This window comes from Halomonas sp. PGE1, assembly GCF_013000985.1.
In the GTDB taxonomy this organism is placed as follows: Bacteria; Pseudomonadota; Gammaproteobacteria; order Pseudomonadales; family Halomonadaceae; genus Halomonas; species Halomonas alkalicola.
Genome location: NZ_CP053032.1, coordinates 2693532 through 2748280 on the forward strand (window position 1 = coordinate 2693532; position 54749 = coordinate 2748280).

The 54749-nt window shown below is 69.1% G+C and carries 54 protein-coding genes, 1 tRNA gene and 5 pseudogenes (2 of these 60 cut by a window edge); 30 read left to right on the forward strand and 30 right to left on the reverse strand.

What is annotated here, in order from left to right; genetic code table 11:
- The 8 genes from HIR79_RS12690 to HIR79_RS12725 all read right to left on the reverse strand — a co-directional run.
- On the reverse strand, positions 1–444 hold the 5' portion of the coding sequence (locus tag HIR79_RS12690; protein ID WP_169958644.1) for a septal ring lytic transglycosylase RlpA family protein. 585 nt of this gene lie to the left of the window's left edge; the window shows 444 of its 1029 coding nt (coding positions 1–444); it begins with the start codon at positions 442–444; the stop codon falls past the left edge of the window.
- The gene (gene mltB, locus HIR79_RS12695) at positions 441–1436 is read right to left on the reverse strand and encodes a lytic murein transglycosylase B (protein WP_249322147.1); all 996 of its coding nucleotides are present in this window, start codon (positions 1434–1436) and stop codon (positions 441–443) included. Before mltB ends, HIR79_RS12690 begins: the two co-directional genes overlap by 4 nt.
- A 106-nt stretch (positions 1437–1542) precedes the next feature.
- Positions 1543–2703 (reverse strand): rod shape-determining protein RodA, encoded by a 1161-nt coding sequence (gene rodA / locus HIR79_RS12700; protein WP_169958646.1) that lies wholly within the window; start codon positions 2701–2703, stop codon positions 1543–1545.
- Between the two features lie 3 nt (positions 2704–2706).
- Positions 2707–4614: a penicillin-binding protein 2 gene (mrdA, locus tag HIR79_RS12705; RefSeq protein WP_169958647.1), complete on the reverse strand. Its 1908-nt coding sequence runs from the start codon at positions 4612–4614 to the stop codon at positions 2707–2709.
- A 27-nt stretch (positions 4615–4641) separates the two neighbouring features.
- The gene (gene rlmH / locus HIR79_RS12710; RefSeq protein ID WP_110069724.1) at positions 4642–5109 is read right to left on the reverse strand and encodes a 23S rRNA (pseudouridine(1915)-N(3))-methyltransferase RlmH; all 468 of its coding nucleotides are present in this window, start codon (positions 5107–5109) and stop codon (positions 4642–4644) included.
- Entirely contained in the window at positions 5106–5471 is a 366-nt protein-coding gene (gene rsfS, locus HIR79_RS12715; RefSeq protein WP_169958648.1) for a ribosome silencing factor, read from the reverse strand. The genes rlmH and rsfS overlap by 4 nt, the downstream gene beginning before the upstream one ends.
- A 139-nt stretch (positions 5472–5610) precedes the next feature.
- Positions 5611–6237: a nicotinate-nucleotide adenylyltransferase gene (nadD, locus tag HIR79_RS12720; protein ID WP_169959585.1), complete on the reverse strand. Its 627-nt coding sequence runs from the start codon at positions 6235–6237 to the stop codon at positions 5611–5613.
- 65 nt (positions 6238–6302) lie between these two features.
- On the reverse strand, positions 6303–7595 hold the full coding sequence (locus tag HIR79_RS12725) for a glutamate-5-semialdehyde dehydrogenase (RefSeq protein ID WP_169958649.1): 1293 nt from the start codon (positions 7593–7595) through the stop codon (positions 6303–6305).
- 105 nt (positions 7596–7700) lie between these two features.
- On the opposite strand from HIR79_RS12725, the gene HIR79_RS12730 reads away from it, so the two are divergent.
- From HIR79_RS12730 to HIR79_RS12740, 3 genes are all read left to right on the forward strand, one after another.
- Positions 7701–8570 carry a hypothetical protein gene (locus tag HIR79_RS12730; RefSeq protein ID WP_169958650.1) on the forward strand — a complete coding sequence of 290 codons (870 nt, stop codon included), beginning with the start codon at positions 7701–7703 and terminating at the stop codon, positions 8568–8570.
- A complete protein-coding gene (locus tag HIR79_RS12735) occupies positions 8563–9489 on the forward strand; it encodes a diguanylate cyclase domain-containing protein (RefSeq protein WP_169958651.1) in 927 nt (308 codons plus the stop codon). The genes HIR79_RS12730 and HIR79_RS12735 overlap by 8 nt, the downstream gene beginning before the upstream one ends.
- A 72-nt stretch (positions 9490–9561) precedes the next feature.
- Entirely contained in the window at positions 9562–10971 is a 1410-nt protein-coding gene (locus HIR79_RS12740) for a bifunctional DedA family/phosphatase PAP2 family protein (RefSeq protein WP_169958652.1), read from the forward strand.
- A gap of 15 nt (positions 10972–10986) precedes the next feature.
- Here the strand turns inward: HIR79_RS12740 and HIR79_RS12745 are convergent, their stop codons facing one another.
- Genes HIR79_RS12745 through mpl form a run of 3 tightly spaced genes read right to left on the reverse strand, consistent with a single transcriptional unit; the run spans position 10987 to position 13638 of the window.
- Entirely contained in the window at positions 10987–11610 is a 624-nt protein-coding gene (locus HIR79_RS12745) for a LysE family translocator (RefSeq protein ID WP_169958653.1), read from the reverse strand.
- On the reverse strand, positions 11607–12254 hold the full coding sequence (locus HIR79_RS12750) for a flavin prenyltransferase UbiX (RefSeq protein WP_169958654.1): 648 nt from the start codon (positions 12252–12254) through the stop codon (positions 11607–11609). Before HIR79_RS12750 ends, HIR79_RS12745 begins: the two co-directional genes overlap by 4 nt.
- Positions 12247–13638, reverse strand: a complete 1392-nt coding sequence (gene mpl, locus HIR79_RS12755) for a UDP-N-acetylmuramate:L-alanyl-gamma-D-glutamyl-meso-diaminopimelate ligase (RefSeq protein ID WP_169958655.1) — start codon at positions 13636–13638, stop codon at positions 12247–12249. Before mpl ends, HIR79_RS12750 begins: the two co-directional genes overlap by 8 nt.
- 259 nt (positions 13639–13897) lie before the next feature.
- Between mpl and HIR79_RS12760 the strand changes: the two genes are divergently transcribed.
- Positions 13898–15154 (forward strand): 6-phosphofructokinase, encoded by a 1257-nt coding sequence (locus tag HIR79_RS12760; protein ID WP_169958656.1) that lies wholly within the window; start codon positions 13898–13900, stop codon positions 15152–15154.
- A 42-nt stretch (positions 15155–15196) separates the two neighbouring features.
- Here the strand turns inward: HIR79_RS12760 and HIR79_RS12765 are convergent.
- Positions 15197–16931 (reverse strand): annotated as a pseudogene (locus tag HIR79_RS12765) (bifunctional protein-serine/threonine kinase/phosphatase).
- Between the two features lie 265 nt (positions 16932–17196).
- Between HIR79_RS12765 and ppa the strand changes: the two are divergent.
- Positions 17197–17727 carry an inorganic diphosphatase gene (gene ppa, locus HIR79_RS12770; RefSeq protein WP_169958657.1) on the forward strand — a complete coding sequence of 177 codons (531 nt, stop codon included), beginning with the start codon at positions 17197–17199 and terminating at the stop codon, positions 17725–17727.
- An 80-nt stretch (positions 17728–17807) separates the two neighbouring features.
- On the opposite strand, the gene HIR79_RS12775 is transcribed toward ppa, so the two are convergent.
- Positions 17808–18974 carry a DUF2333 family protein gene (locus HIR79_RS12775; protein WP_211620772.1) on the reverse strand — a complete coding sequence of 389 codons (1167 nt, stop codon included), beginning with the start codon at positions 18972–18974 and terminating at the stop codon, positions 17808–17810.
- A 209-nt stretch (positions 18975–19183) separates the two neighbouring features.
- Between HIR79_RS12775 and dsbD the strand changes: the two genes are divergently transcribed.
- The 7 genes from dsbD (at position 19184) to purH (ending at position 27264) form a co-directional block, all read left to right on the forward strand.
- A complete protein-coding gene (gene dsbD / locus HIR79_RS12780) occupies positions 19184–21028 on the forward strand; it encodes a protein-disulfide reductase DsbD (RefSeq protein WP_169958658.1) in 1845 nt (614 codons plus the stop codon).
- Between the two features lie 246 nt (positions 21029–21274).
- A complete protein-coding gene (gene accB, locus HIR79_RS12785; RefSeq protein WP_169958659.1) occupies positions 21275–21736 on the forward strand; it encodes an acetyl-CoA carboxylase biotin carboxyl carrier protein in 462 nt (153 codons plus the stop codon).
- Positions 21737–21779: 43 nt separating this feature from the next.
- The gene (accC, locus tag HIR79_RS12790) at positions 21780–23123 is read left to right on the forward strand and encodes an acetyl-CoA carboxylase biotin carboxylase subunit (protein WP_169958660.1); all 1344 of its coding nucleotides are present in this window, start codon (positions 21780–21782) and stop codon (positions 23121–23123) included.
- Positions 23124–23206: 83 nt separating this feature from the next.
- Positions 23207–24121, forward strand: coding sequence for a 50S ribosomal protein L11 methyltransferase (gene prmA, locus HIR79_RS12795; RefSeq protein ID WP_169958661.1), 915 nt, complete (start codon positions 23207–23209; stop codon positions 24119–24121).
- Positions 24122–24199: 78 nt separating this feature from the next.
- Positions 24200–25261 carry a tRNA dihydrouridine synthase DusB gene (gene dusB, locus HIR79_RS12800; RefSeq protein ID WP_169959586.1) on the forward strand — a complete coding sequence of 354 codons (1062 nt, stop codon included), beginning with the start codon at positions 24200–24202 and terminating at the stop codon, positions 25259–25261.
- Positions 25258–25590 carry a DNA-binding transcriptional regulator Fis gene (gene fis / locus HIR79_RS12805; protein ID WP_119020444.1) on the forward strand — a complete coding sequence of 111 codons (333 nt, stop codon included), beginning with the start codon at positions 25258–25260 and terminating at the stop codon, positions 25588–25590. Before dusB ends, fis begins: the two co-directional genes overlap by 4 nt.
- Before the next feature lie 93 nt (positions 25591–25683).
- The gene (purH, locus tag HIR79_RS12810; RefSeq protein WP_169958662.1) at positions 25684–27264 is read left to right on the forward strand and encodes a bifunctional phosphoribosylaminoimidazolecarboxamide formyltransferase/IMP cyclohydrolase; all 1581 of its coding nucleotides are present in this window, start codon (positions 25684–25686) and stop codon (positions 27262–27264) included.
- A gap of 63 nt (positions 27265–27327) precedes the next feature.
- Here the strand turns inward: purH and HIR79_RS12815 are convergent, their stop codons facing one another.
- The 4 genes from HIR79_RS12815 to folE all read right to left on the reverse strand — a co-directional run bounded on the left by HIR79_RS12815 (position 27328) and on the right by folE (position 30379).
- Positions 27328–28785 carry an NAD-dependent succinate-semialdehyde dehydrogenase gene (locus HIR79_RS12815; RefSeq protein ID WP_169958663.1) on the reverse strand — a complete coding sequence of 486 codons (1458 nt, stop codon included), beginning with the start codon at positions 28783–28785 and terminating at the stop codon, positions 27328–27330.
- A 135-nt stretch (positions 28786–28920) separates the two neighbouring features.
- On the reverse strand, positions 28921–29280 hold the full coding sequence (locus HIR79_RS12820) for a hypothetical protein (protein ID WP_169958664.1): 360 nt from the start codon (positions 29278–29280) through the stop codon (positions 28921–28923).
- A gap of 105 nt (positions 29281–29385) precedes the next feature.
- Positions 29386–29796, reverse strand: coding sequence for a dihydroneopterin triphosphate 2'-epimerase (gene folX / locus HIR79_RS12825; protein WP_169958665.1), 411 nt, complete (start codon positions 29794–29796; stop codon positions 29386–29388).
- A gap of 25 nt (positions 29797–29821) precedes the next feature.
- Positions 29822–30379: a GTP cyclohydrolase I FolE gene (folE, locus tag HIR79_RS12830; RefSeq protein WP_169958666.1), complete on the reverse strand. Its 558-nt coding sequence runs from the start codon at positions 30377–30379 to the stop codon at positions 29822–29824.
- A gap of 229 nt (positions 30380–30608) precedes the next feature.
- Here folE and HIR79_RS12835 point away from each other — a divergent pair, with 229 nt between their 5' ends.
- Positions 30609–31154 carry a TraB/TrbI/VirB10 family type IV secretion system protein gene (locus HIR79_RS12835; protein WP_169958667.1) on the forward strand — a complete coding sequence of 182 codons (546 nt, stop codon included), beginning with the start codon at positions 30609–30611 and terminating at the stop codon, positions 31152–31154.
- A 131-nt stretch (positions 31155–31285) separates the two neighbouring features.
- Here HIR79_RS12835 and HIR79_RS12840 read toward each other — a convergent pair whose 3' ends face one another.
- Positions 31286–32272 (reverse strand): serine/threonine protein kinase, encoded by a 987-nt coding sequence (locus tag HIR79_RS12840; RefSeq protein ID WP_169958668.1) that lies wholly within the window; start codon positions 32270–32272, stop codon positions 31286–31288.
- A 70-nt stretch (positions 32273–32342) separates the two neighbouring features.
- On the reverse strand, positions 32343–33041 hold the full coding sequence (locus tag HIR79_RS12845) for a ComFC family protein (RefSeq protein WP_249322148.1): 699 nt from the start codon (positions 33039–33041) through the stop codon (positions 32343–32345).
- 82 nt (positions 33042–33123) lie between these two features.
- Here HIR79_RS12845 and bioB point away from each other — a divergent pair, with 82 nt between their 5' ends.
- From bioB to bioA, 7 genes are all read left to right on the forward strand, one after another.
- Positions 33124–34242 (forward strand): biotin synthase BioB, encoded by a 1119-nt coding sequence (bioB, locus tag HIR79_RS12850; protein ID WP_249322149.1) that lies wholly within the window; start codon positions 33124–33126, stop codon positions 34240–34242.
- 3 nt (positions 34243–34245) lie between these two features.
- On the forward strand, positions 34246–35421 hold the full coding sequence (gene bioF / locus HIR79_RS12855; protein WP_169958669.1) for an 8-amino-7-oxononanoate synthase: 1176 nt from the start codon (positions 34246–34248) through the stop codon (positions 35419–35421).
- A complete protein-coding gene (locus HIR79_RS12860) occupies positions 35418–36158 on the forward strand; it encodes an alpha/beta fold hydrolase (protein ID WP_169958670.1) in 741 nt (246 codons plus the stop codon). Before bioF ends, HIR79_RS12860 begins: the two co-directional genes overlap by 4 nt.
- Positions 36155–37015, forward strand: coding sequence for a methyltransferase domain-containing protein (locus HIR79_RS12865; protein WP_169958671.1), 861 nt, complete (start codon positions 36155–36157; stop codon positions 37013–37015). The genes HIR79_RS12860 and HIR79_RS12865 overlap by 4 nt, the downstream gene beginning before the upstream one ends.
- A gap of 9 nt (positions 37016–37024) precedes the next feature.
- The gene (bioD, locus tag HIR79_RS12870) at positions 37025–37738 is read left to right on the forward strand and encodes a dethiobiotin synthase (protein ID WP_169958672.1); all 714 of its coding nucleotides are present in this window, start codon (positions 37025–37027) and stop codon (positions 37736–37738) included.
- 44 nt (positions 37739–37782) lie between these two features.
- Positions 37783–37867, forward strand: a tRNA-Leu gene (locus HIR79_RS12875).
- 115 nt (positions 37868–37982) lie between these two features.
- The gene (gene bioA, locus HIR79_RS12880; RefSeq protein WP_169958673.1) at positions 37983–39263 is read left to right on the forward strand and encodes an adenosylmethionine--8-amino-7-oxononanoate transaminase; all 1281 of its coding nucleotides are present in this window, start codon (positions 37983–37985) and stop codon (positions 39261–39263) included.
- Positions 39264–39385: 122 nt separating this feature from the next.
- Here the strand turns inward: bioA and HIR79_RS12885 are convergent, their stop codons facing one another.
- Complete coding sequence (locus HIR79_RS12885) at positions 39386–40702, reverse strand: ferredoxin reductase family protein (RefSeq protein WP_169958674.1); 1317 nt, start codon at positions 40700–40702, stop codon at positions 39386–39388.
- Between the two features lie 241 nt (positions 40703–40943).
- On the opposite strand from HIR79_RS12885, the gene HIR79_RS12890 reads away from it, so the two are divergent.
- The 5 genes from HIR79_RS12890 to HIR79_RS12910 all read left to right on the forward strand — a co-directional run bounded on the left by HIR79_RS12890 (position 40944) and on the right by HIR79_RS12910 (position 44747).
- Positions 40944–41942 carry an alpha/beta hydrolase gene (locus HIR79_RS12890; RefSeq protein WP_249322150.1) on the forward strand — a complete coding sequence of 333 codons (999 nt, stop codon included), beginning with the start codon at positions 40944–40946 and terminating at the stop codon, positions 41940–41942.
- A 70-nt stretch (positions 41943–42012) separates the two neighbouring features.
- On the forward strand, positions 42013–43086 hold the full coding sequence (locus tag HIR79_RS12895; protein ID WP_349304978.1) for a hypothetical protein: 1074 nt from the start codon (positions 42013–42015) through the stop codon (positions 43084–43086).
- A 32-nt stretch (positions 43087–43118) separates the two neighbouring features.
- Entirely contained in the window at positions 43119–43436 is a 318-nt protein-coding gene (locus HIR79_RS12900) for a winged helix-turn-helix domain-containing protein (RefSeq protein WP_169958676.1), read from the forward strand.
- 56 nt (positions 43437–43492) lie between these two features.
- On the forward strand, positions 43493–43900 hold the full coding sequence (locus HIR79_RS12905; protein ID WP_169958677.1) for a hypothetical protein: 408 nt from the start codon (positions 43493–43495) through the stop codon (positions 43898–43900).
- Positions 43901–44144: 244 nt separating this feature from the next.
- Entirely contained in the window at positions 44145–44747 is a 603-nt protein-coding gene (locus HIR79_RS12910; RefSeq protein WP_211620775.1) for a hypothetical protein, read from the forward strand.
- Positions 44748–44775: 28 nt separating this feature from the next.
- On the opposite strand, the gene HIR79_RS12915 is transcribed toward HIR79_RS12910, so the two are convergent.
- The 4 genes and pseudogenes from HIR79_RS12915 to HIR79_RS12925 form a co-directional block, all read right to left on the reverse strand.
- Positions 44776–45135 (reverse strand): hypothetical protein, encoded by a 360-nt coding sequence (locus HIR79_RS12915; RefSeq protein ID WP_169958678.1) that lies wholly within the window; start codon positions 45133–45135, stop codon positions 44776–44778.
- A gap of 410 nt (positions 45136–45545) precedes the next feature.
- Entirely contained in the window at positions 45546–45878 is a 333-nt protein-coding gene (locus tag HIR79_RS12920; protein WP_502708677.1) for a tetratricopeptide repeat protein, read from the reverse strand.
- 27 nt (positions 45879–45905) lie between these two features.
- Positions 45906–46067 (reverse strand): annotated as a pseudogene (locus HIR79_RS18845) (tetratricopeptide repeat protein); the annotation flags it as partial.
- 43 nt (positions 46068–46110) lie between these two features.
- A pseudogene (locus HIR79_RS12925) lies at positions 46111–46524 on the reverse strand (transposase); the annotation flags it as partial.
- Positions 46525–46612: 88 nt separating this feature from the next.
- Here HIR79_RS12925 and tnpA point away from each other — a divergent pair.
- From tnpA to HIR79_RS12945, 4 genes are read left to right on the forward strand one after another with little or no spacing between them, the layout of a single operon-like run.
- Positions 46613–46921: an IS66 family insertion sequence element accessory protein TnpA gene (gene tnpA / locus HIR79_RS12930; protein WP_110068988.1), complete on the forward strand. Its 309-nt coding sequence runs from the start codon at positions 46613–46615 to the stop codon at positions 46919–46921.
- On the forward strand, positions 46921–47271 hold the full coding sequence (gene tnpB / locus HIR79_RS12935; RefSeq protein WP_169958680.1) for an IS66 family insertion sequence element accessory protein TnpB: 351 nt from the start codon (positions 46921–46923) through the stop codon (positions 47269–47271). The genes tnpA and tnpB overlap by 1 nt, the downstream gene beginning before the upstream one ends.
- Positions 47272–47316: 45 nt before the next feature.
- The gene (gene tnpC, locus HIR79_RS12940) at positions 47317–48858 is read left to right on the forward strand and encodes an IS66 family transposase (RefSeq protein WP_211620778.1); all 1542 of its coding nucleotides are present in this window, start codon (positions 47317–47319) and stop codon (positions 48856–48858) included.
- Between the two features lie 43 nt (positions 48859–48901).
- Entirely contained in the window at positions 48902–49186 is a 285-nt protein-coding gene (locus HIR79_RS12945) for a transposase (protein ID WP_249322151.1), read from the forward strand.
- 25 nt (positions 49187–49211) lie between these two features.
- Here HIR79_RS12945 and HIR79_RS12950 read toward each other — a convergent pair.
- The 4 genes and pseudogenes from HIR79_RS12950 to HIR79_RS12965 form a co-directional block, all read right to left on the reverse strand.
- Positions 49212–49781: pseudogene (locus HIR79_RS12950) on the reverse strand (IS3 family transposase); the annotation flags it as partial.
- Positions 49782–49784: 3 nt separating this feature from the next.
- Positions 49785–50987, reverse strand: a complete 1203-nt coding sequence (locus tag HIR79_RS12955) for an ISL3 family transposase (protein ID WP_211620781.1) — start codon at positions 50985–50987, stop codon at positions 49785–49787.
- A gap of 124 nt (positions 50988–51111) precedes the next feature.
- Positions 51112–51387, reverse strand: a pseudogene (locus HIR79_RS12960) (transposase); the annotation flags it as partial.
- A 276-nt stretch (positions 51388–51663) separates the two neighbouring features.
- The gene (locus HIR79_RS12965; protein WP_169958682.1) at positions 51664–52035 is read right to left on the reverse strand and encodes a hypothetical protein; all 372 of its coding nucleotides are present in this window, start codon (positions 52033–52035) and stop codon (positions 51664–51666) included.
- Positions 52036–52419: 384 nt separating this feature from the next.
- Between HIR79_RS12965 and HIR79_RS12970 the strand changes: the two genes are divergently transcribed.
- Positions 52420–52896 carry a nucleoside deaminase gene (locus HIR79_RS12970; protein ID WP_169958683.1) on the forward strand — a complete coding sequence of 159 codons (477 nt, stop codon included), beginning with the start codon at positions 52420–52422 and terminating at the stop codon, positions 52894–52896.
- Between the two features lie 16 nt (positions 52897–52912).
- Here HIR79_RS12970 and HIR79_RS12975 read toward each other — a convergent pair whose 3' ends face one another.
- Both HIR79_RS12975 and HIR79_RS12980 read right to left on the reverse strand, forming a co-directional pair.
- Positions 52913–53773 carry a sensor domain-containing diguanylate cyclase gene (locus HIR79_RS12975; RefSeq protein ID WP_169958684.1) on the reverse strand — a complete coding sequence of 287 codons (861 nt, stop codon included), beginning with the start codon at positions 53771–53773 and terminating at the stop codon, positions 52913–52915.
- An 81-nt stretch (positions 53774–53854) separates the two neighbouring features.
- Positions 53855–54749, reverse strand: the 3' portion of a protein-coding gene (locus tag HIR79_RS12980) for a hypothetical protein (protein ID WP_169958685.1). It continues 257 nt past the right edge of the window; 895 of the gene's 1152 nt are visible here — the last part of the coding sequence; its start codon lies beyond the right edge, outside the window — the gene reads right to left on this strand; the stop codon is at positions 53855–53857.

Below are 54749 nucleotides of genomic sequence, written 5' to 3' on the forward strand. Positions count from 1 at the left end.
CAGGCTGGTGACCCGCACGTAGCTCGGCAGCGGCAGTGAACGGTGGGCGGCGGTCATCTTGTACATGTCGTAGATTTCGCCGTTGGAGGTGGCGTAGCCGTGGAACTTCTCGCCATACCAGGAGGCCGTGCCCTGGCGAGCGTAGCCGCGGGCATCGGGCAGCACCTGGTAGGTCTTGCCCCACACCTCGTAGGTCGGCCGGTTGCCACCCCGGGACAGCGGCTCGAGCCGCGGCACCGCATCGGGAATCTGGCTGACGTCGGGGGGATCCATCGGATAGGCGTCCCCGGACATGGCGTAGCGCCCCCCGCTGGCCGGCGCGGCGGACGGCGCCGCCGAGCGCACCTCCGAGGAGCTCGACGGGGCCTGGCCGCCGCTGCCGGCGCAGCCCGCCAGCAGCACGGACGCTGCGGCCGCCGCCAGCCACCCCAGCCGCGCGCTCATGGCTGCCCCTCCCCGTTGGCCTGTACCGCCTGCAGCCAGTGGGCATCCAGCGCTCGCGCCGCCTCGATGGACTCGGCCAGCTCGGTGACCGCCATGGCATAGAGATGGCTGTGGTTGTAGCGGGTGATCACGTAGAAGTTGTGGTCGCCGAGCACGTAGCGCCAGTTGTCCTCGCCGTCCTCCAGGGAGACCGGCAGCAGCGGACGGTCGGCGTCGAAGGCATCGGGCACCGTGATCCCGGCCTCGGCGATGTCACTCGCCGCCACGGCCGGCGGGCGCGCCGCGCGGTTGAAGTCGATGGTCTCCGGTGGGGTCGCGGGCCCCTCGGCATCGTGATAGATCGCCTCGCCGGCCCGCCAGCCATGCTCGGCAAAGTAGTTGCCCACGCTGCCGATGGCGTCCACCGGGTTGGTCCAGAGATCGCGGATGCCATCGTCGTCGAAGTCCACCGCATAGGCGCGGTAGCTGGTCGGGATGAACTGCGGGTAGCCCATGGCGCCGGCATAGGAGCCAGTGAGCTCGCCGGGGTCGACGCCCTGCTCGTGGGTGATCTCGAGGAAGGCGGCCAGCTCGCCGCGGAAGAAGCCGCCCCGGGTCGGGTGGTGGAAGGCCAGGGTGGCCAGGGAGTCGATCACCCGGTGGCGACCGGTGAAGCGGCCGTAGCTGGTCTCGACGCCGATGATGGCGGCGATCACCTCGGCGGGCACACCATACTCGACCTCGGCGCGCTCGAAGGCATCGCGATGCATCTCGAGGAAGGTGACGCCGCGATGGATGCGCTCGGGCTGCAGGAAGATTGCGCGGTATTCATCCCAGCGCAGGCGGCGCTCGGCGGCACCGGCCATGGCGTCCAGCACACCCTGCTGGAAGTCGGCGGAGGCCATGGCGGCCTCGAGCCAGTCGCGCTCTATGCCCTTGGCGGTGAGCTCCTCGACCAGCTGACGTGTCTCGGCGTGGCTGCGCGGATCGAAGTCCGCCGCCTGGAGGCTCATCGATATACCTAGGGCGGCCATCGCGACCAGCGCCCTCACGCCATGGTTTCGAATCCGTAACATGCAGCTCTCTCCCTGATTCGGCAGCCGGATACCCGCAGCGGCACTAGCGCGGAAGCAAGCGGCGGTGTGCGTGAATGGCCATGAGAATACCGAAACCCGCCATCAAGGTCACGCTGGAGGTGCCGCCGAAGCTGACCAACGGCAGCGGCACGCCAACCACCGGCAGGATGCCGCTGACCATGCCGACGTTGACGAAGACATAGATGAAGAAGGTCAGGATGATACTGCCCGCCACCAGGCGGCCGAAAGTATCCTGGGCGCCGGCGGCGAGCCACAACCCCCTGCTGATGATCAGCAGGTAGAGCAGCAGGATCGCCACGACGCCGACCAGCCCAAACTCCTCGCCGAGCACGGCGATGATGAAGTCGGTATGGCGCTCGGGCAGGAACTCCAGTTGGGACTGGGTGCCCTGCAGCCAACCCTTGCCGAACACCCCCCCGCTGCCGATGGCGGTGGTCGACTGGATGATGTTCCAGCCCGAGCCCAGGGGATCGCTGTTGGGATCGAGGAAGGTCAGCACCCGCTGGCGCTGGTAGTTGTGCAGGTTCATCCACAGCAGTGGCAGCGCCGCCGCGGCGATCACCGCCAGGGCGGCGATGAAACGCCAGGAGAGCCCGGCCAGCAGCACCACGAAGACCGCCGCCGAGGTCACCAGCAGCGAGGTGCCGAGGTCGGGCTGCTTGGCGATCAGCACGACCGGCACGGCGATCAGCACGCCGCACACCGCGATGTCGCGCAGCCGCGGGGGAAGCTCCTGGCGGCTTAGGTAGGCGGCCACCATCAGCGGCACGGCCAGCTTCATCATCTCCGAAGGCTGGAAGCGGATGACGCCGGGGATCACCAGCCAGCGCTGGGCCCCCATGCCGACGTCACCGACGAGCTCCACCGCCACCAGCAGCAGCACCCCCAGCAGATAGACCGGCAGCGCCCAGCGCAGCAGGGTGGCCGGGGTGAGCTGGGCGATGGCGAACATCACCACCAGGGCCACCCCGAAGCGCAGGCCCTGGGCGATCACCGCGTCGAGGCGCTGGCCGCTGGCGCTGTAGAGCACCACCAGGCCCGCCGCCATCAGCACCAGCAGCATGCCCAGCAGCCAGGGGTCCAGGTGGAGCCGCTCCCACAGGCTGCGGCGCCGGGAGATCCCGCTGGCCGGCGCCCGCACCGGGTAGGGACGCAGCACCCGGGAGAGGTCGATCATGCCCATGACTCAGTTCCCCGCGATTCGGCCATCGTCTTCCTCCATTGCCTCGCGCAGCTCCTCCACGTCGAGCTCGCGATCCCTGAGCAGCCAGGCATCGGTCATGGCCCGGGCAAGGTGGGCGGCGTGGGTGCTGCCGCCCCCGGCGTTCTCGACGATTACCGACACCGCGATCTGGGGGTCCTCGGTGGGTGCGAAGGCCATGAACAGGGCGTGGTCGCGCAGCCGCTCGGCCAGCTCCTCGGCGTTGTAGCGCTGGTCCTGGCCCAGCGAGAAGACCTGGGCGGTGCCGGACTTGCCGGCCATGCGGTACTCGAGCCCGACCCCGGTGCGCCGCGCCGTGCCCTCGTGACCGGTGAGCACCTTCTCCATGCCGGAGAAGACCCGGTCCCACCAGGCGTCATTGGGGATCTCGATGTCCGCGGGCGTGTCGGCGACCCGGGCCGGCACCTCCCGGTCACCGATATGGCTGGCCAGGCGCGGCTTGACCCACTCGCCGCGGTTGGCCAGCACCGCGGTGGCGGTGGCCAACTGCAGCGGGGTGACCTGCCAGTAGCCCTGGCCGATGCCCACCGAGAGGGTCTCCCCCGGGTACCAGGGCTGGTTGAAGCGCCCGCGCTTCCAGTCCCGGGAGGGCATCAGCGCGGTGCTCTCGCCGAACACGTCGTGGCCCACCCGCTGCCCGAAGCCGAAGGCGCTCATGTTGTCATGGATCCGGTCGATGCCCATATCGTGGGCCAGCGAGTAGTAGTAGGTGTTGTTGGAGACGGCGATGGAGCGCTCCATGTCGACCCGACCGTGCCCCCAGCGCAGCCAGTTGCGGTAGCGGCGGGAGTCGTTGGGCAGCTGGTAGAAGCCGGGGTCATGGATCGCCCGATCCGGCGTGATGATCCCCTCGGCCAGCCCGGCCAGGGCCAGGAAGGGCTTGATGGTGGAGCCCGGCGGATAATGGCCGCGGATGGCCCGGTTGTAGAGCGGCAGGTCGAGGTTCTCCTGCAGCGCCCGATAGGAGGCGACGTCGATGCCTGTGACGAACTGGTTGCTGTCGAACCCCGGCGCCGAGACCATCGCCAGGATCTCGCCGGTCTTCGGTGCGATGGCGACGATGGAGCCGCGGCGGCCGTCGAGCAGCTCATAGGCCAGCTTCTGCATCTTCTTGTCGAGGGTCAGGGTCAGGTGCTGGCCCGGCACCGGGTCGGTACGCCCCAGTTCGCGCAACACCCGTCCGCGGGCATTGGTCTCCACCTTGCGCAGCCCCGCCTGGCCGTGCAGCTCGTCCTCGTAGAAGCGCTCGACGCCGGTCTTGCCGATGAAGTAGGTGCCGGCGTAGCGACCAGTATCCAGGGTCGCCATCTCCTCGGCGTTGATGCGGCCCACATAGCCCAGGGCGTGGGCCATCACCTCGGCATCCGGGTAGTAGCGCAGCAGCTGCGCCTCCACCTCGACGCCGGGCAGCAGGTGGCGGTTGACCGACACCCGGGCGATCTGCTGTTCATCGAGATCGCTCATCAGCAGCGCCGGCTGGAAGGGCCGCTGGCGCTGGCGGGAGCGCAGCCGGAACGCCTCGGCCTCCTCGTCGGAGAGCTCGAGCAGCTCCACCAGCAGCGCCAGGGTCGCGTCCAGGTCATCGACCCGTTCACGCACCAGGGTGAGGTTGTAGGTGGGCCGGTTCTCGGCCAGCAGCACCCCGTTACGGTCGTAGATCAAGCCGCGGGTGGGGGGAAGCGGCTCCACCCGCACGCGGTTCTTCTCGGAGCGGGTGCTGTAGAGCTCGTGCTGGACCACCTGCAGGTAGGCCAGCCGCCCCATCAGCAGGCCGGTCATGGCGAACACCAGCACGGCGGCGAGCAGCGCACGCACCCGGAAGATGCGCAGCTCCTGCTCGGGGCTCTTGAGGTTGTCGCGATTCTTGCGCATCGCACTCTCGGCCAGGCGGTGGCTCGGTCAGCGGTGGTAGGGGTGACCCACCATCAGGGTCCAGGCACGGTAAAGCTGCTCGGCGAGCAGGATCCGTACCAGCGGGTGAGGCAGGGTCAGCGGCGACAGCGACCAGCGCTGATCGGCGGCGGCGGAGAGCCCCGGCTCGAGTCCGTCGGGGCCGCCCACCAGCAGCGCCACGTCGCGCCCGTCGAGGCGCCAGGCCTCGGCGTGGGTGGCGAGCTGCTCGGTGCTCCACGGCTTGCCCCCCACCTCCAGGGCCACGACATGCTCGTCACCGCGCAGGCGGGCCCGGATGCGTTCGGCCTCCTGGGCGATGGCACGGGGAATGTCGGCATTCTTGCCGCGCTGGCCGGGGGCGATCTCCTCCACCTCGAGGGCGAAGTCCCGGGGGAGTCGCTTGCGGTACTCCTCGACCCCCTCCGTGACCCAGGCGGGCATGCGGGTGCCCACCGCCAGCAGGCGGACCCTCATGCCCCGGAGGCCTCGCCCTCGCTGCGCTCGGCGTCGCTGGGCAGGTCGGCCCACAGGCGCTCGAGGTCGTAGAGCTGGCGAGTTTCCGGCAGCATCACGTGCACCACCACGTCACCCAGGTCGACCAGCACCCAGTCGGCGCCGTTCTCCCCCTCGACGCCCAGCGGCTGGAGGCCGGCCTCCTTGGCCTTCTGGACCACGTTGCCGGCCAGGGCCGCCACGTGACGGGTGGAGGTGCCGCTGGCGATGACCATCAGGTCGGTCACGCTGGTCAGGTGCGAGACATCCAGCAGGGCGATGTCCTTGGCCTTGAGGTCCTCCAGCGCGTCGATCACCAGAGTCTTGAGTGCGTCAGTTTGCATAGGGTCTTCTGTCTGAATGTCGTTGATCGGCCATTGTACCGGGTTGACCGCCCGCTGGCAGCGCCCGTTCCCGGCCTTTCTGCCATCACCACACGGCTCGGCCTGCCCCCGGCACTCCTCAGCGGAGTGCTTCAGGAAGTCAGCTGCGGTAGAGGCCATGCTCGAGCAGGTGGCGCTCCACCGCCTCGGGCAGCAGGTAGCGCACGCTTCTGCCCTGGGCCAGGCGGCGGCGCACCTCGGTGGCCGAGATCGCCATGCGCGAGGGCAGGCTGAGGCGCAGCAGGCCGCCGGCGGGGCTCGCCATCAGCGCCTCCACGCCGGCCACCTCGCGGCCGGCGATCAGCGCGTCCAGGGCCGCCGGCAGCGGCGCCTCGAAGTCGGGGCGGTCGATCACCACCAGATGGGCCAGGGCGAAGAGCCGCTCGGGCTCGTGCCAGTCGGCCAGGCGCAGAAAGGCGTCATGGCCCAGCGCCATCACCAGGCGCGCCCCGGGGCCGACCTCCTCGCGCAGCGAGGCCAGGGTGTCGGCGCTGAAGGAGGGACCCGCCCGGTGCAGCTCCCGGGGGTCGGCGACCAGGCCGGGCGTGTCACCGATACCGAGGCGCAGCAGCGCCAGGCGCTGCTCCGGGGAGACCCGCGGCTCGCCGCGCAGCGGCGGCACGCTGGCCGGGATCATATGGACCCGATCCAGCTCGAGCGCCTCGCGAAGCTCCACGGCGCTGCGCAGGTGGCCCAGGTGCACCGGGTCGAAGGTGCCGCCGAGCATGGCGATGCGCGGCGCGCGCGGCGGGTCGGCCTCCCCCGCCGGCAGCGGCAGGTGCACGCCCTGGCTCACTGGCGGATCTGGCCGTCGCCCAGCACCACGTACTTGCGGGTGGTCAGCCCCTCGAGGCCCACCGGCCCGCGGGCGTGGAGCTTGTCGGTGGAGATGCCGATCTCGGCGCCCAGGCCATACTCGAAGCCGTCGGCGAAGCGGGTGGAGGCGTTGACCATCACCGAGCTGGAGTCCACCTCGGCCAGGAAGCGCCGCGCCAGGCCGTAGTCGTCGGTGACGATGGCGTCGGTATGGTGGGAGCCGTGGCGCTCGATGTGCTCGATGGCGGCCTCGATGCCCTCCACCACGCGCACCGCCAGCACCGGCGCCAGGTACTCCGTGCCCCAGTCCGCTTCGCTGGCGACGGCGGCCTCGGGCAGGATCGCCCGGGTGCGCTCGCAGCCGCGCAGCTCCACGCCGTGCTCGGCGTAGGCCGCGGCCAGCCGGGGCAGCAGGTGCTCGGCCGCCGGCGCGTCCACCAGCAGGGTCTCCATGGTGTTGCAGGTGCCGTAGCGGTGGGTCTTGGCGTTGACGGCGATGGCGAAGGCCTTGTCGAGATCCGCAGTGGCATCCACGTAGACGTGGCAGACGCCGTCCAGGTGCTTGATCACCGGCACCCGGGCCTCGCGGGAGATCCGCTCGATCAGCGACTTGCCGCCGCGGGGAATGATCACGTCGACATACTCGGGCATGGCGATCAGGCGACCCACGGCGGCGCGGTCGGTGGTGGCCACCACCTGCACGGCGCCCTCGGGGAGCCCGGCATCGGCCAGGCCATCGCGGATGCAGGCGGCGATGGCGGCATTGGAGGCGCGCGCCTCGCTGCCGCCGCGCAGGATCGCCGCATTGCCGGACTTGAGGCACAGGCTCGCCGCCTCGACGGTGACGTTGGGCCGCGACTCGTAGATGATGCCGATCACTCCCAGCGGCACGCGCATCTGCCCCACCTGGATCCCGCTCGGCCGGTAGCGCAGGCCGTCGATCTCGCCGACGGGGTCGGGCAGCGCCGCCACCTGGTGGAGCCCCTCGATCATGGCGTCGATGCGCGGCGCCGTGAGCTCCAGGCGGTCGAGCAGCGCGGCGTCGAGCCCGCCGTCCCGGCCGCGGGCCATGTCCTCGGCGTTGGCCGCGGCGATCGCCGTGCGCTGCGCCTCGAGGCGCGCCGCGATGGCCAGCAGGGCGGCGTTCTTGGCGCCGCTGGAGGCGCGACGCATGGCGGCCGCGGCCTGGCGGGCCGCCTGGCCGAGCCCGGCCATGTAGGTCTCGACGTCCCGGATCGCCTCGTCGGTGGAGATGACTTGTGCTGACATGCCGAAAGAGGTCTCCTGTGGGCGTGGCCAGAGGGAGCGGCCACGACGTTATACTGGCGCAGCCTGGCCGCGCGAATTCGGGAAAGGGAGCCATAGTAAGCCACCATGCAGAGCAAGTACAAAGTCGGCCTGCTGCGCCTCAACCTGCTGCTGGCGGCCCTGCTGCCGGCGCTGATGGCCCCGGCTTCGGCGAACCTCACCGAGGCCCTGCTGCTGTGGATGGCCGCCGGCTGGCTGGCCGTCTCGGCCGTGCTGGTGGAGTTCAGCCATCGCCGCCCCCCCCTGGTGCCCTGGCAGCTGCTGCCCAGCCTGCTGCTCACCGCCCTGCTGCTCACCGCCCCCGAACGCTTTCCGATCTGGCTGTGGGCCTGGGCGGCCCTGGTCATGCTGCCCCAGCCGGCCTGGATGTCCATCCTCAACCTGCTGCTGGCCGCACTCTCCTGGGGCTGGCTGGCCCACGCCATGCCGCCGGAGCAGGCGGCCTTCTCCGGCGCGGTGCTGGCGGCGCTGCTGCTGCTCGGGCTCTCCCGCTCCCGCGACCTGGCGCCGCTGCGCGGCATCGCCCGCCGCCGCGCCCACCTGGCGCCCGGCCTGCGCCTCTGGCCGCGCGCCCAGCTGGGCCGCGACCTGCCCCGGGAACGCGCCCGGATCCGCCGCGACGAGGTGCATGGCGAGCTCGTGCTGCTGCGCACGGGGCGCAGACGCTTCTGGCACCAGGCTCAGCGGCTGTGCACCCTGACCCGCAGCTTCGAGCACTGCTATCGGCTCGATGGCCGCACCCTGGCCGCCCTGCTGCTCTCTCCGGATGCCGAGCAGGCCGAACACCGGCGAGCCGAACTGCTGGCCGCGCTGGGGCCCATCCAGCGGCTGCGCGCCACACCGCTCTCGCGGATCGTCTCGCTGGCCGACGAGTGCCGGGCGCTGGAGCGCCAGACGGAGGCAACGGGCCCGGCGCGCGAGGTGGATCATGGCTGAGCTGCAGCACACCCGGCTTCACGCCGGCCTCTATGCCCTCGCCGCCCTGCTGCTGGTCGTCCAGGCGGCCTGGTTCTACCTGGTCGGCGACTACGACCGCATCCTGCTACCCGCGCTGCTCGCCCCGCTGCTGATCACCGCCGCCCTGATGCGCCTGGGCCAGCCGGAGACCGCCCGACTCTCGGCCTACCTGGTGCTGGTGTGCGGCTACCTGCTGGTGGCCATGGAGCTGCCCGCGCAGTCCTCCCTCGCCCCCTTCTGGCTGGGCCTGCCCCCGGTGCTGACCCTGCTGCTGCTGCCGCTGGGCCCGGCCATGCTGCTCAACCTCACCCTGACCCCGCTCTGGCTGCTCTTGGGCGAGAACCTGCTCGACCTGGACCTGGCGCTGGGCTACCTGAGCCTGGTGATGGTGGCCGGCCTCGCCCCCTGGGAGATCCTCCACCAGCGCAGCCTGCTCCAGGCCACCGACCCACTGGACGAGGAGTGCGACGCGATCCGGCGCAGCGCCCTGCATGACCGGCTTCACAGCGAGTGCGAGCGCGCCGAGCTGCTCCACCAGCGCCTGGCGGTGCTGGTCATCCACCTGCCCCAGCTGGAGATGGCCGGCGAGCAGTTCGGGCCCGGGGCGCGACGCGCCCTGCTCGGGTCCCTCTGCGATACCGTGGCACGCTGCAGCCGGGACCACGACCTGCTGGGCCGCGAGGGCGATGCCGACTTCTGGCTGGTGCTGCCGGACACCAGCGAGAGCGGCGCCCTGCTGGTTCGCCAGCGCCTCGAGGAGGCGCTGCATCGCGCGGTGCTGCTGGACACCGGCCCCGTGGAGACGCGCCTGACCGACTGCCATCTGCGCCATGGCGAATCACCCGGACACTTCATGCAGCGGCTGCAGGCCACCGTCCAGCGGCAGGTCAATGGCTGACCTCGCACCCCGTCTCGACACCCCCTGCGGCCACCCATGCCGGCCCCCGACCCACCCGACACGGAGCCTTCCTTGAACCTCGCCGACGCCCTCTACCAGCTGACGCCCTCTCCCACCCTGCTGCTGCTGATCATCGCCACCATTGCCCTGGTCGAATCCCTGGCCCTGGTCGGCTTGCTGGTGCCCGGGGTGGTGCTGATGACCGCCGCCGCTTCCCTGGCCGGCCATCAGGAGCTTTCGCTGCCGCTCATCGTGGCGGCCGCCTTCGTGGGCGCCGTGCTGGGCGACTGGATCAGCTTCTGGCTAGGCTATACCCAGCACGAGCGGGTCACCCGGCTCTGGCCGCTGTCGCGCCACCCGGAGTGGCTCGCCCGGGGGGCACGCTTCTTCCAGCGCTACGGCACCCTCTCGGTGTTCTTCGGCCGCTTCGTCGGCCCGGTGCGCCCGGTGGTACCGCTGATCGCCGGGATGCTCAGGATGTCGCCGCGGGCCTTCACCTGGGCCAATCTCGCCTCGGCGGCGCTGTGGGCCCCGGCCTACGTGCTGCCGGGCTATCTGCTGGGACGCACCTGGCAGCAGCTGCTTGACGTCCCCGAGGGCGCCCAGCCGCTGATCGTGGCCCTGGCCGCCATCCTGGTGGCGCTGATCGTGATCTTCTCCTGGCTGCGCCAGCAGGTGGGCCGCAGCGGGCGACTCTACCGCCTGCTCGCCCGGGTCGCGCGTCGCCACCCGGTGATGCGCCGGCTCTGGCTGTCACAGAGCGCCCGCGCCCGGGGCGAGGTACCCCTGGCCAGCTGGCTGCTGCTGATCCTGTCGCTGGGAGGCGTCTCGGGCTGGACGCTGATGGTGATGCAGCATGGCGCCGATGGCCCGCTGGTGATGGATGCGCGCCTGCACGCCCTCTTCGACTACCTGGCGACCCCCTGGCTTGAGACGGCAAGCCAGGCCCTGGCGCGGGTCGGCGACACCTATGGCGTGCTCGCCCTGGTGCTGCCCTGGGGGGTCTGGCTGCTGTGGCGGCGCCGCCTCGACGCCTTCGCCCATATCGGCGGCGGGCTCGGCCTGATCGCCCTGCTCAACACCTGGGGCAAGGCCTTCTTCGACCGCCCGCGCCCGGGCACGCCCGACTACCTGACCGGCTCCATGGCCTACCCCAGCGCCCACAGCTCCACGGCGGTGGTGCTGGCCGGGCTCGCCGCGGCCTTCATCGCCCGGGAGCTGCCCTACCGCCAGCGCCACAGGGTCTACTGGGGCGCCATCCTGTTCGCCGTGGTCATGGCGCTGTCGCGGCTGGTGATCGGCGTGCACTGGTTCAGCGATCTGGTGGGCGGCGCCCTGCTGGGCCTGGTCGTCTGCGCGCTGGTCCAGCTCGCCTGGCAGGCCAGGCCGCGGGCCCCGCTCACTCCCTGCCCCTGGGCCTGGCTCGGCATCGGCTCGTTGGTGCTTGTAGCCGCGCGCATCGCCTGGCTGCCGCCGATCTAGGCCGGGGGCCGGCGCTCAGCCCAGCGCGAGCCACAGGCCGACGCCCATCATCAGCGCGCCGGCGATGCGGTTGAGCAGGCGCACGTTGCCGTCACGGCCGAGGAGACGCCGCAGCCGGCTTCCGCCGGCGGCGTAGAGGGTCAGGCAGAGGAACTCGATGGTCAGGATCATGGCGATCAGCACCGCCAGCTGGCCGCCCAGCGGGCGCGAGGCGTCGAGAAACGGCGGCAGCAGCGCCACGAAGAAGGCCCACCCCTTGGGATTGGCCACCGCCGTCACGAAGCCCTGCAGGGCCAGCTGGCCTCGGCTCGCCGGGGCCAGTTCCAGCTCTTCCAGCGGAATCGCCATGCGCCCCCGAGAGCGCCACATCATCACCCCCAGGTAGATCAGGTAGGCACCGCCCAGCCACTTGAAGAGCGCGAAGAGCTCCGGCTGGCGCAGCATCAGGGCGGCCACCCCGGCGCCGGCGGCGAGGGCCACGAGCCCCACCCCAACAAGCTCCCCGGCCATCATCCACAGGGTGCGCCGCACTCCCTGGGTCATCCCCAGCACCATGGCCAGGGTCATGCACATGCCCGGGGTGATGGAGACGAACAGGAAGGTCGGCACGAAGACCGACAGCAGCTTGAGGCTGATCACGGCTCGCCCCAGCGCGGCATCAGGCGGTGCTCGATGCCGAGCTGGTTGAGGATCCGCGCCACGATGAAATCGACCAGGTCATCGATGGTGCTCGGCTGGTGGTAGAAGCCCGGCGCCGCGGGCAGCACCACCGCGCCCAGCCGGGTGAGGTTCAGCATGTGCTCCAGGTGGATGGCCGAGAGCGGCGTCTCGCGCAGCACCAGCACCAGCTGGCGGCGCTCCTTGAGGGCCACGTCGGCGGCGCGCTCGATCAGGTTGTTGCTGGCCCCCGTGGCCACCGCCGAGAGGGTGCCGGTGGAACAGGGGCAGATCACCATGGACGAGGGCGCCCCGGAGCCCGAGGCCACCGGCGCCATCCAGTCCTCGCGCCCGAAGCAGCGGATCTGGCCCGGCCGCGCCCCGCTGCGGGCGACCAGCGCCTCGGCCAGGCGCTCGGGGCGCGCCGGCAGCTCGACATCGGTCTCGGTGGCGATCACCAGGTGCGCCGCCTTGGAGATCATCACCCACACCTCGCGCTCGGCGGCCACCAGCGCCTCGATCAGGCGCAGGCCATACTGGGCCCCCGAGGCGCCGGTGAGCGCCACCGTCACCGGCGGGCCGAAGGGGGACGCCGGCGTCTCGCGCTCGAGATTCCGCTCAGCCATGGGCCGCCTCCAGGGCGACCAGCAGTCGCTCATGGATACCGCCGAAGCCGCCGTTGGACATCACCACGATGCGGTCATAGGGGCGCGCCTCGGCCACCAGCGCCGCCACCAGGGCGTCGAGGTCCTGCTCCAGGTGCCCCGGCACCGGGCTCGCCGCGATCACCGGGGCGAGCGACCAGTCGAGTCCCGCCGGCTGGAACCAGTAGGCGATGTCCGCGGCGGCCACGCACTCGGCCAGGCGGTCGCGCAGGCTGCCCAGGCGCATGGTGTTGGAGCGCGGCTCGATCACCGCCAGCAGCCGACCGCGGGCGGTGGCGGCGCGCAGGCCGGCGAGGGTCGCCGCAATGGCAGTGGGGTGGTGGGCGAAGTCGTCGATCACCTGGATGCCGGCCACCTCGCCGCGCAGCTCCTGGCGCCGCCGCGGGGTCTCGAAGCGCGACAGCGCCGCCGCGCCCCGGGCCAGATCGACCCCGCAGGCGTGGGCGGCGGCCAGCGCCGCCAGGGCGTTCCTGGCGTTGTAGTCGCCGGTCAGCGGCCAGTCCACCACGGCATCCTCATCGACCCTGTCGTCGCCCTCCCCCTGCTGGTGAATCACCCGGAAGCGCGAGGCGTCCTCGCGCTCGAGCTCGTATCGCCAGGCGCTCGCGGCATCCCGGCCGAAGCGAGCGACCGGCGTCCAGGCCCCCATGGCCAGCACGCGGTCGAGCGCCGGCTCGCCGTCGGCCACCAGCAGCCGCCCGCGGCCCGGGACGGTGCGCACCAGATGGTGAAACTGCCGCTCGATGGCGGCGAGGTCCTCGAAGATATCCGCATGGTCGAACTCGAGGTTGCCCAGCACCGCGATCTCGGGGCGGTAGTGGACGAACTTGGAGCGCTTGTCGAAGAAGGCGGTGTCGTACTCGTCGGCCTCCACCACGAAGGGGGCGCCCGGGGCCCCGAGGCGCGCGGAGACGCCGAAGTTGCGCGGCACCCCGCCGATCAGGAAGCCGGGGGCCTGGCCCGCGGACTCCAGCAGCCAGGCGACGAGGCTCGCCGTGGTGGTCTTGCCGTGGGTGCCGGCCACCGCGATCACCCGCCGCCCGGGCAGCACCTGCTGGGCCAGCAACTGGGGGCCGGAGACATAGGGCAGGCCGAGGTCGAGCACCGCTTCCACCTCGGGATTGCCCCGTGAGAGCGCGTTGCCGATCACCACCAGATCCGGGCACGGCTCGAGGTTGGCCGGGGCATAGCCCTCGCAAAGGGCGATGCCCGCCTCCTCGAGCTGGGTACTCATGGGCGGATAGACCCCCGCATCCGAGCCGCTGACCGTATGGCCAAGCTCCCGGGCCAGCAGCGCCAGGCTGCCCATGAAGGTGCCGCAGATACCGAGGATATGGACGTGCATGCGCTCTCCTGACTACCGACGTGCGCCGCGGCATCCCACCGCGGCAGGGTGTGGCGAGACTAGCATGGCGCCGGGAGCCCCTCCAGCGCCCGGCGACCCCGGGCAGAGCTATCGCAGGTGCCGGAAGGGTGATAGCGAAAGGCGCCGGGGGCAGGCCGGAGAGGGGCGCCGGATGCAGCCTCGGCCGCTTTCGGCTAGAATCCTCCGACTTTCGTCACCCCATCCCCGACCAGCAGCGACCAGGAGCAGGAACAGCCCCATGGCCCACAATGCCTTCTACGCCCAGTCCGGCGGCGTCACCGCCGTGATCAATGCCAGCGCCTGCGGCGTGATCGAGGCCTGCCGCCGCCACCCGGACCAGATCGGCAAGGTCTATGCCGGCCACAACGGCATCATCGGCGCCCTCACCGAGGACCTGATCGACGTGAGCCGGGAGTCCGACGAGACGATCGCCGCGCTGCGCCACACCCCGGGCGGCGCCTTCGGCTCCTGCCGCTACAAGCTCAAGGACATCGAGAGCCACCGCGCCCAGTACGAGCGGCTGATCGAGGTGTTCCGCGCCCACGATATCCGCTACTTCTTCTACAACGGCGGCGGCGACAGCGCCGACACCTGCCTCAAGGTCTCCCAGCTCTCCGAGAAGCTCGGCTACCCGCTCACCGCTATCCACGTGCCCAAGACCGTGGACAACGATCTGCCGATCACCGACAACTCCCCGGGCTTCGGCAGCGTGGCCAAGTACATCGCCACCTCCACCCTGGAGGCCTCTCTGGATATCGCCTCCATGTGCGCCACCTCCACCAAGGTGTTCGTGCTCGAGGTGATGGGCCGCCACGCAGGCTGGATCGCCGCCGCCGGCGCGCTTGCCGGCAACGGCGAAGGCGAGCCGCCCCACCTGGTGATCTTCCCCGAGGTGGCCTTCGATCGCTCCGCGGTCATGGCCAGGGTCGACGAGGCGGTCAAGAAGTACGGCTACTGCGTGATCGTGGTCTCCGAGGGGGCCCGCTACGAGGACGGCACCTTCCTGGCCGACTCCGGCAACACTGACGCCTTCGGCCACCGCCAGCTCGGCGGCGTGGCCCCCACGCTTGCCGGCATGGTCAAGCAGGACCTGGGCTACAAGTACCACTGGGCAGTGGCCGACTACCTGCAGCGCGCCGCCCGCCACCTGGCCTCGAAGACCGACGTGGAGCAGGCCTACGCGGTGGGCGAGAAGGCAGTGGAGCTGGCGATCGCCGGCAAGAACTCCATGATGCCGGCCATCAAGCGCGTCTCCGACACCCCCTACCGCTGGACCATCGAGCCGGCCCCGCTGGCCGAGGTCGCCAACCGCGAGAAGTTCATGCCCAGGGAGTACATCCGCGAGGATGGCTTCGGCATCACCGAGGCGTGCCGCCAGTACCTGTTGCCGCTGATCCAGGGCGAGGACTTCCCGCCCTTCGAGAACGGCCTGCCCAAGGTGGCCAAGCTGGCGCTGCACCGGGTCGAGCGCAAGCTGCCGGAGTTCAAGCTCTAGCAAGAGCTCAAGCTCTAGCCTGAGCTCAAGCGCCAGAAGCGCCTATCGCAGCAGCCAGGAGAGAATCAGCAGCAGCAGCAGGATGCCGGCCACGCCCTGCCAGAAGTGGCCGGGGTCCCGAAACAGCCGCGGCCGGGCGCGGGGGCCGGCGCCATGCGGCTCGGTGGCGAGGGGCTGGCGCAGCGCGCGGCGGAACTCCGACATGCGCCGAAAGCGCAGTGAGCGCTGGGGGTCCAGGGCGCGGCGCAGCGCCTCGTCCAGGGCCGGCGGCACCTCGGGATTGCGGGTGCGCGCGCTGCGGTAGGTCAGCTGCTCGAGGTCGGTATGGCTGCGCAGGCGGTTGGGCGTGAGCTCGTAGGGCAGCTCGCCGGTGACCAGCCAGTAGACGGTGGACGCATAGGAGTACTGGTCGCTGCGCCGGCCCACCGAATCGTCGAGGGCGTACTCGGGGGCACTGTGCTCGGTCAGGCCTACCTGGCGCAGCAGCTCCCGGGCATCGCGATGCCCCCCCTCCCTCCCGGGCCCGACAGGCGCTGAAGTCGGTGAGCACCACCTGACCGTGGGCGTCGATCAGCACGTTCCCCGGATAGATCTGCTGGTGCAGTATGTCGCGGTGATGCAGCGCCTGGATCGCCTTGCCGAGCTGATTGGCGATGTCCAGGCGCTGCACCAGGCTCGCCTGGGGGTGCCGCCTGGCCCACTCGGTGAGGGTCTCGCCCTCCACGTAGGCCATCAGGTAATAGAGGTAGTGGCGCGGCCGGGAGGACTCCATGATCCTCACCACGAAGGGCGACTTGACCCGCTCCACCACCCACTGCTGCAGCAGGAAGTGCTCCAGGTAGGCGTTGCGGTTGGAGAGCTCCGGGCTCGGCGCCTTCATCACCATCTCCCGCTCGGTGTGCACGTCCCGCACCCGGTAGACCCGCGACTGGGCGGTGCGCGAGAGCACCGCCTCGACCTGCAGGCCGTCCAGGCGATCACCCGGCGCGAGCTCCGGCGGAATCGGCAGCTCGCCATAGGCGCGACCGGGGTGGTCGGGCTGCTCGTCGGGCAGCTCGTCAATGCGTACCAGCTGGAAGCAGAACTGCTCGGCGCCATAGCCGCGAGCCTGGGCCCGCTGCACCGCCGCCTCGGCCAGCCGGTCGCAGGCGGCGTTGAGGTCGCTGACATCCTGGCGGATCAGCTGCACGTACTCGGAGGGCATCAGGGTGCCCAGCACCGCCTGGGTGGTGAACAGGAAGATATCGCCCTGCTTGATGGGAAACTGGGCATAGTCGATATCGATGCTGTTATCCATGCCCAGCGCCCGGGAGGGGTAGCGATAGCCGCCGAGGTCGGTGACATGGTCGCGGCTGAGCTGCTCGAACTCGGCGCCGCGCAGGCGAAACACCAGGGTATCGCCCAGGTGGAACAGGTGGGCGGTGCGGCCACGATAGACCATGGCCGACAGCGAGGAGACATAGCTGCCCTCGGCCACGCACTGGCTCTGGCTGTAGCACCAGCCGTTGAGGGCGCGCAGCACCCGGGTCGCCGAGGTCTTGACGTCCCAGTGGTCGGGGGTGGAGTAGTAGTCGGCCAGGAAGCCGCGCACGCTGAGGTCGCCGGCCTGCTTGGCCATGGAATTGCGCCGGATGGAGTCGCTGATCACCGCGCAGGCGCCCTTGGCATTGAGCTGCCCGGGCTGCGGAAAGCGCACCGACATGGAGCTGCGGTGATGGCGCCGATCCGGCGCCACGTAGGCCTGGCCGTAACTCAATGACAGCTGCGCAGATCCCAAGAGGCTTCTCCTTGAGCGCCGAGTCGATCTTCCCAAGGGACCCGCGCCGCCCGGATCGGCAGCCGGCGAACCCCGCCGGCGCCCATGATACACTCCCGGCGCCCCCGCGTGGTGTCAACCTAAGCAGCATCGACCCAGGCCGCTGCCTCCCCGGACAAGCTCGGCACCTATGTCGCATTGGTAATCCCGGTGCCCGCTCCGTATAATTTCGCGGATTTTTCGCTCAGCGATTGACCAGGCTGATCTCCAACCCAAGGAAGCGACGATGAACTTCGACAACATCCCTGCCGGCAAGGACCTCCCCAACGACGTCTACGTGGCGATCGAGATTCCGGCCAACCATTCGCCGATCAAGTACGAGATCGACAAGGACATGGGAGCCCTGCTGGTCGACCGCTTCATGGCCACCCCGATGTTCTACCCGGCCAACTATGGCTTCATCCCGCACACCCTCGCCGACGACGGCGATGCGCTGGACGCCCTGGTGGTCACCCCCTACCCGGTCCAGCCCGGCGCCATCATCCGCGCCCGTCCGGTGGGCGTGCTCAACATGACCGACGAGGCCGGCGAAGACGCCAAGCTGGTCTGCGTGCCCCACGCCAAGCTCTCCAGCCTCTACGATGAGGTCCAGGAAGTGACCGACCTGCCCGAGCTGCTCCGCCAGCAGATCGCCCACTTCTTCGAGAACTACAAGGATCTCGAGAAGGGCAAGTGGGTCAAGGTGGAGTCCTGGGAAGGCGCCGAGGCCGCCCGCAAGGCCATCGAGAAGGCCGTGGCCGCCTACGAGAAGGCCTGATCCTTCCCGCTGGCACCCGGCCAGACCCAGCAGGGCCGCCCGATCGGGCGGCCCTGCTGCATTTCAGGGGCGCGAGCGGCTCACTCCTCCGGCGCGGCCAGCCCCTCGGGGGGCGGCTCGACGACCTCCTCCTCGAGGCGCTCCACCTCCACCACCGGCGGCTCGACGGGCTCCGCCTCCTCGCTCTCCTCGGGCAGCGTCTCGGTGGGCGGCGTCTCGGCGACCTCTGCCGGCGCGGCCAGGGACGCCGGCGGCTCGGCCAGGCGCACCGCCAGCTGGGCGGCGAGATCCCGCGCCCGCGTCATGTGCAGCGCCATCACCAGGGAGTGATTGGCGAAGAGCCCGAAACCTGAGCCGTTGAGCACCACCGGGCTCCACAGCCGCCGCTGGGTCCTGGCAAGCTCCGCCAGCAGGCGCCCCCACTCGGCCTCGGCACCGCTCTCGGCCAGCACGTCGGCCTGGTCGCGCTGCACGCCCTCGAGCAGCTGGGCCAGGGCCCAGCCGGTACCGCGGGCCTCGAAGAAGATGTCATCGACGCGGTACCAGGGGGTGCGCGGCGGCAGCGACTCGGTCTCCACGGCGAGCTCGGTCAGCGCCTCGTGGCTGCCGACGCTGGCCGCCAGGCGCAGGGCGATTTCATCCAGGCGCGCCGCGCTGTGCTCCAGCCAGTCGGCCAGGCCCTGGCCGGGCACGAAGCCGTCGCGGTCGGCGCCGAGCTCGCCCAGCTGGGCATCCAGCGCCGCGACCGCCTGCTCGAGACGCTGCTCGGTGGAAGGGTAGAACCAGTCGCGGTCGTCGCCCTCGAGCCGCTCGCGGGCCTCCTCGAGGTGATCGCTGGGCGCCGCCGTCATCCCGGGCAGGGCGCGGGCCAGGTCCCGGGAGACCTCCAGCACACCGAGCTCCCAGTTGGGCATGTTGTCCAGCCAGACGCCCGGCGGGGCGATGTCGTTGCGCAGGTAGCCGCCGGGCTTGTCGAGCAGCGTCGCCACCGTCTCGGCCAGGGTCGCCACCGTCACCGTGCCCCGCGCCGCCGGCGCATAGGCGGCCTCGCCGCGGCGCTCGAGGGTTGCCTGCTCCACGTCGAAGGGGGCCGGCGGCTGGCTCCACCAGATCCCCAGTGCGATGGTGACCAGCAGGTAGAGCCCCGCCAGTGCCAGCAGCGGCTTCCAAATCCAGCCATAGCGGGGGCGCTCCAGCGCCTCCTCCTTCCTGCGGCGCCGGGCGGCGCGCCAGCTTTTCCAGGCCATGTCGTGATAATCCCTGTCTAATGAAGGTAGGCCCGCGCGATGCGACAATGGGGCGCAGACGACGCAGGACTCGGCACGCCGACTGACGCGTGCTTCTGCGCTATCCTAGCACCACTGCGAACTCCAGCGCCCCGGCCGCGCTCGCGGGGAACCGCGCCGCCGGCCATGGGTCTCTAGTCCGAGCTCGCCCCGACACCCGCAGGATAAGGATGCCCCACTTGATCGCCAGACGCCTCGCCCCGCTGCTCCTGATGATGCTGCTGCCGCTGGCCGCCCAGGCGCAGTGGTTCTCCTCCTCCAGCTCCCAGCAGTTCCTGCCGGTGCTGGAGGCGTTCCAGCCCCAGGCCTGGCATGACGGCGAGACCCTCTACGTGGGGGTCGAGGTCACGCCCGAGCACTACCTCTATCGCCACCAGCTGGCGGTGACCTCCGACGCCGTGAACCTGGGCGAACCCGAGATCCCCGGTGGCGAGTTCACCAGCGACGAGTTCATGGGCGACGTCTACGTCTTCCGCGAGACCATGCTGCTCGAGGTGCCCCTCGAGGAGGGGGTCAGCGGCCCCTTCCCGCTCACCTTCACCTTCCAGGGCTGCGCCGATGCCGGCCTCTGCTACCCGCCGGAGCGGGTCTCCCTCGAGGCGCCGGAGCGCGCCGCGCCGACGGTCTTCGCCGCCCTGGCGAGTGGCAACGGCGGCGGCGCGGCGGACGCGGGAGCAGGCGCCGCCGGACCGGCCGCCCCCCAGAGCGATGACGGTCGCTTCCAGCGCCTGATGGCCGAGGCCAGCCTGCCGCTGGTCCTGGGCCTCTTCTTCCTGGCTGGCCTGGGGCTGACCTTCACCCCCTGCGTGCTGCCCATGGTGCCGATCCTCTCCTCGATCATCGTCGGCCAGAACCCCGGGCGCCCTCGCGCCTTCGTGCTCTCCTCGAGCTACGTGGCCGGCATGGCGCTCACCTACGCCGCCGTGGGGGTGCTGATGGGCCTGTTCGGTGCCGGCCTCAACCTCCAGGCGCGGCTGCAGTCGGCGCCGGTGCTGATCACCTTTGCGGTGCTCTTCGCCCTCTTCGCCCTGGCCATGTTCGGCGCCTTCGAGTTGCGCACCTCGTCGCGTCTCTCCGGGCGCATCGACGCCTGGCAGGCCCGCGCCCAGCAGAGCGGGCCGGGCGGCCTGGCACTGGCCGGGGCGCTGTCGGTGCTGGTGGTCTCCCCCTGCGTCTCCGCGCCGCTGGCCGGCGCCCTGGTGTTCATCTCCACCACCGGCGACGCCATGCTGGGCGGCGCCGCCCTGCTCGCCCTGGGGCTGGGCATGGGCGTGCCGCTGCTGCTGGTGGGCACCTTCGGCACCACCCTGCTGCCGCGCAGCGGCGCCTGGATGAACGGCGTGAAGATCGCCTTCGGCATCCTGCTGCTGGGGGTGGCCATCTGGCTGGTGGAGCGCCTGCTGCCCTCGGCGGTGGCGCTGCTGCTGTGGGCGGGCCTGGCCATCGGCGGCGCCCTGGCACTCGGCGCCATGTCGGTCAACCTGCCCCAGGGCTGGCCGCGGGTGCGCCAGGCGGCCGGCCTGCTGCTGCTCGCCTGGGGCCTGGCCCTGGTGCTGGGGGCCGCCAGCGGCGCCCATGACCCGCTGCGCCCCCTGGCCAACCTGGGCAGCAGCGGCGGCGCGGCGGCGGTGGAGCCCGCCGAGATCACCACCGTCGAAGGGCTCGATGAGCTGCAGCGGGCCCTGGCCTCGGTGGGCGATGGCCGCCCCACCTTCGTCCACTTCACCGCCGACTGGTGCATCTCCTGCAAGCAGATGGAGCGCCAGGTCTATCCCGACCCCCGGGTCGCCGAGCCGCTGTCGGCCTTCGCCCGCATCAACGTGGACGTGACCGACTCGGGCAGCGCCACCCGCGAGCTGCTCGACCACTTCGGCCTGTTCGGGCCGCCCAGCCTGCTCTTCTTCCACGGCGAGGAGGAGCTGCGCGACGCACGCATCCAGGGCGAGATGCGCGCCCCGGGGCTGGCCACCCATCTCGAGGGGGTGCTCGACTGGCTGAACGGCCAGACGAGCTGACCCGACAGGCCGCGGCGCGGTCGCGAACGTCGTCAAACAGTCGTTTAAATTCACGCTTCGAACGGCGTTCTCCGCGCGACTGGACATCCCCGTGGATTTTCGGCAAACTCCGGCGTCATCCCTTTTTCACGGCCATTAGAGCGGTAAGAGACGCCATCTTGCCGCGATCTATGGCAAGTTGGCCCGGGTTGACAGCGCCACCGGGCCAGCCCTCATTCACTGCACCCAAGCGATCGGGACAACGTCATGGATATCCGCAAGGTCAAGAAGCTGATCGAGCTGCTCGAAGAGTCCAACATCAGCGAAATCGAGATCCAGGAGGGTGAGGAGTCGGTGCGCATCAGCCGCCATCCCAATGGCGCGAGCTGGCAGCCCGTCATGCCCCAGGGCTATGCCGCGCCGGCGCAGCCCGCTCCCCAGGCCCCGGTGGCGGCCCCCGCCCCGGCCGACGCCGATGAAGGCCCCGGCTACCAGGGCCAGGCCATCGCCTCGCCCATGGTGGGCACCTTCTATCGCAGCCCGGCCCCGGGCAGCAAGCCCTTCATCGAGGTGGGTTCGAGCGTCAAGAAGGGCGACACCGTGTGCATCGTCGAGGCCATGAAGATGATGAACCAGATCGAGGCCGACCGCGACGGCGTGGTCGAGGCGATCCTGGTCGATGACGGCGAGCCGGTGGAGTTCGACCAGCCGCTGATCGTGCTCGGCTGACGTCGCCGCGCCTCTTCATTCACCTGACACTGGCGGATTCATCATGCTGGACAAGGTACTCATCGCCAATCGCGGCGAGATCGCCCTGCGTATCCTGCGCGCCTGCAAGGAGCTGGGCATCAAGACGGTGGCGGTCCACTCCAAGGCCGACCGCGAGCTGATGCACGTGCGCCTGGCCGACGAGGCCGTCTGCATCGGCCCGGCCGCCTCGGCCCAGTCCTATCTCAACATCCCGGCGCTGATCAGCGCCGCGGAGGTCACCGATTCCAGCGCCATCCACCCCGGCTACGGCTTCCTCTCCGAGAACGCCAACTTCGCCGAGCAGGTCGAGCGCTCCGGCTTCGCCTTCATCGGCCCGCGGGCGGAGACCATTCGCCTGATGGGCGACAAGGTCAGCGCCATCGAATCGATGAAGAAGGCCGGCGTGCCCACGGTGCCGGGCTCCGACGGTCCGCTGCCGGAGGATGACGAGGGCGAGATCGTCGCCATCGCCAGGCGCATCGGCTACCCTGTGATCATCAAGGCGGCCGCCGGCGGCGGTGGTCGCGGCATGCGCGTGGTGCACACCGAGGCCCACCTGCTCTCCGCGGTGACCGTGACCCGCACCGAGGCCCACGCGGCCTTCGGCGACGGCACCGTCTACATGGAGAAGTTCCTCGAGAATCCCCGCCACGTGGAGGTGCAGGTGCTGGCCGACGGCCAGGGCAACGCCATTCACCTCTATGACCGCGACTGCTCCCTGCAGCGCCGCCACCAGAAGGTGATCGAGGAGGCCCCGGCCCCCATGCTCGACCCGAAGGCCCGCGCCGACGTGCTCGAGGCGTGCCGCCAGGCGTGCATCACCATCGGCTACCGCGGCGCCGGCACCTTCGAGTTCCTCTACGAGGACGGCCAGTTCTTCTTCATCGAGATGAACACCCGGGTGCAGGTCGAACACCCCGTCACCGAGATGGTGACCGGTGTGGATATCGTCCGCGAGCAGCTGCGCATCGCTTCCGGCCTGCCGCTGTCGATCACCCAGGAGGAGGTCAAGCTCTCGGGCCACGCCTTCGAGTGCCGGATCAACGCCGAGGATGCCCGCACCTTCATGCCCTCCCCCGGCAAGGTGACCCTCTACCACCCGCCGGGTGGCCTCGGGGTGCGCATGGACTCCCACATCTATACCGGCTACACGGTGCCGCCCCACTACGACTCCCTGATCGGCAAGCTGATCACCTGGGGGGCCGACCGCGAGACCGCGCTGACCCGCATGCGGGTCGCCCTGGACGAGCTGCTGGTGGAGGGCATCAAGACCAACACCGACCTGCACAAGGACCTGGTGCGCGACGGCTACTTCCAGCAGGGTGGGGTCAATATCCACTACCTGGAGAAGAAGCTGGGGATGTGACGCTCCCCGGCGACTTCCGCGGGGCGGCCTCGGCCGCCCCGCTTGCGTTGTCCTCTCTCCTTTCCACATCACGGAACACCGCCATGCCCTGGCTGCAACTCAAGGCCCATATTCCACCCGAGCAGGCCGACACCCTCGAGGAGCTGCTGCTCAACGAGGGCGCCACCGCCATCACCCTGCAGGATGCCCACGACGACCCCGTCTTCGAGCCCGAGCGCGGCAGCACCCCGCTGTGGAACGAGACGGTGCTCACCGGCCTATACGACGACCTGGAGGGCGTCGATGCCATGCTCGACCGGGTTCGCCAGGCCTGGGCCGCCGAGCTCCCCGAGGAGCCCTGCCCCGAGATCGAGGTGGAACTGCTGGCCGACCGCGATTGGGAGCGGGAGTGGATGGACGACTTCCAGCCCATGCAGATGGGCGAGCGCCTGTGGATCGTGCCGAGCTGGCACGAGCCGCCGGAGCCCGGCGCCGTCAACCTGCACCTGGACCCGGGGCTCGCCTTCGGCACCGGCACCCACCCCACCACGGCGCTCTGCCTGGCCTGGCTCGACGGCCTGGCGGTGGCCGATAGCCTCCATGGCCAGGCGGTCCTGGACATCGGCACCGGCTCAGGCATCCTCGCCATCGCCGCGCTCAGGCTCGGCGCGGCCAGCGCCATCGGCACCGACATCGACCCCCAGGCGCTGCAGGCCAGCCGTGACAACGCCGAGCGCAACGCCATCGACGAGGGCCGCTTCCGGCTCTGCTACCCCGAACAGCTCGACGACGCCGAGACCTTCCCCATCGTGGTGGCCAATATCCTCGCCGGCCCGCTGGTGGCGCTGGCACCGATGATCGCCGGCCACGTCGCCCCCGGGGGGCGCCTGGCACTCTCCGGCATCCTCGCGGGCCAGGCCGAGGAGGTGCTCGAGGCCTATCGCGACCAGGGGCTGACCATGGACGAGCCGGTCACCAGCGACGGCTGGGTGCGGCTTACCGGGCGGCGGGCGCGCTAGACGCGACCCTTCGCCACTTCACCCCACCCGACCGGGGGCGTATGATATGCCCCCCTCATGCCATCACCGTCCGACACCATGCCCGACACCCGCCCGTCCCTGCCCCGCATCGGTGACCACGCCCTGCCCAACCGGCTGATCCTGGCGCCCATGGCCGGCGTCACCGACCGCCCCTTCCGGCAGCTCTGCCGCCGGCTGGGCGCGGGGCTGGTGGTGGGCGAGATGGTCACCTCGGATCCGAGCCTCTGGCACACCCGCAAGTCGCGCCTGCGCATGGACCACCGCGGTGAGCCCGGCCCCCGCGCCGTGCAGATCGCCGGCGGCGATGCCGAGATGCTCGCCGAGGCGGCGCGGCTGAATGCCGAGATGGGCGCCGAGATCATCGACATCAACATGGGCTGCCCGGCCAAGAAGGTCTGCAACAAGGCCGCCGGCTCCGCGCTGCTGCGCGACGAGGCGCTGGTGGCCGAGATCCTCGAGACGGTGGTGGCGGCGGTACGGGTGCCGGTGACCCTGAAGATCCGCACCGGCTGGTGCGCCGAGAGCAACAACGGGGTGCGCATCGCGCGGCTGGCCGAGGCCGCCGGCATCCAGGCGCTCTCCGTGCACGGCCGCCACCGCCAGCAGCGCTTCACCGGCCAGGCCGAGTACGACACCATCGCCGAGATCAAGGCGGCGGTGGGCATTCCCGTCTTTGCCAACGGCGATATCGACTCCCCGGAGAAGGCCGCCGCCGTCCTCGACTATACTGGGGCGGATGCGGTGATGGTGGGTCGCGGCGCCCAGGGCAACCCCTGGATCTTTCGCGAGATCGACCACTACCTCCGCCATGGGGAGCGCCTGGCGCCCCCGGCCGACGAGGAGCGCGCCGCGGTGCTGCGCGATCATCTCACGGCCCTTCACGACTTTTACGGCGAGCACATGGGCGTGCGCATCGCGCGCAAGCACGTCGGCTGGTACCTGGCCGGCGACACCCGCCTGACGGCGGAGAGACAGCGCGACTACAAGGCCACCTTCAACGGCCTTCAGAGCGCCGCCGCCCAGCATCGCTTCATCGACGACTGCTTTCGTCACGCCCCCCTCGAGGCCGCCGCGCCAAAGCGGGAGGGCATGACCTCGAAAGGAACACGAGCCGCATGACCAGCCAAGCCTTTCCCCCGAACCCCGAGCTGTCTGGACATGGCCAGGAACTCAACGGGCTGGAGGGCCAACGCCCCCAGGCGCTCGACGAGTCCGTCGGCCAGCGCCCGCTGCGCGAGGCGGTGGACCTCGCCATGCGCCGCTACTTCGCCCACCTGGACGGTGGCGAGGTCACCGGGCTCTACGCCATGGTGATGGCCGAGGTGGAAGCCCCGCTGATGGCCGCCGTGCTCGACCACACCCAGGGCAACCAGACCCGCGCCGCCGAGATGCTCGGCCTCAACCGCGGCACCCTGCGCAAGAAGCTCAAGCAATACGACCTGATCTGACCCATTCACGAAGGGAGCCGCCGGCTCCCTTCGGCATGTCATGCCCATGCCGCCCCGATTGTTCGTCCCACCCGTCAGCAGAGAGTGACCCCCATGGCCCAAGCCTCCCCCACCCCGGTTCGCCGCGCCCTGATCAGCGTCTCGGACAAGACCGGCATCGTCGACTTCGCCCGCGGCCTGTCCGAGCGCGGCGTCGAGCTGCTCTCCACCGGCGGCACCTTCCGCCTGCTCCAGGAGAACGGCATCGCCGTCACCGAGGTGTCCGAGCACACCGGCTTCCCCGAGATCATGGACGGTCGCGTCAAGACCCTGCACCCGAAGATCCACGGCGGCATCCTCGGCCGCCGCGGCCAGGACGATGCGGTGATGGCCGAGCACGACATCGCTCCCATCGACATGGTGGTGGTCAACCTCTACCCCTTCGCCCAGACCGTGGCGAAGCCCGACTGCACCCTCGAGGATGCCATCGAGAACATCGATATCGGCGGCCCCACCATGGTGCGTGCCTGCGCCAAGAACCACGCCCATACCACCATCGTGGTGGACGCCGGCGACTATGCCCGGGTGCTGGCGGAGATCGCCGCCCAGGACGGCGCGGTGAGTGACGCCACCCGCTTCGATCTCGCCGTGAAGGCCTTCGAGCACACCGCCGGCTACGACGCCGCCATCGCCGACTACCTCGGCCAGCGGGTGCCCGGCGGCGAGGATGGCTTCCCGCGCACCTACAACCTGCAGTTCGAGAAGAAGCAGACCATGCGCTACGGCGAGAACCCGCACCAGAGCGCGGCCTTCTACGTCGAGGCCGGGGCCAGCGAGGCCAGCGTCGCCACCGCCACCCAGCTGCAGGGCAAGGCGCTCTCCTTCAACAACGTCGCCGATACCGATGCCGCCTTCGAGTGCGTCAAGGCCTTCACCGACACCGCCTGCGTCATCGTCAAGCACGCCAACCCCTGCGGCGTGGCGGTGGGCGCCACGGCGCTCGAGGCCTACGACAAGGCCTTCGCCACCGACCCCACCAGCGCCTTCGGCGGCATCATCGCCTTCAACGTGCCGCTGGACGCCGCGACCGCACGCGCCATCATCGACCGCCAGTTCGTCGAGGTGATCATCGCCCCCGGGGTCGCCGAGGACGCCCTGCCCATCGTCGCCGAGAAGCAGAACGTGCGCCTGCTCGACGTCGGTGCCCACTGGCCGGGCGAGTGCGAGCACGCCCACGACTTCAAGCGCGTCACCGGCGGCCTGCTGGTTCAGGACCGCGACCTCGGCATGGTCGGCCGCGACGAGCTCACCGTGGTCAGCGAGCGGGTGCCCACCGAGCAGGAGCTGCGCGACCTGGCCTTCGCCTGGAAGGTGGCCAAGTACGTCAAGTCCAACGCCATCGTCTACGCCAAGGATGGCCAGACCATCGGCGTGGGCGCCGGCCAGATGAGCCGCGTCTACTCGGCCCGCATCGCCGGCATCAAGGCCGCCGACGAGGGCCTCTCGGTGCCCGGTTCGGTGATGGCCTCTGACGCCTTCTTCCCCTTCCGCGACGGCATCGACGCCGCGGCGGCGGCCGGCATCACCGCGGTGATCCAGCCCGGCGGCTCCATGCGCGATCAGGAGGTGATCGACGCCGCCAATGAAGCAGGCATTGCCATGGTCTTCACCGGCATGCGCCACTTCCGCCACTAAGGCCTCCCCCTCACGAAAAAGCCCGCGACATGGTCGCGGGCTTTTTGATTCGAGGGCGGCTGATCAGCCGAGATCGATGCAGAGGTACTTGGTCTCCAGAAACTCCTCCAGCCCCTGATGGCCGCCCTCGCGGCCGAGGCCGGACGCCTTGACCCCGCCGAAGGGGGCGGCGGCGTTGGAGATCAGCCCGGTGTTGATGCCCACCATGCCGTACTCCAGGGCGTCGGCGACGCGCCACACGCGGCCCAGGTCGCGAGAGTAGAAGTAGGCGGCGAGGCCGTACTCGGTGTCGTTGGCCATCTCGACGGCGCTCTCCTCGTCGTCGAAGGGGAACACCGCGGCCAGCGGGCCGAAGGTCTCCTCGTGGGCCACCTTCATGCTGGAGGTGGCGAAGCTGATCAGGGTCGGGGTGAAGAAGTTGCCGCCCAGCGGATGGGGGTGGCCCCCCATCAACAGCTCGGCGCCCTTGTCCACCGCGTCCTGGACGTGCTCGCTGACCTTGGCCACCGCCTTGTCGTCGATCAGCGGGCCGATGTTGATGCCCGCCTGGGTGCCGTCGCCCACCTTGAGCTCGCTGTGCATGGCCACGGCGAGCTTCTCGCAGAAGGCGTTGACCACGCTGGACTGCACCAGGAAGCGGTTGGTGCAGACGCAGGTCTGGCCGGCGTTGCGGAACTTGGCGGCCATGGCCCCCTCCACCGCGGCGTCCAGGTCGGCATCCTCGAAGACGATGAAGGGCGCATTGCCGCCCAGCTCCAGGGAGATCTTCTGGATATGCTGTGCGGCGTTGGCCATCAGCTCGCGACCCACCTCGGTGGAGCCGGTGAAGGTGATCTTGCGCACCAGCGGGGATTCGGTCATGGCGGCGGCGATCTCGCCGGCGCGGCCCGGCACCACGTTGAAGACGCCGCGGGGCACGCCGGCGCGCTCGGCCAGCAGCGCGAGGGCCGTGGCCGAGAAGGGGGTCTGGCTGGCCGGCTTGACCACGATGGTGCAGCCCGCGGCCAGCGCCGCCCCCGCCTTGCGGGTGATCATCGCCGCAGGGAAGTTCCAGGGGGTGATGGCCCCCACCACGCCCACCGGCTGCTTGGTGACCAGGATCCGCTGGTTGCCCTTGGCGGCGGGAATGGTCTCGCCATAGATGCGCCGCGCCTCCTCGGCGAACCAGCGCAGGAAACTGGCCGCGTAGGCGATCTCGCCGGCGGCCTCCTTGAGCGGCTTGCCCTGCTCGAAGGTCATGATCATGGCCAGGTCGTCCTGGTGCTCGAGCATCAGGTCGTGCCACTTCATCAGGATATCGGCGCGCTCCAGGGCGGTCAGCGCCTTCCAGGCCGGCAGGGCGGCATGGGCCGCCTCGATGGCGCGCTCGGTCTCGACCCGCCCCAGGCGCGGCACGTCGCCCATGGGCTCGCCGGTGGCCGGATTGAGCACCTGGATCTGCTCGCCGCTGTCGGCGGCGACCCAGCTGCCGTCGATATAGGCGAAGGGACAGTAGAGCTGCGTTTCCTTGAGGGCTTCCATGGGCATCTCCTGAGGGCAAGGCGGTGTTGTTGTAACAAAGTTGTTGTAGAGAACGGCGGGGCGCGGCCGGATGACAGGCTAGCGCCTAGGATACGGGACCGCGGCGGGGAGGCGCCACGTCTGTGGCCGAGTTTGTCAACGCTCGTCGGCGACCGGCTCGGACGGGGCGCGCCCCTCATCGAGCATCTGCTGCGCCTCGTCCGGCACCATGTACTCGGCCGGCGGCACCGAGGGAGTCGGCTCCAGCATGGCGGTGAGCACGGCGAGGATCAGCACCAGGCCGATGGCGAGCCAGCAGAAGGCACGGCCGATGTAGCGCTCGGGCTCGCGACGGATCTGGCGCAGGCCGAGCAGCGCCATCACCGCGGCGGCCAGGTTGAGGGGCAGCAGCGCCCCCTGCAGCAGCAGGGCCAGCAGAGCCGAGACGATGGCGGCCATGGCCCAGGGGGCGTAGCGGCGCCGGGGGGAAGCGGGGGTCGGGGTGTCGCCTTCCAAGGTCACTCCATTGCGCGGACAGGAACGGGCCTCACATGCTAAGCGCAAAGGCCCCGGGGCTCAAAGAGCACCGGGGCCTTGCGGGGCCACAGGGCGGCCGGCCTCTCAGGCGGGGCGGCGAGGGTCGCGGGTGGCCGAGAGGGTGATGGAGACCGAGTCGGCGAAGCGCAGGGCGTGGGGCTTGTCGATCTCGACCTGGGCGGTGAGCACCTGCTCGTGGGCCATCACCAGGTCCAGCACCTCGCGGGTCATGCGCTCCAGCAGCAGGAAGCGGTTGTCTTCCACATGGGCGATCACCTGCTTGGTGATGGTGCGGTAGTTCAGCGCCTGCTCGATATGGTTGAAGGCCACCGCCTTGTCGGCGCGGTAGCGGATCACCGCATTGATCACCACGTCCTGGCGGTTCTGGATCTCCTCCTCCTTGATGCCGATATAGGTGCGCAGGCGGAGGTTCTTGATGCGGATCGTGGCCAGATCATGATCGAAGTGCTGGTCATCGATGGCGTGCAGCGGCATGGCCGATCTCCTTGGCGGGTGGGCCTCAGCGTCCGTTGACCAGGGTCAGGAACTCCTGGCGAGTGGAGGGATTGTCGCGGAAGGCACCCAGCATCACCGAGGAGGTCATGCTGGAGTTCTGCTTCTCCACGCCGCGCATCATCATGCACAGGTGCTTGGCCTCCACCACCACCGCCACGCCTCGGGCGTCGGTGACCTGCTGCACCGCCTCGGCGATCTGGCGGGTCAGGTTCTCCTGGATCTGCATGCGACGGGCGAACATGTCGACGATGCGCGCGAACTTGGAGAGTCCGAGCACCCTGCCGCTGGGCAGGTAGGCGATGTGACACTTGCCGATGAAGGGCAGCAGGTGGTGTTCGCACATGGAGTAGAGCTCGATGTCCTTGACCAGCACCATCTCGTCGGTCTCCGACTCGAACACGGCGCCGTTGACGATCTCCTCGAGCGACTGGACGTAGCCCCGGTTGAGGAACTGCATCGCCTTGGCGGCGCGCTTGGGGGTATCGCGCAGGCCCTCGCGCTCCGGATCCTCACCCAGTGCGAGGAGGATCTGCCGGTAGTGGTTGGCGATTTCTTCGGTCATCGTCGAGCCCGTCCTGATCGGTTTTCATGTACAGAAGATATACAAGAAACTAAGCCTGTACAATATGAATTGACATGGATCCCGCATTCTAGCGCAAGCCCCCTCGCGGCGCAGGCCCGCCACGTGACAACCTGCCGCACCCCAGCCCCGCAGCGAATGGGAGGGCCCAGCCCCCCTGTGCTAGAATCCTGGCTCTCATGCAGTGCACGACTTCTTCCGAGAGCTCGACATGACCAAGACCCCCACCCTTCTGCTGCTGGCCGCCCTCCTGAGCCCGTCTCTGGCGCTGGCCGCGACCCTGGAACTGCCCGCCGACGCGCGACTCGAGGTGCAGGTGATCGATTCCGTCACCCTGGACCAGGACGAGCCGCGCCTCGATGACATCCTGCTGCGCCCGGTCGCCAACGGTCAGGGCACCTATGAGCTGCCGAGCCACTGCATCATGGTGGGCGATGCCCGGCTCGAGGGCGAGCGGGTGCGCATCACCACCAAGTCCGTGACCTGCATCGCCACCGACGGCGACGACAGCGAGATCTACTCGGGCGAGATGTCGGCCGCCGCCTACGACGCGGACGGCAGCTTCGGCATCGCCGCCTGCGACAGCGGGCGCTGCGAGCTCAGCCCGGAGCACGCCTTCGAGCTGCGGCTGGCCAGCGAGCTCTCCATCGAGGAGCAAGAGAACCAGTCCGAGAAGATCAACATCCAGCGCCGCCAGGCCGAAGGCGCCGGGGTCGCCAACCCGATTCCCGCCGAGCGTCCCGACCCGGACCAGTAGGCCGGCAACGCCCTCTCGCGACACGGCGCCCCTCTTTCAGGGGCGTCTTGCGTTGGGTCAGGGGCGCCTTGCGTTGGGTCAGGAGCGCCTTGCGTTGGGCCTGGCGCCCTGCGTCAGGCCACGACCCGACCTCAGGCGAGCCAGCGGGGCTCGCGCTCGAGCACCTGGCGCTGCTGCTCCAGCGAGCGGATCTGGCCGTCCCAGTAGCCCTCATCGGCCAGCCATGGGAAGGCCGCCGGGAAGGCCGGATCCTCCCAGCGCGCCACCAGCCAGGCGCTGTGGCGCAGCAGGCGCAGGGTACGCAGCGGCTCCATCAGGGCCAGCTCGCGGCGGTCGAACTCGCGGTGCTCCTCGTACCCCTCCATCACCTCCGAGAGCTGCATATGGCGCTCCTCGGCGTGCTCGGCGGTGATCAGCATCCACAGGTCCTGCACCGCCGGCGCCATCAGGCAGTCGTCGAAATCCACCAGCGCGAAGTGCTCATCGCGGCCCAGGATATTGCCGATATGGCAGTCGCCGTGGACGCGGATCGCCCGCTCGGCGGGCCAGGCGTGGTCGGCCAGCCGCTCGTGCAGGGCCGCGGTGACCCGGGCATAGGCCTCGCGCTGACGGGTGCCGAGCCAGGCACTGGCCAGCACCCGCTCCCGGGCCTCCAGCACCATCTCGTCCAGGTCCATGGCACCGCGATGGACGAAGCGACCACGCTCGCCCACGGCATGCACGGCACCGATCAGCTCCCCAAGGGCAAACAGGTGCGACGGATTCTCCAGCTCCGGGGCCTGACCCGGCAGGCCGGGAAAGAGCGCGAAGCGAAACCCCTCGGCGCGGTGAAGGCTCACGCCCTCGTCGTTGCGCCAGGGCGCGGCCACGGCCACCCCGGCCTCGTCGAGCTCGGCCAGGAAATCGTGCTCCTCCTGGATGCGCGCATCGCTCCAGCGCTCCGGACGGTAGAACTTCACCACCCAGCGCCGCCGCTCGTCGTCATGCACCAGGTAGACGCGGTTCTCGTAACTGTTGAGGGTGAAGGGCTCACCCGGCAGCCAGAAGCCCAACGATTCCACCGCCGCCACCACCCGCGCGGGCGAGAGGGTGGCGAAGGGATGGGGGGAAGTTTCCATGGCGGCAGTCCCGGCAGTAAAACCCGCATGCTAGCAGAGCCATCGGCTTTACTGGAGAAAGCCATCGGCTTTATGGCAACGGCGTTCTCGCCACCGCCCAGGCCTCGACCTCGCGGGCACCCGCCGCGCGGCAGGCCGATGCCAGGGCCTCCAGGGTCGCCCCGGTGGTCATCACATCATCCAGCAGCGCCACTCGCGGGGGCAGCGCCGCCTCGATCACGAAGGCGCGGTTCAGGTTGCGGCGGCGCTCGTCGCGGTCCAGGCCGCGCTGGCTGGGGGTGTCGCGACACCGGCGTGCCCGCACCAGGGGAAGCTCGAGCCGACGTGCCAGGCGCCTGGCCAGCCACTCGCCCTGATCGAAGCCGCGTGCCCGGGCGCGGCAGGGGTGCAGCGGCACCGGCACCAGGGCCTGGGGCCAGGCCAGGACCGTCTCGGGCAGGCCGGCCTCGAACAGCGCCAGCAGCACCGCCCCGGCACGGGGAGAGGCCTCGAACTTGAAGCGCTGCACCAGCCCGGCGACCTCCTGCTCATAGCGCAGCGGCACCCGGCTGCGCGTGAAGGCGGGCGGGGAGCGCAGGCAGCGCCCGCAAGGCCTCGCCTCGGGGCGCCCGGGAAGGGGCTCGGCGCAGCGCGGGCAGGCCGGCAGGTTCCAGGGCAGCTCGGCGAAGCAGGCCGCGCACCAGGGGCGCTCCCGCTCGGCCTTGCCCAGGCAGAAGGCGCAGCGACCCGGCAGGTGGCGACGCAGCCGACTGTCAACTTCAGCGCCCACCCGGGTTGACAACAGGCGCCACTGGGATAGGCTTTCCGTCAACTTGTTGAAGACATCTAAGTTGACCATAAGCGAGCCCCCCATGTTCGATACCCGCGACGCGATCTCGACCGCCGACTCCTTGACCCTAGCCGCCACGGCCCAGCCTCGCCACGACTGGGCCCTCGACGAGATCGAGGCGCTCTTCGCCCTGCCCTTCAACGACCTGCTGTTCCACGCCCAGCGGGTGCATCGCGCCCACTTCGATCCCAACGCCGTGCAGGTCTCCACCCTGCTCTCCATCAAGACCGGTGCCTGCCCGGAGGACTGCAAGTACTGCCCGCAGTCAGGCCACTACAACACCGGGCTTTCCAGGGAGAAGCTGCTGGAGATCGAGAAGGTGGTCGAGCAGGCCGAGGCGGCGAAGGCGGCCGGCGCCAGCCGCTTCTGCATGGGCGCGGCCTGGAAGAGCCCGCGGGAGAAGGACCTCGAGGCGGTGCTGGAGATGGTGCGCCGGGTCAAGGCACTGGGGCTCGAGACTTGCATGACCCTAGGCATGGTGGACGGCGACCAGGCCGGGCGCCTGGCCGAGGCGGGGCTCGACTACTACAACCACAACCTCGATACCTCGCCGGACTACTACGGCGAGATCATCACCACCCGCACCTACGCCGACCGCCTGGAGACGCTCGGCCACGTACGCGATGCCGGCATGAAGGTGTGCTCCGGCGGGATCCTGGGCATGGGCGAGGCGCCCCGTGACCGCGCCGCCCTGCTCCAGCAGCTGGTGCGGCTCGAGCCGCATCCGGAGTCGGTGCCCATCAACATGCTGGTCAAGGTGCCGGGCACCCCGCTCGAGCACGTGGAGGACCTGGACCCCATCGCGTTCATCCGCGCCATCGCCGTGGCACGCATCCTGATGCCGGCAAGCCACGTGCGCCTCTCCGCCGGCCGCGAGCAGATGGACGACGCCACCCAGGCGCTGGCCTTCCTGGCCGGGGCCAACTCCATCTTCTACGGCGAGCGGCTGCTGACCACCGCCAACCCCCAGGTCGAGCGCGACCGGGCGCTGTTCGCCCGGCTCGGCCTGCATCCCGAAAGCCGTCAGACCTGTGCCGACGACGCCCGGATGCAGGCGGGCGTCGAGGCCGCACTGGCCCGTCAGACGGCAGCAGGGGCCGCCGCCCGGGCCAGCGAACTCGCCTACGACGCCGGCGCCTGAGCCATGGCCACCCGCGACTGGCCAAGCCGCCTCGCCGAGCGCGGCGAGGCGCACCGGGCACGCGGCCTGTGGCGCCAGCGCCGTACCGCCTCCCCCGATACCGCCCCCCTGGACTTCGCCGGCAATGACTACCTGGGGCTGGCCAGTGACCCGCGCCTGGCCGAGGCGATGGCCCGGGCCGCCCGCCGTGACGGTGCCGGCGGGCGCGCCTCGCACCTGGTCAGCGGCCACCTGGCGGTCCACGAGGCCCTGGAGTGCCGGCTGGCCGAGCTCACCGGCCGGCCCCGCGCCCTGCTCTTCTCCACCGGCTACATGGCCAACCTGGGCACCCTCCAGGCGCTCTGCGATGGCGAGACCCGGGTGTTCCAGGATCGCCTCAACCACGCCTCCCTGCTCGATGGCGCGACCCTGGCCGGCGCCCCCTCGCGGCGCTTCCACCATGGCGACCTGGCCGATCTCGCGCGGCTGCTCGAGCGCGCCCCCGTCGAGGCGCCGAAGCTGGTGGTCAGCGACGGGGTCTTCAGCATGGACGGCGACGTGGCCGATATCGCCGGCCTCGCCGCGCTGGCGCGTCGCCACGGGGCCTGGCTGATGATCGATGATGCCCACGGCCTCGGCGTGCTCGGCGAGCACGGCGACGGCTGCGTGGGGCGTGCCCACGGCGTGGAGGACGTGCCGATCCTGGTCGGCACCCTGGGCAAGGCGCTGGGCAGCGGCGGCGCCTTCGTGGCGGGCAGCCAGGCGCTGATCGACCACCTGATCCAGTTCGCCCGTCCCTACGTCTACACCACCGCCCAGCCGCCCGGCGTCGCCGCGGCGACCCTCGCGGCCCTGGATATCCTGGCCGAGGAGCCCGAACGGCGCGCCCGCCTGGACCGCCTGATCGCCCGCTTTCGCGCCGAGGCCGCGGGCCTGGGGCTGCCGCTGGCGGAGAGCCACACGCCCATCCAGCCGCTGGTACTCGGCGAGAGCCGCCGCGTGATGGCCTGGGCCGAGCGGCTGGCCCGGCGGGGGCTTCTGGTCGGCGCCATCCGCGAGCCCACCGTGCCCCGGGGCCAGGCCAGGCTGCGCATCACGCTCTCGGCCGCTCACGCCGACAGTGACCTGGAGGCGCTGCTCGAGGGGCTCGCCGCCTGCCGGGCCGCCGAACGTTCCAGCGCGGCGGAGGTGACTCCATGACGCGACTGGTGCTGCTCTCCGGCTGGGGCTGCGACGCGCGGATCTGGCAGCCGCTGGCCGAGCACTGGCCCGACGGCGTCAGCGTCAGCGCGCCGGACTGGCCCGGCTACGGGGGCCGAGCCCCGCTGGTGCCCCCGGACTGCCTGGACGCCCTGGCCGAGGCCATGGCGCGCGAGCTCCCCACCGACGCCGTCTGGGTCGGCTGGTCGCTGGGCGGCCTACTGGCAGGCGCCCTGCTCGCCCGGCTGCCGGCACCCCGCGCACTGATCCTGCTCGGCATGGGCGCACACTTCTGCGACCCCGAAGGCGTCAGCCGCGCGGAGCTCACCGCCTTCCGCCGCGCCTTCGCCCGGGACCCGGAGGCCACCCTGGCCCACTTCCAGCGCTGGCAGCTCGGCGGCGAACCCAGCCCCCGAGACGCCCATCGACGGCTGCGCACCCTGCTGAACGGCGGCCCGCCTGCCGATCCCGCCACCCTGGCCGCGGGCCTGGAGTGGCTGGAGACCCTGGACCTCGCCTCCGCCCTGGCCGGTGCCGGCTGCCCGGTGATTCGGATAAGCGGCGCCAACGACCCGCTGCAGGCGCCGGCAGCCATCGCCCGCGCGGATCATCGGCTCGAGCAGGCCGGCCACTGCCCGATGCTCTCCCGGCCCGCCGCCCTGGCCGAGGCCCTGGCGACGCTTGCCGCCGCGCCTCATCGCGCGCCCGCGGCCCCGACAGCGGAGGCCTGCCCATGAGCGCATCCCACGCCGCACGCCACGCGCTCGATTCGCCCCCCTCGCCCCCCTCGCCCCCCTCGCCACAATGGGGGCGCCGGGTCGCCCACGCCTTCACCCGGGCCGCCGGCGACTATGCGCGCCTGGCCGCTGCCCAGCTCGCCATGGGCGAGATGCTCTGGGAGCGCCTGCCCCCACCCGCGCCCGTCACGCCCCTTGGCACGCCCTGGCGGGTGCTGGACCTCGGCTGCGGCCCGGGGCACTGGAGCGAGCGCCTGGCCGAACGCTTCGGCGACGACGCCACGGTCATCGGCCTCGACCTGGCCCCGGGGATGCTGGCCGCGGCCCGACACGATCACGGCAGCGACCCGCGCCTGCGCTGGGTGTGCGCCGACGCCGCCGCCCTGCCCCTGGCGGACGGCAGCCTGGACCTCGCGTTCTCCAACCTGGCCATCCAGTGGTGCCCCGACCTCTCCCGGGTGCTGAGCGAGCTGCACCGGGTGCTGCGCCCGGGCGGGCGCGCGCTGATCAACACCCTCGCCCCCGGCACCCTGGCGGAGGTCGGCCACGCCTGGTCGCGGCCCGGCGCCCCCGCCGCCCTGCTGCCGCTGCTCGGTCGCGAGCAGCACCTGGCCGCAGCGCGCCTGGCGGGCTTTCACCGCGTCAGCGTCGAGCGGCAGACCCGACGCTTCCACTACCCCGACCTGGCCGCGGTGATGGCCTCCATCAAGGGAGTGGGCGCCCAGACCGCGCGCCCCGGCGCCCGGCTGACCCGCGCCGACCTGGCCCGGGCCCGGCGTCGCTTCGACGCCATGCGCGAGCCCGAGGGGCTGCCGGTCAGCTACCGGCTGCTCACCCTCGACCTGACCCGAGACTGAGGAGACGCGATGCCCGCCTACTTCGTCACCGGCACCGACACCGACGCCGGCAAGACCCTGGCCAGCGCCGGCCTGCTGGCCCGCGCACGCCGCGAGGGCCTCACCACCCTGGGTCTAAAGCCCATCGCCTCGGGCAGCGAGGCCACACCGGACGGCCTGCGCAACGCCGATGCCCTGGCCCTGCAGGCCGAGAGCGTACCGGCAGTGGACTACACGACGATCAACCCCTACGCCTTCGCCCCCGCCATCGCGCCCCACCTGGCGGCCCGGCGCGCCGGGGTCGAGGTGCGCCTGGCCGACCTCACCGGCTGGCTGCGACCGCTGCTGGCCCTCGAGCGCGACCTGACCCTGGTGGAGGGCGCCGGCGGCTGGCGGGTGCCGCTCAACGACGACGAGGACCTCGCCGAGCTGGCACTTGCGATGGAGCTCCCGGTGATCCTGGTGGTGGGCCTGCGCCTGGGCTGCCTCAGCCACGCCCGGCTGACCGCCGAGGCCATCACGGCCTCCGGCCTGCGCCTGGCCGGCTGGATCGGCAGCCTGGTGGACCCCGGACTCTCCTTCGATGCGGCCGCAGACGACGCTCTCTACCAGGACAACCTGGCCACCCTGGCGCGCACCCTCCCCGCTCCCTGCCTCGGCGTGATCCCACGGCTGGCGGCCGACGCGCCTGCCGCCATGGCCGCGGCCGCCGCCGACCACCTGGAACTTCCCGATGCTCATTGACTTGGGAGGCACCGTCCGTAAAATGTGCTCGCCTGCCTACTCGTGCGGATGTGGTGGAATTGGTAGACACGCCAGGTTTAGGTCCTGGTGCCTTCGGGCGTGGGAGTTCAAGTCTCCCCATCCGCACCATCGTGGTTTCTCGCTGTTCCCTCCGCTATCGACGAACCTTCTCCGTCATCTCTTCCAGGATGCGCGGCGCCTTCGCGTGTCCGTCCGTGACCCCCATGTCCTGCTGGAGCCCTGAATGACCTCGAGCAACCGCTCCCCTGTCTGGCACCCCTATGCCCACCTCAAGACCCAGCGGCAGGCGCCGAAGGTCATCGGCGGCGAGGGGCCGCGCTTCACCCTGGAGGGCGGCGAGACGCTGCTCGACGCCACCTGCTCCTGGTGGTGCATGATCCACGGCTACCGCCACCCGCGCCTGGTGAGCGCCATCCAGCGGCAGGCCGACGCGCTCTGCCACGTGATGCTGGGCGGCCTGACCCACGAGCCGGCCGACCGCCTGGCCCGGGAGCTGGTGCGGGTCACCCCGGAGGGGCTCAACCACGTCTTCTATTCCGACAGCGGCTCCGTCGGCATGGAGGTGGCCATGAAGATGGCGGTGCAGTACCACCAGCTGCGGGGCCGCCCCGGCAAGCATCGCCTGCTCTCGCTGATGAAGGCCTACCACGGCGACACTGCCGGCTGCATGGCCGTCTGCGACCCCGAGGAGGGCATGCACTCGCTCTTCTCGGGCTACCTGCCCCGCCACCACTTCGCCCCGGCCCCCACCGCCCCCTTCGACGCCGCGCCCGAGGCGGTGGCGGCGGACCTCGCCGCCCTGCGCGCGGTGCTGGAGCGCCACCACGGCGAGATCGCCGCCCTGCTGATGGAACCGCTGCTGCAGGCCGCCGGGGGGCTCAACATGACCTCGCCCCACTACCTGGTCGGGGCCCGGGCGCTGTGCGATGAGTTCGACGTGCTGCTGGTGTTCGACGAGGTGGCCACCGGCTTCGGCCGCACCGGGCGGCTGTTCGCCGCCGACCACGCCGGGGTGACGCCGGACATCATGGTGCTCTCCAAGGGGCTCACCGGGGGGTATCTCGGCCATGCGGCAACGCTTGCCACGGACCGGGTGCATGAAGCCTTCATCGGTGACTCGCCGATGCACGCCTTTATGCACGGGCCGACCTTTATGGGCAATCCGCTGGCCTGCGCCGTGGCGCTGGAAAGCCTCGCCGTGTTCGAGGAGGAGGCGTACCTGGGCCGGATCGCCGGGCTGAACCGGGTGCTGGAAGAGGAGCTGGTAAGGGACGAGGCGCTGGCCGCCCACCCCGCGGTGGTCGAGGTGCGCACCCTGGGCGCCACCGCGGTGATCGAGACCCGCGCCGCCGCGGACCTCACCGGCGTGGCCGACTGGGCCCGCGAGCAGGGGGTCTGGCTGCGCCCCATCGGCCGCTGGCTCTACACCATGCCCGCCTACGTCACCTCCCCGGACGACATGCGCCGCATCACCGCGGTGATGAAGGGGTGGTTCCGGCGCTGAGGCCAGGTGTGGAGGTCGCCCTCAGCCGCGCAGCAGGGCGGCGAGCAGCGCCGCGATGACCAGCAGCACGGCGATCAGGGTGGCGGCATGGCGGGCGTAGCGATGCAGCATGGTCTCTCTCCTTACACCATGTCGAAGCGGTCGGAGTGCAGGCGGGTCGGGGCGACCCCCAGTTCGATCAGCGCCCCCTCGGCGGCATCCATCAGCGGGTCCGGGCCGCAGATGAAGTAGTCGCGCCGGCCGTCGTCGGCGGGCAGGCAGCGCGAGAGCAGCTCGCGGTCGACCTTGCCACGCTCGCCCTGCCAGCCTTCCGGCGGCTCGTCGAGCACGTGGATCACCTCGAGGTCGAGGCGCTCGGCCAGGGCATCGAGCTCCTCGCGGAAGGTGGCCTCCTCCCAGGTCGGATTGGCATAGATCAGCCACAGCGGCAGGCGCTCGCCGCGGTCGGCGAAGGTGCGCAGGATGCTCATCACAGGCGTGACACCGATGCCCCCGGCGATCAGCACGGCGCCGGACGGGTTGTCGGCGTCCGGCAGGAAGGCGCCGTAGGGCCCCTCGACGAAGGCCCGGGTGCCGGCGGGTACCTCGGGCAGGGTCGTGGTGAAGTCCCCCAGCCGCTTGATGGTAAAGGCCAGCCGCTCGGGCCGCGCCGCCGAGGAGGCGATGGAGAAGGGATGCTGCTGAAGCCGGAAGGGCGTGTCGCCCAGGGTGATCCAGGCAAACTGCCCGGGGGCGAAGGCGAGCCGATGCTCACCCACCGGCGCCAGCACCAGGGTGGTGGCGTCGCCGCGCGCCGGCGACGCCTCGACCACCTGCCAGGGGCGGCGGCGCAGCCGCCAGGGCCTCAGCAGGCGGCTCTGGGCCACCAGCAGCAGTGACGCGCCCACCAGCCCGACCAGCAGCCATCCGGGCAGCCCCCGGGTGACATGCCCCACCATGAGCGCATGGCCGAAGCCGCCGCCCACCACCGCCACCGCGAGCAGGCCATGCAGGGCCCGCCAGCGTTCGTAGGAGAGCCCGCAGGCCTGGCGCCACAGCGAGGTGACCACCAGCAGCAGGGTGGCGAGCAGCAGCCCGATCAGGGCCAGGGCGCGCAGGGTGTCGTCGCGAGGGTCCAGGTAGTCGAGCCAGGCCGGCCGCGAGGCCAGCATGACCAGCGGATGGGCCACCACCAGAAGCAGCGCGAAGAGCCCCATTCGGCGGTGGAACTGCAGCAGGTTGTCGAAGCCCAGCGCCTCGCCGAACCAGCGGTGGCGGCCCGAGACCAGCGCCTGCAGCGCCATCACCGCAAGGGCCAGCAGCCCGAGCAGGGTGCCGAGCTCCACCCCGAAGCCGCGCCCCTCTGCCGGGGAAAGAGCCACCACCGCGGCCACCGGCAGCAGCGCCAGCACGAGATAGATGCCCCCCCACCCCAGGGCACGCCGCATCACGTTGCTCATCGTCGCCTCCCTGACCAGCTCATTCCTTCGCTCCCTAGGGTAGGCGAGTGACCGAAGGGGTGAAACCCGGCGCCGCCCCGGGGGTATGATCAAGGGACTCGGACCGGAGAGCCCCATGCCCGCACGCCCGCGCCTCGCGCTGAGCCTTTCTCTACCTCCTGCCCTGCGCCCTGCGCTGTGCCTTTCTATACCCCTTGTTCTGCGCCTTTCTCTGCGCCCGGCCCTGCGGCGAGTCCTGCTCGTGCTCGGCGCCCTGCTGCTGAGCGGCTGCGGCCAGGCGATGCTCCAGCAGCCCGGGCCCGGCCCGGATACCGTGCGCCTGGAGCCCGACTGGGCGATCGCCGAGGACGGCTACCGCCTGCCGCTGCGGCACTGGCCCGCCGAGGGCGAGCCTGCCCAGGCGCCCCGCGCCCTGGTGCTGGCGGTCCACGGCTTCAACGACCACGGCGGCAGCTTCGACGTCATGGCCGAGGCGCTCGCTCCCCACGGCATCGCCACCTACGCCTTCGATCAGCGCGGCTTCGGCCTCACCGCCCAGCGGCGGATCTGGCCCGGTCACCGGCGGCTGGTGGCCGATGTTCACCACCTGGTCGCGCTGCTGCAGGCGCGCCACCCCGACACGCCCCTCACCCTGGTGGGCAAGAGCATGGGCGCCGCGGTGGTGCTGCTGACCCTCGCGGACGACCCGCCGCCGGTGGCCGGCAGCGTGCTGATCGCCCCGGCGGTGTGGGGGCTCGAGGCCATGCCCTGGTACCAGCGCGCCAGCCTGTGGCTCGGCGTGCGGCTCATCCCCTCGGTCAGCTTCTCGGCCAGCAGCATGCGCCGGCTCGGCATCGAGCCCACCGACGACCCCGAGATCATGGCGCGCCTGGCCCGCGACCCGCTGATCCTGCGCAGCGCCCGGGTCGACACCCTGCATGGCGTCAGCGAGACCATGAGCCTGGCCCTGAACGCCGCCGAGCGGCTGCCGGGGCCCGCCCTGATTCTCTACGGCGACAAGGACGAGGTGATTCCCGCCGAGGCCGCCTGCGCCCTGCTCGAGCGCCTGCCCGCACAGGCCACCGACGCCCCCGCGTGGCGCCTGGCGCTCTATCCGGAGGGCTACCACATGCTGACCCGCTACACCCGGCGCGAGCGCACCGAGGCCGACCTGGCCACCTGGCTGCTCGACCCCGCGGCGGCGCTGCCCTCCGGCCACGAGGTGAGCCAGGCCGAGGCCCGCGACGCCCTCTGCCGCTAGCGCCCACGGTTCGCGACTTCAACGGGGTTCATGGATAGACTGCTATCAGGAACTGAGGGGGAGCCCACGGATGAGAAAGGTCCTGATCGCGCTGGCGGCCTGCACCGCCCTGGGCGCCCACGCCGACACCGCGCCTGCCCCCATGGGCGGTTGGCTCGAAGGTGAGCTCGGCGCCGTCGACATGCCGGAAGGCGGCGACGGCGAGCCCGAGGCCGAGGACCTCCCGGAGGACGACAGCGATCTACCCCCCTGGGCCAACGAACGGATCGAGCCGCTGCACGAGAACGTCTCCCGCTGGGTCGAGACCACCTCGCGGCGCATCGACGGCTTCTTCGGCACCACCGACGCCCTGAGCATCGAGAACGACTCCTACCTCAGGATCAGCCAGGGCTGGCGCTGGAAGGAGGGGGAGTCCTTCCAGCAGGACATCGGCGCCCGCTTCCGCCTCGACCTGCCCACCACCGAGGAGCGCCTGCGGCTGGTCATCGAGAGCGAGCCGGAGGAGACCCAGGGCACCCTGGCCGAGCAGGACAACCAGCTGGTGGATGACCGCATCAGCGGCGTGGAGAGCCTGCGCATCGGCCTGAACCGCCTGGGGCGCCGCGACAAGAGCGAGCAGTGGAACACCCAGGTGGGCGCCGGCATTCGCGTGCGGCTGCCGCTGGACCCCTACGCCCGGGTGATCACCCAGCGCCTCTGGACCCTCAACGACGGGCCCTGGCAGCTGGAGAGCGACAACCGCCTCTCCTGGTTCAACAAGGACGGCTACTCCGCCCGCACCCGATGGGACATCGGCCGCCCCGTGGACGAGAACCGCCACCTGCGCTTCATCACCAACGTGCAGTGGCGCGAGGTGGTCGATACCCTGGAGTTCAGCGAGGCGGTGGAGCTCAACCGGCGCATCGACCGCCGCCGGGCGATCCGCTACAGCGCCGTGGCGCTGGGCGAGAGCGGTTCGAACCCGCGCATCGAGGACACCTACCTGCAGACCCGCTACCGCCGCGACCTGCACCGCGGCATCCTGTTCCTCGACGTGGCCCCCGCCCTGCACTTCCCCCGCGAGGCGGACCGCGAACCGCGCTGGGCCCTGGACCTGCGCCTGGAGATGTACTTCCGCCGCGAGTTCGACCGCGTACGAATGTGACCCGAGATACCACCCCCATGACGCGAGGCCCCATGACACTCAGCAAGACCCGATCCAGCTTCTACCGCCGCCTCTACGTGGCCTACCTGGTGTCCCGGGGGATCGCCAGCATCCCGGCGGTGACGGCCGCCACCGGCATGCCGCGGCGCACCCCCCAGGACACCCTCTCCGCCCTGGGCGAGCTGGATATCGTCTGCGAGTTCGAGCACGAGGAAGGGGCACGCCACAACATCGGCGCCTACGTCATCCGCGACTGGGGCCCGATCGACCCGGACTGGGTCGCCGCCCATGCCGAGGCGCTGCGTCAGGCGCTGTGCTACCCGCCGCTGGACGAGGCGTTGACCCAATGATGAAAATGCATCACAGTTGATATGCATTCTCACTTGAACGACAGCACGGGCACCCCATGAGTACAGAGCGCCCCAAGGCGTACTACACCGCCGTCTTCCTGCGGGGCTCCTTCCGCGCCATCAAGGAGTCCATGGCCGGCAAGGCCGAAGACGGCCTGCCCTGCTGGCTCGACACCCGGATGCTCGGCATGCTCTGCCGCGAACTCACGGCCTGCAGCGAGGAGGCGACGCTGCCCGCCGACGCCCATGAGGCCCTCGAGAGCGCCCGAGAGGCCTGCGACCAGCTCCTTTCCCGCTGCCCCGGCGGCCTCGACAGCACCCTCTGCCACCGCCACCTGGACGCCATCCTCGAGGCCCTTCAGCGGGCCATCGACGCCCTGGCCAAGGCGCCGGTGCCCGCCGCCCCCTCTCGCTGGCAGAGCGCCACCCGCTACCTGCTCCACGGCTGGAAACGCCTCTCGTAACGCCTTTCGTAACGCCTCTTTTGAGAGCCACCGTGGCCGCGGCACCGTGATGCGGACCTAGGCCGATCAGCCCGCACAGCCCGCCCGGCTGATGCCGGGTACCCTAGCGTAACCACCCGCTGCCTCCCTCCCCCGCCGGCTATGATCAAGGTGACCCACCCCATATCTCTCGGCCCCTCGCCGCCCGGCGCAGGGGCCGAGGTCGTGACTTCCCGCGCCACGACATGACCCGGAGGAGACCCCGATGCGTAATATCCTGTGGAGTGGCATCGTCGTGCTGGGCTTCGCCGCCGCAGGCCTGCCTGCCGCCAGCGGCCAGGCCGATGACGTTGCCGAGACGATAGAGGCGATCCGTGCGGCGGTGGAACGCTTCACGGACGTGAACGTGGCGCTGGCCGAGGGCTACATCCCCGATCCCTCCGGCGAGTGCGTAAAGGCCGGCGAGCACGGCCTACCGCCGGAACTCGGACACATGGGCATCCACTACATGCGCCCCGACCTGCTCGGCATCACCGCCACCGAACCGCGGGTGGACGGCACCGGCACCCATACCGACTTCATGGAGCCCGCCATCCTGCTCTACGAACCCCAGGCGGACGGCTCCATGGTGCTGGTGGGCATCGAGAACCTGGTGTTCGCCCGGGCCTGGCAGGAGGCCGGCCACAGCGAGCCGCCGAGCTTCCTGGGCCGCACCTGGGACTACATGGCCGATGACCCGGCCATCCCCGGCGACCAGGCCCACGGCTTCGAGCCCCACTACGACCAGCACGTCTGGTTCCGCACCAACCCCAGCGGCAACCTCGAGCACTTCAACCCGGCGGTCAGCTGCGACCTGCGCAGCGCCTGACCCCACAGGGGAGGCGCCGCCTCCCCTGTTACCTACCCGCCAGGACCCGATAGCCCAGCGCCTCGAGGCGACGCCGCTGCGCTGCCGTCAGCGCCACGCCGGGCCCGTCGCTATCCTCCGGAAGCCCCGCCAACACCGCCACGCCGGCCTCGTCATCGCCGTACAGCAGGCGCTCGTCGCAGCGCCCGCAGCGCCAGGCCTCGCCGCCGCGATCATCCTGCAAGAGCGCGAGCTCCTCGGCCCCCTGGCCAATCTGGATGGCCGAGAGCGGCCAGAACGCCACTGGCTCGCCCCCGGCATCCTCGCCGAGGCCCAGGGGGTCACCGCACACCAGCAGCGAAAGCGCGCCGCAGCCGCAGGCGATCTGCCCGTAAGGTCCGTTGCTCATGGGCACTCTCCGTCGAAGGATGGTCGGTGTCAGTGTGGCACCGATGACCGTCAGCGCCGCCCCCCCAATCGGACATCCTTCGCTGACGTTGACAAGAATAAGTGGATGCTGGCTTTTCGGTAATTCCAAGGACTCAAGGCGACAAACCTGGTCTTTTGCTTCGTCTCGGGAAATGCCCGCTCTGGCCCCCGGATGGTTCGGGGGGCAATCAGCCACCACCGCTGACTATGACGAGCTCCGCTACCAAGTTCCGCCAGGAGTACGACTCATTCGCAGCAGAGCTTCCCTTTAGAAAACCTACCATTTCTGTACTTAGAAAAATTCACGCAATTTCTTTACACGAAGCCGCCCTTCCGGGTCCTCCTGTAGGGGGAATCAGCTTGGGTAAAGAAAACGACCCTTTTATTTTCCTAAGGCCAGGTTGAAGTTTCCGTTGGGATTGTCATTCCAGGCTGCCACTCAGAAGAAAGCATCTGAGCTTCGGCAATTTGCTCAAATGTTAACTCTCGTTCTGAAGTGTCTCTTAATCTCCTTCCATTTTCATTACCCTGAGCTGCAGCAAGATTGGCAAGCATATGAGCAATAACAAAATTTCTCTTAACTCCGCGACCTTGCCCATACAAAATGCTCAACATCACTTGAGCCAAGTCATAACCCTGTTCTGCCGAAAGCCGGTACCACTTCACGGACTCTTCGTAGTTCTGTGCCACCCCTATCCCTTGATAGAAGATATCCCCCAGCATTTTTTGAGATTCAAAATTACCTTGCTCTGCAGCCAACAAATACAAATCTCTAGCTTTTTGGTAATCCTTAGAAACCCCTTGACCATAAAAATACATACTTGCGAGGGCGTTTTGCCCCTCATCTAATCCTTGATCTGCGGATGCTCTATACCACTTTACAGCTTCCTCATAGTCTTTCTCTACCACATCGCCATAAAGTGGACCCCATCGTCAAGACAGAAAACGTCCCGATTTAAGTTATCGTCTCGGCCTTGGCTGCAGCTGCACAGCGCTGCCCTGTGTCATGGTCCTGAGCGGTGTCACGTTGATGACCAAAGTGATCGGGAATGGCGGCACCGCCGCCAGTCCCCAACGCATACACGGTGTCCGGGGTCTGGTTCTCCAGCGACTGGTGAGGCCGCTGGGCGTTGTAGAACGAGAAGTACGCGGATAGGCCGAGGGTCAGCTCTCCCAAGCTCGCATAGCCCTTCACATACACGTCCTCGTACTTGACCGTCCGCCATAGCCGCTCGACGAAGATGTTGTCGAACGCGCGCCCACGGCCGTCCATGCTGATGGCGACGCCGGCTTGCTTGAGCCCCCCCGTGAAGGCCTGGCTCGTGAACTGCGAGCCTTGGTCACTGTTGAAGATCTCCGGCGTGCCATGTGTAAGCGGCCATCCTGGCGCGTCGTTTCTTGAAATGGCCTGACCCCCTACGCTGATCCCGTCATTCACCGACGGAGCATCAGTCCCCATGTCGAAGCGACGCCACTCCCGCCACCCCGCCTCGCAATGGCAGGCCTGGGTCGACGAACAGGCCCAAAGCGGGCTCTCCCAGCAAGCCTTCTGTCGGCAGGTAGGGCTCCCCGTCAGTTCCTTCAAGCTCTGGAAGCGGCGACTGGCCGGCGACGCACCAATGCCTTATCACAGGGCTGCCGAGCCGGCGCTCTTCGCACCCGTGTCAGTGCCAGAGGAAGATGCCATTAGTGACGAGCCCCGCGGCTGGGAGATCGAGCTCGACCTGGGCGATGGTGTCTGTCTGCGCTTTCGCCGGGGGGCATGATGCGCCCGCCGATCACGCTCTGGCTGTGCACCCAGCCCACCGACATGCGTTGCTCGTATGATGGGCTGGCCGCCCTGGTTCGCCGACAGCTGGGCCAGAATCCGCTGAGTGGCCACGGCTTCATCTTCATCAACCGACGGCGCACCCAGCTCAAGTGCCTTTACTTCCAGGCCGGCGGCTACTGCGTGTGGAGCAAGCGCCTGGAGCGCGGGCGCTTCGCCGCCTTGTCGGCCCCCGCAGGCCAGGCAATCACGCTCAGCCATGCCGAATTCGAAGCCTTGATCGAGGGGCTCGATCTGGTGGTCACGAAACGCCGCAAACGCTGGCATCCCAAGGTGTCAGCGGCCTGATGGCATGGTAAAATAACGGCCTGATTCACCAGGAAATATCGCCTCGTGTCGTCGCCGTCTCTGGAGCAGAAATACCAGCAATCTCTGGCCGAAAACTCGGTCCTCAGGGAAGAGAATGCGTCGCTCCAACGCCAGCTCGACTGGTTCAAGCGGCAGCTGTTCGGTCGCAAGTCGGAGCGCCTGCTGGCGATCGACCCGGCCGTGCAACAGAGCCTGCTCGGCAGTATGCAGGATCTGCCGGCTCCGCCGCCGCCCGAGCCTGATGAAGACGCCTCACCCGCCAAGACGCCGTCACGCAAGACGCGTCGTGATGCCGTCAACGACACCGGGCTGCGCTTCGATGCCTCGGTGCCGGTCAAGGTGATTGAGGTGGCACCGGACCTGCCCGAGGGCATGAGCCTGGACGACGTCGAGGTGATCGCCACGCGCAGCACCTTCCGCCTGGCGCAGCGCCGGGCCAGCTTCGAGGTGCTGGAGTACCGTTGCCCGGTGTTCAAGGTCAGCAAGGAGGCGCCGCCCCAGGCAACGTCAGCGCCGGCCACGCTGTTCGACGGCTCACTGGCCGACGTCAGCTTCATCGCCGGCCTGCTGGTCGACAAGTTCTGCTACCACCTGCCGCTCTATCGCCAGCATCAGCGCCTGCAGCAGGCCGGCATCCAGCTCAGTCGCACCACACTGACTCAGCAGGTGGCGCGAGCTGCGGCGTTGCTGTCGCCGATCCACCTGGCCCAGCTGGAGCACGTGCTGCAAAGCCAGGTGCTGGCCATGGACGAGACGCCGATCAAGGCGGGCCGCAAGACCAAGGGCAAGATGCAGGAGGCATGGTTCTGGCCGCTGTATGGCGACCACGACGAGATCAGCTTCACCTTCTCCCCGTCGCGCGCCAAGGCCCACATCGACACGGTGCTGGGCGACCACTTCGAAGGCGTGCTGCTGACCGACGGTAACGCCTCTTATGCCCGCTATGCCGAGAAGCGCCCGGGGGTGACCCACGCCGAATGCTGGGCCCACGCACGGAGGCACTTCGAGAAGGCGCAGGGCAGTGATGACGCGGTTGAGGAAGGCCTGCTGCGGATCGCCGGGCTCTACAAGGCCGAGACCTGGATCCGTGAGAAGGGCCGCGAAGGACCGGAGAAACTCAAGGCGCGCACCGACTACAGCGAACCGCGGGTGCGAGCCTTCTGGCAATGGTGCGATCACCAGCTTCATCGGGACGATCTGGAGCCCCGCCACCCGCTGCGCAAGGCCGTCGAGTACGCGCTGAAGCGGCAGCGCAGTCTGGAGGTGTTCCTGTCCGATCCCGACGTGCCGATCGACACCAACCACCTGGAGCGTGGCCTGCGCTGCATTCCCATGGGAAGGCGCAACTGGTTGTTCTGTTGGAGCGAGGTCGGCGCCGAGCACGTCGGCATCGTGCAGAGCCTGCTGACCACCTGCCGGCTGCAGGGCGTCGACCCCTACACCTATCTGGTCGATGTCCTCCAGCGCGTGGCGCTTCATCCCGCCTCACGGGTCGACGAGCTGACACCGCGTCGCTGGAAGACCCTGTTCGCCGACGCGCCGCTGCGCTCCGACATCGAGCGCTGAATCGACACCCGCCGGCGCATCGGGCAAGGTGGCGCCTTTCCCGATGCACGAGATCCGGTTCCCCATGCGTATCGACGACATGAGCCTCGACCAGCTCCTGGCGCTCAACGACCTCATCTGCCACCGTATCGACGACCTCCAGGCCCGACAGGAGATGGCGGTGTTGAGCCGCCTGACCCTGGGGCAGGCCGTTTCCTTCGAGAGCCGCGAGGGTCAGGTGTTCGGCCGGGTCATCAAGATCAACCGCAAGACCGTCCTCGTGCAGTCGGAAGATCACCGGCAGTGGAAGGTCGCGGTGGCCCTGATCCAGCCACTACGCGACGTATAAGGCAAGCGGAAACCGGCACGCCTTGGAATGACCGGTTACTGCCATGTAGCCGCAGGGCGCTTTCCAAGGCGTCGACGCAGAAGGACGCCTCCATGGTATTGCTCACCCGCCAGCTGAGCACCTTGCGGCTATACCAGTCGATGATGGCGACCAGGTACACGAAGCCGCGCGCCACCCGAATGTACGTCACATCGGTACTCCACACCTGATTGGGGCGTGTGATCGACACGCCGCGCAGCAGGTACGGGTAGACCTTGTGCTCAGGATGCGGCCGGCTGGTCATGGGGCCCGGCGCCATACCTGCCAACCCCATGCCGCGCATCAGCCGCTGCACGCGCTTGCGATTGACGCGAAAGCCATGGCGACCGAGTTCCACGACCATCCGGCGGCTACCGTAGAACGGCCATTGCGTGTAGATCTCATCGATCGCATGGCAGAGTTCGACATCCTGCTCGGAAGGCTCCGTTGGCTGCCGTTGAGCGTAAACGGTGGACCTGGCGACCCCTGCCAGGGCGCACTGGCGGAGCAGCGGCACTCGGTCGGCCGCGTCGATCCAGCCGCGGCGGATCATGGCAGGTTGATTCCGGATTTTTTTGGTTCATCGCATTTTGCCGGGAAACGCGGCACGGATCTTCAGGAAGAAGTATTCCGTGTCGCGGTACCCATAGGCCATCCGTTTGATGACCTTGATCCGGTTGTTCATACCTTCCAGCACGCTGGTGTTCAGGTGGTGGCGAGAACTGGACACGATGCCGTCCAGGTAGGGCTCTAGCTTCTTGGTGAAGCGCATTAAGGCGTCAATCCCGCTGCTCAACGCCATACCAGCCCACTCTTGCCAACCGCTGCGGGCCGTCGCCTCGTCCTCGGCAAACCACAGCGTCTTGAGCTGGTCCTTGAGCAGGTAGACCTTGGTCAGTGAGGCATTGGCGGCCAGCAGCTCCTCCAGCTTCACCGCCTGCTCAGGCTTGAGGTTGTCCTGATTGCGCAGCAGCAGCCAGCGGCTGCCCTTGATCACCTTGCGGGCCGCCTTGTCGTCGCGCAGCTGATTGGCCTGATCGACGCGCACCCGATCCATCACCTCGCGCCCGTACTTGGCCACCACATGGAAGCGGTCGTAGACCACCTCGGCGTTGGGGCACTGGTCCTTCACTTCGAGATCGAAAGACGCGTTCATGTCCATGGCGACGGCCTCGATCTGCTTTCGCGCATCACCCAACCATTCGAAGAACGGGCGGATCGCCTCACGGGAACGACCTTCGCCGACCCACACCACCTGCTGGGTGTCGGCACAAGCAATCACTGTGGCGTAGCGGTGCCCCTTGTGGAGGGCGAACTCGTCCATCATCAGGCGACGCAGCCGTGTCGGGTCCGGCGCCGGCAGGTCACGCTGAAGGCGCTGCTTATCTATGGTCTTGACGGTATGCCAGTGCAGGCCGACCAGGTCGGCGACATGCCGGATCGGCAGCAACGTGACCAGGTGCTCCACCCACTGGCGCAGCGTAGTGGTCACCGGTGAACGACCTGGCAACCAGTCAATGCGCTCGCGTGTCGGGCCGCAGACGGGGCAGCGCAGGCGACGTACCGGCACCTCCAGCTCCACCCGGTAGATCAGCAACGGCGCCTCTCGGACGCGACGCTGATGCACGTCATGGACGAGGAAGCAGGCGTGGTCACAGCCGCTGCAGACGGGAGGGACTCGGTCATCAGGCGCCAACTGGAGCCGTAGCGTTTGCTCATCCAGGAATTCGTGATGGGCGACGGTGAAACCTTTCCAGAACAGGCAGAGCGGGGTAGCATCCATGGCAACGGCGGTATCCGTGAGCAGACGTTTGTGGTGAACATCAGCTTACTCGGATTTACCGCCGTTTCTCTATCCCGCCTTCGCCTAAGAGTACTTCGTTTTCACGCCAGTCTGCGAAGAACCATTTTTTTTTCAGCCAGTCGAGCTCCATCTTCAGACGGCCGATTTCCCCGTAGAGCTTCTCGTCTGACTGGTACTCGGGCTTTGGCTTTGGCCCGCGCTTCTTGTCGAACAAGGAGGCGGAGTCCGCCAGGAGGGCCTTCTTCCACTGACCGACCTGCACAGGGTGGACACCGAATTCCTGAGCGATTTCGTTCGCCGTCTTCAGGCCACGGACAGCCTCCAGGGCGACCTTGGCCTTCAGCTCCGGTGAGTGGGTGTTACGTTTCTGTTTCGACATCTCTGGTCCCTTCGAAATCGGCCTCGGCATATCTTAAACCAGTGTCTTGATTTCAGGGTCCACTATACCATTCTGATAGTACATGCCTACAAAAAACTGAGACACCATGTTTCCTCTCTCAGCTGATTCCCTAAAACTTGATAAGGCTTCCGAGTCATCACCTCTAAGGAGAGCAGCAAAACCGTCCTCAAATGTCTGAGAAAGCGCATAATTAAAAGAAAAGGAAAAGCCCAAGATTACAAAAAACAATAAATAGTTTCTCATAGCCACCATCTCTTAATCTTCATCGTTTTTGGCGAGCGCAAACACTAGCTCCCTGACATGAAACTTAATATCATCAGGCAACCGGGGGAAAATCTGAAACATCTTCAAATCCCCAGCAGAAGCTTCCAGGAGAAATTCTTTACCCACACTCATCCACCCCTCTGGGAGGCCAAATTTATCCTCAATGTTCTGAGAAACAAAAAAATCTATCTTTTTCTTTTTTGAATAGAAATCACTAAGCTCGCCTTCACTTACCCTTACACCTAGGCTTTGCAGATGTTGCGAAAACTTCTTAGATGTTGGCGCACCATATCCAGGCTGCATTCCATGCAAAAATTTGAGATTTTTCAATCTTAATTCTTCAACATCATCAAGTTTTTCCATGATATATAAAACCCTGCCCTTGGAATTATAAATTACCCGCTTTCGAAATGCTTACAACCACCCCCAAACGACATTACCCATTACATCTTATAAGAAATATACAGAACATGAAACTTGGCCTCAGATTTAAAAATCAACGACCGGCTCAGTAGTCAGGGAAATCAAGATTATACTAATCATCTTGATCACATTAAAAAACCGGCTGGCCGACGAAGAATCGGTGGGTGTCGCTGCCATATCGCCTTCCCTGCTCCCTGGGTCAGCCCTGTCACCAGGCTGTTTCCATTTGTAATGCACCCCAGCCTAGCTCAGTGGGCTTCGGTTGGCCAACGGCGCGTTGGGAGTATGCTGGTGGCTCACTCGGTAACCCAAGGAGCCCGGATGATGATCGACGAGACGGATATGGCCTACCTGGAGCGCTGCGTGGCGCTGGCGGAAAAGGCGCTGGAGGCGGGTGACGAGCCGTTTGGCTCGGTGCTGGTGAGCGGGGATGGCGAGGTGCTGACGGAAGACCATAACCACGTGGCCGGCGGCGACGCTACCCAGCACCCGGAGTTCTTCCTGGCACGCTGGGCCGCGGAGCACCTGACGCCCGAGCAGCGGGCGCGGGCCACCGTCTATACCTCCGGCGAGCACTGCCCCATGTGCGCGGCGGCCCACGGCTGGGTGGGTCTGGGGCGGATCGTCTATGCCAGCTCGTCGGAGCAGCTCATCGGTTGGCTTGGGGAGATCGGCGCTTCGCCGGCGCCGGTGGCGCCGCTGCCGATCCGGCAGGTGGTGCCCGATGCCGTGGTCGAGGGGCCGGTGCCGGCCTTCGCCGAGCGCCTGCGCGGCCTGCATCGCCGCCTGCACGGCGCCTGACTGGCCTGGCCGCTCGTCACCGAGCGGCCGAGCGGTGCCTCTTGATCCGGTACATGTCGCCATCCGCATGGCTCAGCAGGGTGTCGGCATCCTCCCCGTCGTAGGGATAACAGGCCACGCCGATACTGCAGGAGGGCGCGATCCCGTCCAGTTCACCGCCCAGGGGCTGGGAAAGGACCGCGAGAATCTGCTCCACCTTCCTGGAGACGGCATCCGTCGAGTGGATGTCCGTCAACAGGACGGTGAATTCATCGCCGCCCATCCGCGCCACCGTGTCCGTCTCTCGCACGCAGCCTTCCAGCCGTCGTGCCACCGAGCAGATCACACGATCTCCCACCGCATGGCCATGGGCATCATTGATGCGCTTGAAGTCGTTGAGATCCAGAAACAGCAGCGCCAGGCCACTTCGATGGCGGTGGGCCGCATGCAGCGCCGATTCCAGCCGATCATAGAACAGCGACCGGTTGGTCAGCCCCGTGAGCGCATCATGATGGGCGAGGTAGCGCAATTCGTCCTCGGCCTGCCTGAGGGCCGTCACATCCCGGGCGACACCGATCCGCACCCCCTCCTCCGCGTACCAGCAGGCAGACCACAGGATATGAACGATACCGCCATCCTTGCGGATGTAGCGGTTACGGAAATCGATGTGGGACTGTCCCTTCATGACCCGGGTGATGGAGGCCAGAGAGGCCGCCAGGTCGTCCGGATGCATGTAATTCGTGATCATCGTGCCCATCAGCTCGTCGGCACGGTAACCGAGCAGTACCTCACAGGCATCGCTCACGAACACGATCTGGTTGTCCCTGTCGACCACGAAGACCGTGTCCAGCATCAGGTGGACAAGCTTGGGATAGAGGGCTTGAAGATCAACGGGCATGTGTCAGGGCGTCCGGTTCGCGAACGCCGAGTGTATCCCGAACTTGACGGGAGCCGGTAGAAATCCTGGGGCCGTTGTGCCTCACCTGCCGAGAATGCGGTAGGCCTCGGGCGTCGCCTCGTTGCCCATCTTTTCCGTCGCACCATCCGGCGAAACTACGCGATTCACCCGCGCCTCCATGTCGCGGGCCGTGGCAACGGTGGCGGCCTCGAGGCTCAGGGCCAGAGACGCCCGGGCCTCGTCGAGGGCCTCCTGCAGCTGCGCCTCCATGGCCGGGCGATAGCGCGCCTCCTGCCCCTTGAGCAAGGCGTATTCGCTGCCGGCGATGCCGGCCAGGGTCGCGGCCGTGGTCAGCGTGCCCACCACCACGGCCCCGGGGCCGGTTGGCGAGGTGGCTACCGCCGCCGCCCCGCCGCTGGCCAGCGAGCGCGCAGCACCGGTGCCCAGGCGCAGCGCGAGGCTGCGCAGCGCCATGCGGCTGCCCTGTACGGCCGCACCCGCCCCCAACCGTCCGGCCAGGGCGCGGCCCACCACCAGCCCCACGCCGCTTCCCCCCACCGCCGCTGCACTCCATCGCGAACGATCCAGGCCCTCATCGAGGGCGTGCTGCAGCACGGCGTCCAGATCGAGGCCGGGGCTCTCGCCCTCCCCCGGCTCGGCGGCCACCTGGCGCGGGGCGTAGCGCTCATGAAGCGTGGCGGCCAGGCCCTCGGCCATCGCCTGCTGCTCGCGAGCCAGGCGCTCCGGGTAGTCCGCCTGGAGCTCGGCCAGCGCCGCCTCCAGGCCGCTGGGAACCACCAGCCGCTCATGGAGCTGTTCGTCCAGCCAGGCATCCAGGTCACCGACCAGGGCCACGGCGAGCCGCTGGTAGCTGCCCGGCGCGGAAAAGTACCAGTCCAGATAGCCGGGCACCGCTTCGACCAACGGAACGAAGGCGGCATCGAGGCGCGCCTCCCACCAGGGCGCCATGCGCGCC

Bases quoted from the DNA above. Each gene is read 5' to 3' on its own strand.
- mltB (WP_249322147.1), bottom strand. From the start codon at position 1,436: ATGAGCCTCCAGGCGGCGGACTTCGATCCGCGCAGCCACGCCGAGACA.
- rodA (WP_169958646.1), bottom strand. From the start codon at position 2,703: ATGGGCATGATCGACCTCTCCCGGGTGCTGCGTCCCTACCCGGTGCGG.
- mrdA (WP_169958647.1), bottom strand. From the start codon at position 4,614: ATGCGCAAGAATCGCGACAACCTCAAGAGCCCCGAGCAGGAGCTGCGC.
- rlmH (WP_110069724.1), bottom strand. From the start codon at position 5,109: ATGAGGGTCCGCCTGCTGGCGGTGGGCACCCGCATGCCCGCCTGGGTC.
- rsfS (WP_169958648.1), bottom strand. From the start codon at position 5,471: ATGCAAACTGACGCACTCAAGACTCTGGTGATCGACGCGCTGGAGGAC.
- nadD (WP_169959585.1), bottom strand. From the start codon at position 6,237: ATGCTCGGCGGCACCTTCGACCCGGTGCACCTGGGCCACCTGCGCAGC.
- HIR79_RS12725 (WP_169958649.1), bottom strand. From the start codon at position 7,595: ATGTCAGCACAAGTCATCTCCACCGACGAGGCGATCCGGGACGTCGAG.
- HIR79_RS12730 (WP_169958650.1), top strand. From the start codon at position 7,701: ATGCAGAGCAAGTACAAAGTCGGCCTGCTGCGCCTCAACCTGCTGCTG.
- HIR79_RS12735 (WP_169958651.1), top strand. From the start codon at position 8,563: ATGGCTGAGCTGCAGCACACCCGGCTTCACGCCGGCCTCTATGCCCTC.
- HIR79_RS12750 (WP_169958654.1), bottom strand. From the start codon at position 12,254: ATGGCTGAGCGGAATCTCGAGCGCGAGACGCCGGCGTCCCCCTTCGGC.
- mpl (WP_169958655.1), bottom strand. From the start codon at position 13,638: ATGCACGTCCATATCCTCGGTATCTGCGGCACCTTCATGGGCAGCCTG.
- HIR79_RS12760 (WP_169958656.1), top strand. From the start codon at position 13,898: ATGGCCCACAATGCCTTCTACGCCCAGTCCGGCGGCGTCACCGCCGTG.
- ppa (WP_169958657.1), top strand. From the start codon at position 17,197: ATGAACTTCGACAACATCCCTGCCGGCAAGGACCTCCCCAACGACGTC.
- HIR79_RS12775 (WP_211620772.1), bottom strand. From the start codon at position 18,974: ATGGCCTGGAAAAGCTGGCGCGCCGCCCGGCGCCGCAGGAAGGAGGAG.
- dsbD (WP_169958658.1), top strand. From the start codon at position 19,184: ATGCCCCACTTGATCGCCAGACGCCTCGCCCCGCTGCTCCTGATGATG.
- accB (WP_169958659.1), top strand. From the start codon at position 21,275: ATGGATATCCGCAAGGTCAAGAAGCTGATCGAGCTGCTCGAAGAGTCC.
- accC (WP_169958660.1), top strand. From the start codon at position 21,780: ATGCTGGACAAGGTACTCATCGCCAATCGCGGCGAGATCGCCCTGCGT.
- prmA (WP_169958661.1), top strand. From the start codon at position 23,207: ATGCCCTGGCTGCAACTCAAGGCCCATATTCCACCCGAGCAGGCCGAC.
- dusB (WP_169959586.1), top strand. From the start codon at position 24,200: ATGCCCGACACCCGCCCGTCCCTGCCCCGCATCGGTGACCACGCCCTG.
- fis (WP_119020444.1), top strand. From the start codon at position 25,258: ATGACCAGCCAAGCCTTTCCCCCGAACCCCGAGCTGTCTGGACATGGC.
- purH (WP_169958662.1), top strand. From the start codon at position 25,684: ATGGCCCAAGCCTCCCCCACCCCGGTTCGCCGCGCCCTGATCAGCGTC.
- HIR79_RS12815 (WP_169958663.1), bottom strand. From the start codon at position 28,785: ATGGAAGCCCTCAAGGAAACGCAGCTCTACTGTCCCTTCGCCTATATC.
- folX (WP_169958665.1), bottom strand. From the start codon at position 29,796: ATGCCGCTGCACGCCATCGATGACCAGCACTTCGATCATGATCTGGCC.
- folE (WP_169958666.1), bottom strand. From the start codon at position 30,379: ATGACCGAAGAAATCGCCAACCACTACCGGCAGATCCTCCTCGCACTG.
- HIR79_RS12835 (WP_169958667.1), top strand. From the start codon at position 30,609: ATGACCAAGACCCCCACCCTTCTGCTGCTGGCCGCCCTCCTGAGCCCG.
- HIR79_RS12840 (WP_169958668.1), bottom strand. From the start codon at position 32,272: ATGGAAACTTCCCCCCATCCCTTCGCCACCCTCTCGCCCGCGCGGGTG.
- bioB (WP_249322149.1), top strand. From the start codon at position 33,124: ATGTTCGATACCCGCGACGCGATCTCGACCGCCGACTCCTTGACCCTA.
- bioF (WP_169958669.1), top strand. From the start codon at position 34,246: ATGGCCACCCGCGACTGGCCAAGCCGCCTCGCCGAGCGCGGCGAGGCG.
- HIR79_RS12860 (WP_169958670.1), top strand. From the start codon at position 35,418: ATGACGCGACTGGTGCTGCTCTCCGGCTGGGGCTGCGACGCGCGGATC.
- HIR79_RS12865 (WP_169958671.1), top strand. From the start codon at position 36,155: ATGAGCGCATCCCACGCCGCACGCCACGCGCTCGATTCGCCCCCCTCG.
- bioD (WP_169958672.1), top strand. From the start codon at position 37,025: ATGCCCGCCTACTTCGTCACCGGCACCGACACCGACGCCGGCAAGACC.
- bioA (WP_169958673.1), top strand. From the start codon at position 37,983: ATGACCTCGAGCAACCGCTCCCCTGTCTGGCACCCCTATGCCCACCTC.
- HIR79_RS12885 (WP_169958674.1), bottom strand. From the start codon at position 40,702: ATGAGCAACGTGATGCGGCGTGCCCTGGGGTGGGGGGGCATCTATCTC.
- HIR79_RS12895 (WP_349304978.1), top strand. From the start codon at position 42,013: ATGAGAAAGGTCCTGATCGCGCTGGCGGCCTGCACCGCCCTGGGCGCC.
- HIR79_RS12900 (WP_169958676.1), top strand. From the start codon at position 43,119: ATGACACTCAGCAAGACCCGATCCAGCTTCTACCGCCGCCTCTACGTG.
- HIR79_RS12905 (WP_169958677.1), top strand. From the start codon at position 43,493: ATGAGTACAGAGCGCCCCAAGGCGTACTACACCGCCGTCTTCCTGCGG.
- HIR79_RS12910 (WP_211620775.1), top strand. From the start codon at position 44,145: ATGCGTAATATCCTGTGGAGTGGCATCGTCGTGCTGGGCTTCGCCGCC.
- HIR79_RS12915 (WP_169958678.1), bottom strand. From the start codon at position 45,135: ATGAGCAACGGACCTTACGGGCAGATCGCCTGCGGCTGCGGCGCGCTT.
- HIR79_RS12920 (WP_502708677.1), bottom strand. From the start codon at position 45,878: ATGCTGGGGGATATCTTCTATCAAGGGATAGGGGTGGCACAGAACTAC.
- tnpA (WP_110068988.1), top strand. From the start codon at position 46,613: ATGTCGAAGCGACGCCACTCCCGCCACCCCGCCTCGCAATGGCAGGCC.
- tnpB (WP_169958680.1), top strand. From the start codon at position 46,921: ATGCGCCCGCCGATCACGCTCTGGCTGTGCACCCAGCCCACCGACATG.
- HIR79_RS12945 (WP_249322151.1), top strand. From the start codon at position 48,902: ATGCACGAGATCCGGTTCCCCATGCGTATCGACGACATGAGCCTCGAC.
- HIR79_RS12955 (WP_211620781.1), bottom strand. From the start codon at position 50,987: ATGGATGCTACCCCGCTCTGCCTGTTCTGGAAAGGTTTCACCGTCGCC.
- HIR79_RS12965 (WP_169958682.1), bottom strand. From the start codon at position 52,035: ATGGAAAAACTTGATGATGTTGAAGAATTAAGATTGAAAAATCTCAAA.
- HIR79_RS12970 (WP_169958683.1), top strand. From the start codon at position 52,420: ATGATCGACGAGACGGATATGGCCTACCTGGAGCGCTGCGTGGCGCTG.
- HIR79_RS12975 (WP_169958684.1), bottom strand. From the start codon at position 53,773: ATGCCCGTTGATCTTCAAGCCCTCTATCCCAAGCTTGTCCACCTGATG.